47 protein-coding genes, 6 tRNA genes, 1 other RNA gene, 2 pseudogenes and 1 riboswitch (1 of these 57 running past the window's edge) are annotated in these 57,671 nt (G+C 34.7%); of the genes and pseudogenes, 38 read left to right on the forward strand and 18 right to left on the reverse strand.

The genetic code is table 11. The annotated features are described in order from the left end of the window. The first annotated feature begins 609 nt into the window (after positions 1-609). Positions 610-1,299, forward strand: coding sequence for a tRNA (cytosine(32)/uridine(32)-2'-O)-methyltransferase TrmJ (gene trmJ / locus ACGH80_RS01605; protein WP_411591840.1), 690 nt, complete (start codon positions 610-612; stop codon positions 1,297-1,299). A 101-nt stretch (positions 1,300-1,400) separates the two neighbouring features. On the opposite strand, the gene cysS is transcribed toward trmJ, so the two are convergent. The 5 genes from cysS to mog all read right to left on the reverse strand — a co-directional run bounded on the left by cysS (position 1,401) and on the right by mog (position 6,513). Next, complete coding sequence (gene cysS, locus ACGH80_RS01610; protein WP_411630453.1) at positions 1,401-2,798, reverse strand: cysteine--tRNA ligase; 1,398 nt, start codon at positions 2,796-2,798, stop codon at positions 1,401-1,403. Positions 2,799-3,047: 249 nt separating this feature from the next. Beyond that, the gene (locus ACGH80_RS01615; RefSeq protein WP_065560625.1) at positions 3,048-3,293 is read right to left on the reverse strand and encodes a GlsB/YeaQ/YmgE family stress response membrane protein; all 246 of its coding nucleotides are present in this window, start codon (positions 3,291-3,293) and stop codon (positions 3,048-3,050) included. A 305-nt stretch (positions 3,294-3,598) separates the two neighbouring features. Next, positions 3,599-4,963, reverse strand: coding sequence for a lysine-sensitive aspartokinase 3 (lysC, locus tag ACGH80_RS01620; protein WP_085164425.1), 1,365 nt, complete (start codon positions 4,961-4,963; stop codon positions 3,599-3,601). Positions 4,964-5,037: 74 nt separating this feature from the next. After that, positions 5,038-5,211, reverse strand: a riboswitch (Lysine riboswitch). Between the two features lie 108 nt (positions 5,212-5,319). Further along, entirely contained in the window at positions 5,320-5,778 is a 459-nt protein-coding gene (argR, locus tag ACGH80_RS01625) for a transcriptional regulator ArgR (protein WP_034909711.1), read from the reverse strand. A gap of 156 nt (positions 5,779-5,934) precedes the next feature. Beyond that, positions 5,935-6,513 carry a molybdopterin adenylyltransferase gene (gene mog, locus ACGH80_RS01630; protein WP_065589534.1) on the reverse strand — a complete coding sequence of 193 codons (579 nt, stop codon included), beginning with the start codon at positions 6,511-6,513 and terminating at the stop codon, positions 5,935-5,937. Positions 6,514-6,733: 220 nt separating this feature from the next. Between mog and ACGH80_RS01635 the strand changes: the two genes are divergently transcribed. Next, on the forward strand, positions 6,734-7,678 hold the full coding sequence (locus ACGH80_RS01635) for an ABC transporter ATP-binding protein (protein ID WP_065589535.1): 945 nt from the start codon (positions 6,734-6,736) through the stop codon (positions 7,676-7,678). Next, positions 7,671-8,441, forward strand: a complete 771-nt coding sequence (locus ACGH80_RS01640) for an ABC transporter permease (protein ID WP_085164429.1) — start codon at positions 7,671-7,673, stop codon at positions 8,439-8,441. Before ACGH80_RS01635 ends, ACGH80_RS01640 begins: the two co-directional genes overlap by 8 nt. Positions 8,442-8,501: 60 nt before the next feature. On the opposite strand, the gene ACGH80_RS01645 is transcribed toward ACGH80_RS01640, so the two are convergent. From ACGH80_RS01645 to accB, 3 genes are all read right to left on the reverse strand, one after another. After that, positions 8,502-9,140 (reverse strand): bifunctional 4-hydroxy-2-oxoglutarate aldolase/2-dehydro-3-deoxy-phosphogluconate aldolase, encoded by a 639-nt coding sequence (locus ACGH80_RS01645; protein WP_085164431.1) that lies wholly within the window; start codon positions 9,138-9,140, stop codon positions 8,502-8,504. Between the two features lie 65 nt (positions 9,141-9,205). Next, complete coding sequence (gene accC, locus ACGH80_RS01650; protein WP_174799493.1) at positions 9,206-10,552, reverse strand: acetyl-CoA carboxylase biotin carboxylase subunit; 1,347 nt, start codon at positions 10,550-10,552, stop codon at positions 9,206-9,208. A 39-nt stretch (positions 10,553-10,591) separates the two neighbouring features. Next, entirely contained in the window at positions 10,592-11,047 is a 456-nt protein-coding gene (accB, locus tag ACGH80_RS01655) for an acetyl-CoA carboxylase biotin carboxyl carrier protein (RefSeq protein ID WP_034909700.1), read from the reverse strand. A 368-nt stretch (positions 11,048-11,415) separates the two neighbouring features. Here accB and ACGH80_RS01660 point away from each other — a divergent pair, with 368 nt between their 5' ends. The 6 genes from ACGH80_RS01660 (at position 11,416) to ACGH80_RS01685 (ending at position 17,728) form a co-directional block, all read left to right on the forward strand. Next, complete coding sequence (locus tag ACGH80_RS01660; protein ID WP_034909698.1) at positions 11,416-12,462, forward strand: rod shape-determining protein; 1,047 nt, start codon at positions 11,416-11,418, stop codon at positions 12,460-12,462. Positions 12,463-12,605: 143 nt separating this feature from the next. Continuing rightward, positions 12,606-13,448 carry a rod shape-determining protein MreC gene (mreC, locus tag ACGH80_RS01665; RefSeq protein ID WP_411630454.1) on the forward strand — a complete coding sequence of 281 codons (843 nt, stop codon included), beginning with the start codon at positions 12,606-12,608 and terminating at the stop codon, positions 13,446-13,448. After that, positions 13,435-13,920: a rod shape-determining protein MreD gene (gene mreD / locus ACGH80_RS01670; protein ID WP_034909696.1), complete on the forward strand. Its 486-nt coding sequence runs from the start codon at positions 13,435-13,437 to the stop codon at positions 13,918-13,920. Before mreC ends, mreD begins: the two co-directional genes overlap by 14 nt. 10 nt (positions 13,921-13,930) lie before the next feature. Beyond that, complete coding sequence (gene rng, locus ACGH80_RS01675; RefSeq protein ID WP_034909694.1) at positions 13,931-15,406, forward strand: ribonuclease G; 1,476 nt, start codon at positions 13,931-13,933, stop codon at positions 15,404-15,406. Positions 15,407-15,544: 138 nt separating this feature from the next. Then, a complete protein-coding gene (gene tldD, locus ACGH80_RS01680; protein ID WP_296300744.1) occupies positions 15,545-17,002 on the forward strand; it encodes a metalloprotease TldD in 1,458 nt (485 codons plus the stop codon). A 30-nt stretch (positions 17,003-17,032) separates the two neighbouring features. Beyond that, complete coding sequence (locus ACGH80_RS01685) at positions 17,033-17,728, forward strand: DedA family protein (protein ID WP_174799490.1); 696 nt, start codon at positions 17,033-17,035, stop codon at positions 17,726-17,728. A 1-nt stretch (position 17,729) separates the two neighbouring features. Here ACGH80_RS01685 and rnpB read toward each other — a convergent pair. After that, positions 17,730-18,112, reverse strand: an RNA gene (rnpB, locus tag ACGH80_RS01690) — RNase P RNA component class A. Positions 18,113-18,274: 162 nt separating this feature from the next. Beyond that, positions 18,275-18,637: an outer membrane protein assembly factor BamE gene (gene bamE / locus ACGH80_RS01695; RefSeq protein WP_174799489.1), complete on the reverse strand. Its 363-nt coding sequence runs from the start codon at positions 18,635-18,637 to the stop codon at positions 18,275-18,277. Positions 18,638-19,116: 479 nt separating this feature from the next. Here bamE and proQ point away from each other — a divergent pair, with 479 nt between their 5' ends. The 15 genes from proQ to recB all read left to right on the forward strand — a co-directional run bounded on the left by proQ (position 19,117) and on the right by recB (position 36,319). Next, complete coding sequence (gene proQ / locus ACGH80_RS01700; protein ID WP_065589543.1) at positions 19,117-19,665, forward strand: RNA chaperone ProQ; 549 nt, start codon at positions 19,117-19,119, stop codon at positions 19,663-19,665. 9 nt (positions 19,666-19,674) lie between these two features. Then, positions 19,675-21,759, forward strand: coding sequence for a carboxy terminal-processing peptidase (prc, locus tag ACGH80_RS01705; RefSeq protein WP_174799488.1), 2,085 nt, complete (start codon positions 19,675-19,677; stop codon positions 21,757-21,759). 14 nt (positions 21,760-21,773) lie between these two features. After that, on the forward strand, positions 21,774-21,863 hold the full coding sequence (locus ACGH80_RS01710) for a YnhF family membrane protein (RefSeq protein WP_141672672.1): 90 nt from the start codon (positions 21,774-21,776) through the stop codon (positions 21,861-21,863). Between the two features lie 68 nt (positions 21,864-21,931). Beyond that, a tRNA-Ser gene (locus ACGH80_RS01715) sits at positions 21,932-22,019 on the forward strand. Between the two features lie 141 nt (positions 22,020-22,160). Further along, a complete protein-coding gene (gene prmB, locus ACGH80_RS01720; protein WP_411630455.1) occupies positions 22,161-23,054 on the forward strand; it encodes a 50S ribosomal protein L3 N(5)-glutamine methyltransferase in 894 nt (297 codons plus the stop codon). Between the two features lie 30 nt (positions 23,055-23,084). Then, complete coding sequence (aroC, locus tag ACGH80_RS01725) at positions 23,085-24,158, forward strand: chorismate synthase (protein WP_065589546.1); 1,074 nt, start codon at positions 23,085-23,087, stop codon at positions 24,156-24,158. Next, on the forward strand, positions 24,155-24,907 hold the full coding sequence (locus ACGH80_RS01730; RefSeq protein ID WP_065589547.1) for a TSUP family transporter: 753 nt from the start codon (positions 24,155-24,157) through the stop codon (positions 24,905-24,907). Before aroC ends, ACGH80_RS01730 begins: the two co-directional genes overlap by 4 nt. A 243-nt stretch (positions 24,908-25,150) precedes the next feature. Then, entirely contained in the window at positions 25,151-26,074 is a 924-nt protein-coding gene (locus ACGH80_RS01735; protein WP_065589548.1) for a LysR family transcriptional regulator, read from the forward strand. A gap of 149 nt (positions 26,075-26,223) precedes the next feature. Further along, the gene (gene rpsO / locus ACGH80_RS01740) at positions 26,224-26,493 is read left to right on the forward strand and encodes a 30S ribosomal protein S15 (protein WP_085164450.1); all 270 of its coding nucleotides are present in this window, start codon (positions 26,224-26,226) and stop codon (positions 26,491-26,493) included. Positions 26,494-26,800: 307 nt separating this feature from the next. Then, the gene (gene pnp, locus ACGH80_RS01745; protein WP_411630456.1) at positions 26,801-28,915 is read left to right on the forward strand and encodes a polyribonucleotide nucleotidyltransferase; all 2,115 of its coding nucleotides are present in this window, start codon (positions 26,801-26,803) and stop codon (positions 28,913-28,915) included. Between the two features lie 25 nt (positions 28,916-28,940). Beyond that, positions 28,941-29,801 (forward strand): lipoprotein NlpI, encoded by an 861-nt coding sequence (gene nlpI / locus ACGH80_RS01750; protein WP_065589550.1) that lies wholly within the window; start codon positions 28,941-28,943, stop codon positions 29,799-29,801. Between the two features lie 345 nt (positions 29,802-30,146). Next, positions 30,147-31,913 carry a DEAD/DEAH family ATP-dependent RNA helicase gene (locus ACGH80_RS01755; protein ID WP_411630457.1) on the forward strand — a complete coding sequence of 589 codons (1,767 nt, stop codon included), beginning with the start codon at positions 30,147-30,149 and terminating at the stop codon, positions 31,911-31,913. 185 nt (positions 31,914-32,098) lie between these two features. Continuing rightward, positions 32,099-32,395, forward strand: coding sequence for a YfcZ/YiiS family protein (locus tag ACGH80_RS01760; RefSeq protein ID WP_034909671.1), 297 nt, complete (start codon positions 32,099-32,101; stop codon positions 32,393-32,395). Between the two features lie 10 nt (positions 32,396-32,405). Further along, entirely contained in the window at positions 32,406-32,864 is a 459-nt protein-coding gene (sixA, locus tag ACGH80_RS01765) for a phosphohistidine phosphatase SixA (RefSeq protein WP_174799484.1), read from the forward strand. Continuing rightward, positions 32,843-36,319 carry an exodeoxyribonuclease V subunit beta gene (gene recB / locus ACGH80_RS01770; protein WP_411630458.1) on the forward strand — a complete coding sequence of 1,159 codons (3,477 nt, stop codon included), beginning with the start codon at positions 32,843-32,845 and terminating at the stop codon, positions 36,317-36,319. The genes sixA and recB overlap by 22 nt, the downstream gene beginning before the upstream one ends. Before the next feature lie 86 nt (positions 36,320-36,405). Here the strand turns inward: recB and lacZ are convergent. Beyond that, positions 36,406-36,774: pseudogene (gene lacZ / locus ACGH80_RS01775) on the reverse strand (beta-galactosidase); the annotation flags it as partial. Between the two features lie 301 nt (positions 36,775-37,075). Here lacZ and ACGH80_RS01780 point away from each other — a divergent pair. After that, the gene (locus ACGH80_RS01780; RefSeq protein ID WP_411630459.1) at positions 37,076-38,794 is read left to right on the forward strand and encodes a carbohydrate porin; all 1,719 of its coding nucleotides are present in this window, start codon (positions 37,076-37,078) and stop codon (positions 38,792-38,794) included. Between the two features lie 101 nt (positions 38,795-38,895). Here the strand turns inward: ACGH80_RS01780 and ACGH80_RS01785 are convergent, their stop codons facing one another. After that, complete coding sequence (locus tag ACGH80_RS01785) at positions 38,896-39,903, reverse strand: substrate-binding domain-containing protein (protein WP_296302760.1); 1,008 nt, start codon at positions 39,901-39,903, stop codon at positions 38,896-38,898. 335 nt (positions 39,904-40,238) lie between these two features. After that, positions 40,239-42,354: pseudogene (locus ACGH80_RS01790) on the reverse strand (alpha-galactosidase). A gap of 230 nt (positions 42,355-42,584) precedes the next feature. Here ACGH80_RS01790 and ACGH80_RS01795 point away from each other — a divergent pair. The 7 genes from ACGH80_RS01795 (at position 42,585) to ACGH80_RS01825 (ending at position 44,972) form a co-directional block, all read left to right on the forward strand. Continuing rightward, positions 42,585-43,199, forward strand: a complete 615-nt coding sequence (locus ACGH80_RS01795; RefSeq protein ID WP_174799480.1) for a TIGR04211 family SH3 domain-containing protein — start codon at positions 42,585-42,587, stop codon at positions 43,197-43,199. After that, positions 43,200-44,297: a multifunctional CCA addition/repair protein gene (locus ACGH80_RS01800; RefSeq protein WP_174799479.1), complete on the forward strand. Its 1,098-nt coding sequence runs from the start codon at positions 43,200-43,202 to the stop codon at positions 44,295-44,297. It abuts the gene before it with no gap. 116 nt (positions 44,298-44,413) lie between these two features. Further along, positions 44,414-44,490: transfer RNA gene (locus tag ACGH80_RS01805), tRNA-Met, on the forward strand. Positions 44,491-44,527: 37 nt separating this feature from the next. Further along, positions 44,528-44,612, forward strand: a tRNA-Leu gene (locus tag ACGH80_RS01810). A 25-nt stretch (positions 44,613-44,637) separates the two neighbouring features. Next, positions 44,638-44,712, forward strand: a tRNA-Gln gene (locus ACGH80_RS01815). Positions 44,713-44,789: 77 nt separating this feature from the next. Beyond that, positions 44,790-44,871 (forward strand) — tRNA-Leu (locus ACGH80_RS01820). Between the two features lie 26 nt (positions 44,872-44,897). Beyond that, positions 44,898-44,972 (forward strand) — tRNA-Gln (locus ACGH80_RS01825). A 473-nt stretch (positions 44,973-45,445) separates the two neighbouring features. On the opposite strand, the gene cydC is transcribed toward ACGH80_RS01825, so the two are convergent. Genes cydC through trxB form a run of 3 tightly spaced genes read right to left on the reverse strand, consistent with a single transcriptional unit; the run spans position 45,446 to position 49,755 of the window. After that, positions 45,446-47,077, reverse strand: a complete 1,632-nt coding sequence (gene cydC / locus ACGH80_RS01830) for a heme ABC transporter ATP-binding protein/permease CydC (protein ID WP_411578157.1) — start codon at positions 47,075-47,077, stop codon at positions 45,446-45,448. Further along, positions 47,071-48,786 carry a heme ABC transporter permease/ATP-binding protein CydD gene (gene cydD, locus ACGH80_RS01835; protein ID WP_411630460.1) on the reverse strand — a complete coding sequence of 572 codons (1,716 nt, stop codon included), beginning with the start codon at positions 48,784-48,786 and terminating at the stop codon, positions 47,071-47,073. The genes cydC and cydD overlap by 7 nt, the downstream gene beginning before the upstream one ends. Positions 48,787-48,801: 15 nt before the next feature. Beyond that, positions 48,802-49,755 carry a thioredoxin-disulfide reductase gene (gene trxB / locus ACGH80_RS01840; RefSeq protein ID WP_085164663.1) on the reverse strand — a complete coding sequence of 318 codons (954 nt, stop codon included), beginning with the start codon at positions 49,753-49,755 and terminating at the stop codon, positions 48,802-48,804. Between the two features lie 354 nt (positions 49,756-50,109). Between trxB and ACGH80_RS01845 the strand changes: the two genes are divergently transcribed. Further along, positions 50,110-50,295 (forward strand): hypothetical protein, encoded by a 186-nt coding sequence (locus ACGH80_RS01845; protein WP_034909658.1) that lies wholly within the window; start codon positions 50,110-50,112, stop codon positions 50,293-50,295. Between the two features lie 64 nt (positions 50,296-50,359). Here ACGH80_RS01845 and ACGH80_RS01850 read toward each other — a convergent pair whose 3' ends face one another. Together ACGH80_RS01850 and ACGH80_RS01855 are read right to left on the reverse strand one after the other, a co-directional pair. Beyond that, positions 50,360-51,031: an NAD(P)H-dependent oxidoreductase gene (locus ACGH80_RS01850; RefSeq protein ID WP_296300758.1), complete on the reverse strand. Its 672-nt coding sequence runs from the start codon at positions 51,029-51,031 to the stop codon at positions 50,360-50,362. Positions 51,032-51,039: 8 nt separating this feature from the next. Next, the gene (locus tag ACGH80_RS01855) at positions 51,040-52,302 is read right to left on the reverse strand and encodes an AmpG family muropeptide MFS transporter (protein ID WP_296318321.1); all 1,263 of its coding nucleotides are present in this window, start codon (positions 52,300-52,302) and stop codon (positions 51,040-51,042) included. Between the two features lie 282 nt (positions 52,303-52,584). Between ACGH80_RS01855 and ACGH80_RS01860 the strand changes: the two genes are divergently transcribed. The 5 genes from ACGH80_RS01860 to ACGH80_RS01880 all read left to right on the forward strand — a co-directional run. Continuing rightward, positions 52,585-53,574 carry a 2-hydroxyacid dehydrogenase gene (locus ACGH80_RS01860; protein ID WP_065589583.1) on the forward strand — a complete coding sequence of 330 codons (990 nt, stop codon included), beginning with the start codon at positions 52,585-52,587 and terminating at the stop codon, positions 53,572-53,574. A 55-nt stretch (positions 53,575-53,629) separates the two neighbouring features. Continuing rightward, positions 53,630-54,703, forward strand: coding sequence for a lytic murein transglycosylase B (mltB, locus tag ACGH80_RS01865; RefSeq protein ID WP_065589563.1), 1,074 nt, complete (start codon positions 53,630-53,632; stop codon positions 54,701-54,703). A gap of 575 nt (positions 54,704-55,278) precedes the next feature. Continuing rightward, positions 55,279-55,698, forward strand: a complete 420-nt coding sequence (locus ACGH80_RS01870; RefSeq protein WP_065589564.1) for an OsmC family protein — start codon at positions 55,279-55,281, stop codon at positions 55,696-55,698. Between the two features lie 111 nt (positions 55,699-55,809). Next, positions 55,810-57,159, forward strand: coding sequence for an APC family permease (locus ACGH80_RS01875; protein ID WP_238786483.1), 1,350 nt, complete (start codon positions 55,810-55,812; stop codon positions 57,157-57,159). A gap of 83 nt (positions 57,160-57,242) precedes the next feature. Continuing rightward, positions 57,243-57,671, forward strand: the 5' portion of a protein-coding gene (locus ACGH80_RS01880) for a LysE/ArgO family amino acid transporter (RefSeq protein ID WP_174799474.1). Its footprint extends 198 nt past the window's final position; 429 of the gene's 627 nt are visible here — the first part of the coding sequence; the start codon lies at positions 57,243-57,245; its stop codon lies off the right edge, out of view.

Raw genomic sequence — 57,671 nt, forward strand, 5'->3', positions numbered from 1 at the left:
CGATAAGTTAGAAAGGAATTATGCCAGTATGGTATCACTGGCATTTATGTTAATGTGGCTGCCAATGTATTGTTGAGCAATTTATGTACAGCAAAGATCAACAGCCCCTAATTAGTTTATTAATTGTGCTTTCCATTTATTTAGTTTAACGCATTTTTCTTCTAAGTCATGACGCATAACCAGAGTAATATCACTTGTTTATTGGTGATATTCAGATCATAATTAATTTTTTGAAAGGATGGTGAATACTGTTGTTTTATGATTCTTTAGTGTCAAATTATGTTGGGTTAATCAATATAATTTTGTTATTAATCTTATTTTTGTGGTTTCTATCTAAAATTCAGATTTTATATTAATTTACACCATTAATGATATTTGAGTAAATAATTTGTTTTGTTGTTAATTATTTTGTAATAAAAACAAAGTAATTTTATTAATATTTTTTATTGTATCAATAATAATCAATATTATGCGTCTTAATGTTATTTTAGTACATACTGAATTTTTAAGTTTTTTTATTTTTGGTTTAGATAATATTCTAATGAGGACAATGTGAGTTATTTAGATAATGTGAAGATTGTTTTGGTTGAAACATCTCATACAGGCAATATGGGCTCTGCTGCGAGAGCAATGAAAACCATGGGATTAACTAACCTTTGTTTAGTTAATCCGATCATCAAGCCTGATTCTCAATCGATTTCGTTAGCTGCAGGTGCCAGTGATATTATAAAAAATGCACAAATCTTTTCTTCACTTGAACAAGCCATTGCCGATTGTACTTTAGTGATTGGTACTAGTGCGCGTTCTCGTAGTTTACAGTGGCCATATTTAACTCCCAAAAAGTGTGGCGATAAGATTATTCAAGAAGCCTCAAATCTCCATACTCAAGTCGCTTTGGTATTTGGGCGTGAGCGTGTTGGTTTAACTAATGAAGAATTGCAAAAGTGCCATTATCATGTTGGAATTCCAGCTAACCCTAGTTATAGTTCTTTAAATCTTGCTATGTCGGTACAGGTTTTGTGTTATGAAATTCGCATGTCAATGCTCAATCTTGAAGATAAGCAATCAGGGTGGGAAAATGAGAATATGGCTGAAACTGAGTTTCCTATAGATGCTGATATAGAGCGCTTTTACCAGCATTTAGAACAAACTTTATTACAGACAGGCTTTATTAATGCCAATCATCCAGGACAAATTATGGGGCGTTTGCGTCGATTATTTACACGTGCACGTATTGAACAACAGGAACTAAATATTTTGCGTGGCATTTTAACTTCGATTAATAAAATTTTACATTGATGTCAAATAGAAACACCCACAGATTTGTGGGTGCTATTTTAAGGTTGATACTGTTTAATGTAGTATCTTATCTATTAATCAAAATATCAATTCTAAGTATGTTAGCTTTTAGCTTTTTTGCGCCATGTTGTGCCGTTTGCACTATCTTCAAGAACAATATTCATTGCATTTAGTTTGTCACGAGCTTCATCGGCCTGAGACCAATTTTTGCTTGCTCTTGCTTCGTTACGTTGTTTTATTAATGCCTCAACTAATGCCACATCAACATCATCTTGCTTATCACCTTGTAAAAATTTAACAGGATCTTGCTCTAATAATCCAAGTACTGCTGATAAATAACGTAACTCAGCTGCTAATTCATTAGCGAGTTGCATATTATTATCGGCTTTGGCTTTGTTTATTTCACGAGCCAAGTCAAAAAGCGTTGAATAAGCTTCTGGTGTATTAAAGTCATCATCCATAGCGTTACAAAACTGGCAATAATAATTACTATCAGGTGTCGTATGTGGATGATTCGCATCAGTATCTCGCAAGGCTGTATATAGTCGCTCAAGTGCCATTCTTGCTTGTTTTAAATTATCTTCACTATAATTTAACTGACTACGATAATGACCAGATAGTAAAAAATAACGTACTGTTTCAGCATCATAATGCTTTAATACATCGCGAATAGTGAAAAAATTATTGAGTGATTTTGACATTTTTTCTTGGTCGACCATCACCATACCTGAGTGCATCCAATAATTGACATATTGTCCATCATGGGCGCACGTTGATTGGGCAATTTCGTTTTCATGATGCGGAAACATTAAATCTGAACCGCCACCGTGAATATCAAAGTGATTGCCTAATTGATAGCTGTTCATTGCTGAACATTCAATGTGCCAACCAGGGCGACCTTTACCCCATGGTGAATCCCAACTTGGTTCGTTAGGTTTTGACATTTTCCATAATACAAAATCCATTGGGTTTTGTTTAACATCAACAACTTCAACTCGAGCACCAGCTTGTAATTGTTCTAAATTTTGGCGAGATAAAATACCGTAATTCGGATCGCTGTCTACCGAAAACATGACATCACCATTATTGGCAATATATGCATGTTTTTTTTCGAGAAGCTCTTCAACTAATTTGATAATTTGTGGCATATGATGAGTTGCACGAGGCTCTATATCAGGCCGACGAATATTTAGTGCATCAAAATCGGCATACATTTCTTGTAGCATTCTATCTGTAAGTTGATCACAGGTTTCACCATTTTCGAACGCACGTCTAATGATTTTGTCATCAACATCAGTAATATTACGAACATAAGTTAAATCGTAACCTAAAAAACGTAAATAACGTGCGACAACATCGAAAGCAACGAAAGTACGTCCGTGACCAATATGACAAAGATCGTAAATTGTCACTCCACAAACATAGAGTCCAACTTTATTAGGGGTAATTGGTTGAAATATTTCTTTTTCTCGTGTTAATGTATTGAATATTTTTAACATTATAATCTACAGGGTAAAATTGATGGATTTTGTTAGATAATATAACAAAATTCTGGATATGACGAAATTACTTATTAAGAACTTTGTAAGCAAAATTGAGAAAATGCGTATAACAATATAACTGAATTAAATTTGTTGAGTTTGTATAGATGTTTTTAAGGTTGATGATAAGAAATATGATGTACTATAAATACAAACCTTAATCTTATTTAAATTGGCGGTTTACCCGCCAATTTAAATTAAAATAACTTATTGTTTTAAATGGCGATAGATATAAATGAGTATAATCGATCCAAGTACTGAAATTAACAAACTAGGGAAATTAAATCCAGTTACACTACCCCAACCAAAGAAGGTGCTAATATACCCACCCACTAAGGCTCCTGCTATGCCTAATAAAATAGTTTTAAAAACCCCTACACGTCCTAGTGGCATAAAAAACTTTGCAATCCAGCCGGCAATTAATCCTAGAATAACCCAACTTATAATACCCATGATAATTTCCTTCTTTTATTGAAATTAATTTTAGTTTACTCAAATAAATAAAAAAATCTAACAGATGTTGATGCTCAATGTAATAGTTTTAATCAATTGATTAAAAATAATAAATGACGGTAAATTTTTTAATAATCAATGAATAAGGATTTGGTAGGTAAATGCTGTTGGTAATTTGTTATCTTATGATTTTTTTAATTAAAATTAAAGTATTTGACCATGTTTCCAACTCTGGACATATACTTGATGAATATAGGAAGATAACTAAACGTAATTAAAAGGGAGGTTTAATCTCCCTTTATATATTATTGTTCGAAAATTGTTTTATGTAGAATTTTAATAATTGACTCGGCATCATTGCTTTTTGCTAATAAACAAAGATTGTGAGTACTTGCCCCATAACAGCAAAGCCTAATAATAAATTCATCTAATACACCAAACACTTCTTTTGCAATGCCTCTGGTTGAGGTTAGGTTATTACCAATAATAGCAATGAGAGCTAAATCTTCCTCAATATCGACATGACAAACGGTTGATAATTCATCAAATAATTCTTTTGTTAATAAACTGTTTCCGTTGGTATTGGTACCTGTAGTGTCGATGGTTAGTGCAATACTTACTTCTGATGTAGTTACTAAATCAACCGAAATGTTATGCTTAGCTAATATCGTAAACACATTTGCAAGAAAGCCTTGTGCATGTAGCATATTTAAACTGGTTAGTGTTAGTAAGGTTTGTTTACGACGTAACGCCAATGCTCTGAAAACAGGTAATTTAGATGTGATGCTATTAGTGCTATAAACAATAGTTCCTCCATCTTGTGGCGCTTTACTTGAACCAACAAAGACTGGTATATTGCTACGTACAGCTGGGACTAGCGTTGCTGGGTGTAGTACTTTTGCTCCAAACGTTGCCATTTCGGTCGCCTCCGCAAAAGATATTTCATCAATGCGTTTAGCTGCTGGAGTAATGCGAGGGTCGTTAGTATAAATTCCAGCAACATCAGTCCAAATATCAATTTGAGTTGCACCCAATGCTTCACCTAGTAAAGCTGCTGTATAGTCACTTCCACCTCGTCCTAAAGTAGTGGTTTTTCCAGAACTTTCACTGCCAATAAACCCTTGTGTTACAATGACACAACTATTGTCTAGTGACTTTAAATGGGCACAACAAAGCTGTTTAATATCTTCAATTTTAGGTGTTGCTTTACCAAAGTTATTATTGGTGCGCATAACTTTTCGTACGTCAAACCACATGGCTTTTTTCTGTTTTTCTTTTAGTATTTCGACAAACAGTTTTGAAGACATAATTTCACCGTGGCTAACAAGTTCATCGGTTAACGCGGGTGATGTTGCTAAGCTTGCCGCTTCTGACAATGAGGCTATATTGGCAATGATTTGGTCTATTTCAGCACGTAGTTTTGGATTTTCAGGTAATTGTTCTAGAATGTTGTATTGAATCGATTGAATTTTCGCAATATGTTGAGATCTTACTTCAGCGTCACGTCCTTCTGCTAATGCAACTAACAAATTTGTTACACCAGCGGAGGCTGATAATACAACAACCTTTACGTTAGGGTTAGCTATTACAATATTGGCACTATTTACCATTGCTGGATAATCGGCAACACTAGTACCACCAAATTTAGCTATTATAAATGATGTTTCCATGGATTCCTCATATTAAAAATTTTTATTTTTAACAGAGTTAGAGCGGGCATGTTCTATTTACAATTAAAAAGTACAAACCATGAAGCGCTCCACCTGTTAAGGTGACAACCCAAGGGATTCAGCCCTTGCAGTCGATTTAATTACTTCTGGATGGGTAATCAAACCTCGGCATTACGCCCCCTCGATCATTTATTAGTGGTTCCAGTCCCTAAAATGACTTACCTGAGTAATGCGCCTCTTCGTTTTGCAACTTCTGTTACGAAATCAGCACTATATAGGATTAACGATTTTATTAATTGTGTCAATAGGTTAAAAGTTAAAAATTATTTAGTTGTAATATGGCAAAATGGAAAGATCTATAGCTCTCGTTCAAACAATTCAATAATAGTTTGATATAATTTTTTTACTGTACAATCTTTAGTTGGTGTACTAAAGATTGTATCATCACCAGCAATTGAACCTAAAATACCTTCCGATTTACCAATTGAGTCTAGTAATCGAGCAATGAGTTGAGCTGCGCCTGGGCTAGTACGTATCACCACCATTGAGCTATTGAAATCAATATCAATCACTAAGTTTTTTAATGGGCTACTAGTTGTTGGTACGCTTATTTCTGCAGGTAAACAATAGACCATTTCGGATTTTGCATTTCTGGTTCTTACCGCACCAAATTTGGTTAGCATACGTGAAACTTTTGATTGATTAATGTTATCAAATCCTTGTTCTTGTAACGCTTGTACGATTTCTACTTGTGAACTAAACTTCTCTTGACGAAGCATCTCTTTAAATGTTTTTGTGAGATTAGCTTGTTTCATAATGTTCCTTGGCTTCTAATTTGTTACTCTTTACTACTAATAAATGTCGTTATAAGACTCATAATAAAGTCTAATTAAATCAAAATAACTACGACCAATTTTAATGTATCAGTAGCAATTATTATATACATAATTATGCGTTAAATATGCATAAAATTAAAGTGTTGATTTAATAGCATCCTTCGGTCTATAAGATTTCACTATTTGGTCATAGGTTTCAATATAAGGTCCTTCTAGTAGTTGTATACAATAAGGGATACTAGCAAATATGCCACTCACAATAACATTACCTTGATCATCTTTAACACCCTCAAGTGTTTCTTTAATTGATTTTGGTCTACCAGGTAGGTTGATGATTAGACATTTTTTGCGAATAACACCAACTTGCCTAGATAAAATAGCAGTTGGTACAAAATGTAAACTGATCTGACGCATCTGTTCGCCATAACCTGGCATTACACGATCAGCGATTGCTAATGTTGCATCAGGCGTTACGTCTCTAGTCGCAGGGCCTGTGCCACCAGTAGTTAAAATTAAATGGCAATGTTGACTATCAACAAGTTCACATAATGTTTGTTCAATAACAACTTGTTCATCTGGAATAATATGGTTTTCGGTTGTAAATGGTGTTTTCAGTGCTGTTTGCAACCATGATATTAATGATGGTATGCCTTCATCTTGATAAATGCCACTTGATGCTCTATCTGACACTGAAACTAATCCAATCTTAAACATGATACTTATTCCTTAAGCAATAACTTAGACGCAGAATGATAATTAAAGATACGTTATTAGTATTTAATTAATAATATGTGTTTTATTTTAGAAATTATAATTTATTTATATTGATATAAATAAAACTAAAAAGCTCTTTACAATGATTGATTATATTGTCGATTCATTAAACATGATATCATATTATTAAAATAATAATTGATTCACTTAGGATATATTCATGCTATCAATTCCTGCACTTGAGTTAATCTCACTCAAGAAAATCTATAAAAACGGTGTAGAAGCATTAAAAGGTATCGATTTAACTGTACAAGCAGGCGATTTTTATGCTTTGCTGGGACCAAATGGCGCTGGTAAATCAACAACAATAGGTATTATTAGTTCATTAGTGACTAAAACTTGCGGGCAAGTAAAAATCTTTGGTTACGACTTAGATACCGATATTGTAAATGCTAAAAGACAATTAGGGATTGTACCGCAAGAATTCAATTTTAACCAATTTGAAGAAGTGTTACAAATAGTCACTAATCAAGGTGGTTATTATGGATTGCCCCGAAAAATCGCATTAGAGCGAGCCGAAAAATATTTGCGAGTTTTAGATTTGTGGGATAAACGTCATAGTCGAGCTAACATGCTATCAGGTGGAATGAAAAGGCGATTAATGATAGCCAGAGCTCTCGTGCATGAACCTAAATTATTAATTCTTGATGAGCCGACTGCAGGCGTTGATATTGAATTACGCCGTTCTATGTGGGATTTTTTACGTGAAATCAATCGTCAAGGTATCACAATTATTTTAACTACACATTATTTAGAAGAGGCAGAAATGCTCTGTAGAAATATTGGTATTATTCAGAGCGGCAAATTGATAGCAAACTCATCAATGCGTGAGCTATTGGCGAAAAGCCAATCTGAAACAATTGTTATTGATTATGTGGCAACGCCTAAGCCGATTGAGTTAAATGGCTATAATTATTTCGATGTTGAGCCTGGGATGTTGGAAGTGAAAGTAGATAAACAAAATGGATTAAATCAATTATTTGAACAATTAAATAAACAAAATATTAAAGTTATCAGCGTACGAAATAAAGCGAATCGATTAGAAGAGTTATTTGTTGAGCTGTTGCATAGTGATACTAAACAAAAAGGTGGCATTAATGAATAATTTATATTGGATTGCCTTAAAAAGTATTTGGCGTAAAGAAGTGACCCGATTTTTAAGAATTTGGATTCAAACCTTAATTCCACCTGTTATTACCATGTCTCTTTATTTTATTATCTTTGGTAATTTAATTGGCTCTCGTGTTGGCGACATGGGCGGTTTTAGCTATATGGAATTTATTGTTCCAGGCTTAATAATGATGTCAGTAATTACTAATTCCTATACCAATGTTTGTTCATCCTTTTTTAGTGCTAAATTTCAACGTAACATTGAAGAAATATTGGTGGCACCAGTACCAACAAATATTCTTATTCTAGGATATGTCGGTGGTGGTGTGATGCGCGGTATTTTAACGGGTATTTTGGTTACTGTTGTATCGCTATTCTTTGTTCGCTTCGATGTACATTCTTGGTTGTTTGTTATTTTTACATTGCTATTGACCTCAATTTTATTTTCATTAGCTGGTCTACTCAATGCAGTATTTGCCAAGACGTTTGATGATATAAGCATTATTCCAACATTTGTGTTAACACCATTAACTTATCTAGGCGGTGTTTTTTATTCAATTACAATGCTACCAACATTTTGGCAATGGGTATCGAAAATTAATCCCATTGTTTATATGATTAATGGTTTTCGTTATGGATTTTTGGGAGTGTCAGATGTGCCATTATGGATCACATTTTCAATGCTTATTTTATTTGTAACTGTACTTTATGTAATTGCATGGCGACTGATTGATAGTGGACTAGGATTGAGAAGTTAATTAAAGCTAGGAAATAGTAATTATTATTCCGCCGTATTGTATCGGCGGAATAATAATTAGCTACTGTGCACCAGCAACAGCTTCCTTAGCCATCTCAGTGATTTTAGTAAAATCACCTTTTGCTATGGCATCCGTTGGAATAAACCAAGTTCCACCAACACATAGTACATTATTAAGTGCCAAATAATCACGGTAGTTTTTAGGATTCACACCGCCTGTAGGGCAAAACTTCATGTATCCGCAAGGACCAGAAAATGCCTTTAATGCAGCAACTCCGCCATTGATTTCAGCTGGGAAGAATTTTAATGCCGTTAAACCATATTCTTGGGCTTTTAATAATTCAGAAATAGTTGCAATACCAGGAATAACAGGAATAGGGCCTGCAACTGCAGCTTCTAAAATAGCATCGGTAATTCCTGGTGTAATAACAAACTCTACACCAGCTTCAGTAACTTGTTTTAGTTGTTCAACACTAGTTACTGTTCCTGCTCCTACAATTGCTTCAGGAACTTCTTTGCTGATTTTCTTAATTGCTTCAATCGCACAAGCTGTTCTTAACGTTACTTCTAGTACCTTCACTCCACCAGCAATAAGAGCTTTAGCTAGTGGTACAGCATCCTCAATTCGTTCAATAACGATAACCGGAACCACTGGTCCCATAGTTAAAATTTCTTCAGCACTTCGTTTCCATTTTTTCATTTGTTTCTACCCATACCTTATTGATACTATAAAGCAATAATCCCTAATAAATAGGGATTATTTTGTTATTCATAAATACCTAATTTCTTTTCTAAATAATGGATATTTGTGCCACCTTTTTGGAAGCCCTTATCGTTCATAATATCAATATGAAGATCAATATTGGTTTTGATCCCATCAATAACCAGTTCGGCTAACGCATTTTTCATACGTGCTATAGCAACCTCACGTGTTTCACCATAAGCAATTAATTTACCAATCATTGAGTCATAGTAAGGTGGGACACTATAACCAGCATAAATATGTGATTCCCAACGAATGCCAAAGCCACCTGGTGCATGGAAGCGAGTGATTTTCCCTGGTGATGGCATAAACGATTTGGGATCTTCAGCATTAATTCTACATTCAATCGCATGACCTTTAATTTCAATATCACTTTGTTTAATTGAAAGTGGTTTGCCGGCTGCAATTAAAATTTGTTCCCTAATTAGATCAACACCGGTTATCATTTCAGTAACAGGATGTTCTACTTGAATACGGGTATTCATTTCAATGAAATAAAACTCGCCATTTTCAAATAAAAATTCGAATGTGCCAGCTCCTCGGTAGCCAATCTCGATACATGCATTAACGCAACGTTCACCGATGAATTTGCGCATTTTTGGCGTAATACCAATAGCTGGTGCCTCTTCAACAACTTTCTGATGTCGTCTTTGCATTGAGCAGTCTCGTTCACCCAAATACACAGCATTTCCTTGACCATCAGAAAGTACCTGAATTTCAATATGACGTGGATTTTCAAGGAATTTTTCCATGTAAACCATATCATTATTGAAAGCAGTTTTGGCCTCTAACTTGGTCATTTTGATAGATTGTTCAAGATCATTTTCTTCACGAACAATACGCATGCCTCGTCCGCCACCGCCACCAGAAGCTTTAATAATAACAGGATAGCCAATTTGCTTGGCAATTTGTTTATTAATTTCAATATCACTACTTAGAGGGCCATCTGAACCAGGTACACAAGGAACACCTGCTTTTTTCATGGCGTGAATTGCTGATACTTTATCACCCATAAGGCGAATAGTATCCGGTTTAGGACCAACAAAAATAAATCCAGATCGCTCAACTTGTTCAGCAAAATCTGCATTTTCAGATAAGAAACCATAACCTGGATGAATAGCAGCTGCTCCAGTTACTTCCGCAGCTGAAATTAATGCAGGAACGTTAAGGTAACTTTTTACCGAAGCTGCTGAGCCAATACAGACGGTTTCGTCTGCAAGTAATACATGTTTTAAATCTTTATCTGCCGTAGAATGAACGGCGACAGTTTTTATTCCAAGTTCTTTACATGCTCGTAAGATACGTAGAGCTATTTCTCCACGATTCGCAATAAGAATTTTATCAAGCATATTCAATCTCTTAATCGTATTGTCAATAATAAATTCAGATTATTCAATAATGAATAGTGGCTGATCAAATTCAACTGGTTGACCATTTTCAACCAATATGGCTTTTATTGTACCAGCTTTTTCTGACTCAATTTGGTTCATCATTTTCATCGCTTCAACGATGCAAAGCACATCGCCAACATTTACTGTTTGGCCAATTTCAACAAAAGCTTTTGATTCTGGGCTAGGTGTACGATAAAAAGTTCCAACCATTGGGGATTTAATTGTTGTACCATCAGTTACCACATTATCAGTTACAACTTCTGTTTGAACGGTTGGAGCAACTACAACAGGAGCTGGTTGAGGAATTTGAATATTTTGTACTGGCGCAGAATAGTTTGTAGTAGGAGCTGCTCGACTAATTCGAACTGATTCCTCACCTTCAGAAATTTCAAGCTCTGAAATACCTGACTCTTCAACTAATTCAATTAACTTTTTAATTTTGCGTATATCCATGAATTACACCGTGTTTATTTGATATAAGTAACAATTATTTAAATGCATCCTTATTATCGACTAAAGCTGTTTTTTAGTCGGTAATAAAGTTGTAACTCAACATTAACGCTGAAGAATACACTGTAAAACAGATTTTGTCATTATATATCTCCTTTACAATCACTTGTTATACTATTTTCTAGGTATTATTTTATAATTGCGATACAATATCGACCGTTAATTACTATTGAGATTTGCTATGGTTTGAAAGGATTAAATAATACTCCATTTAGCCTTGATAAATTTGAAATATTTATTTTTTGATTCCATGGTGGTTTTTAATACTGAAATATACTTAAACAAGATTAATTCTAGGAAGAGTTTTTATTATGTTCAAAAAAGTTCGTGGCTTGTTTTCAAATGATTTATCAATCGATTTAGGTACAGCGAATACACTTATTTATGTAAAAGGGCAAGGTATAGTATTAAACGAACCTTCTGTTGTAGCGATTCGCCAAGATCACCGCACAGGTACTCCAAAAAGTGTTGCTGCTGTTGGGCATGCTGCGAAACTAATGTTAGGGCGAACACCAGGTAATATAGCAGCCATTAGACCGATGAAAGATGGCGTTATTGCTGATTTTTCTGTTACTGAAAAAATGTTACAGCACTTTATCCGTCAAGTTCATAGCCATAGTTTTTTAAGACCAAGTCCTCGCGTACTTGTTTGTGTTCCTGTAGGTGCTACGCAAGTTGAACGCAGAGCTATCCGAGAGTCAGCCTTAGGCGCAGGGGCTCGTGAAGTGTATTTAATTGAAGAACCAATGGCAGCTGCTATTGGTGCTGATTTACCTGTATCTGCGCCTACTGGTTCAATGGTTGTTGATATTGGTGGTGGAACTACCGAAGTGGCTGTCATTTCGCTAAATGGTGTTGTTTATTCTGCATCTGCTCGTATTGGTGGTGACCGATTTGATGAAGCGATTATTAACTACGTTCGTCGCAATTATGGCGCTTTAATTGGCGAGGCAACTGCCGAAAAAATCAAACATTTTATTGGCAGTGCTTATCCTGGCGATGAAGTTCTTGAAATTGAAGTGCGTGGGCGCAATCTTGCTGAAGGTGTGCCGCGTAGCTTTACTTTAAACTCTAATGAAATTTTAGAAGCATTACAAGAGCCATTAAGCGGTATTGTTAGTGCGGTAAAAGTTGCATTAGAGCAGTGCCCTCCTGAGCTTGCTTCTGATATTTCAGAACATGGTATGGTTTTAACCGGTGGTGGTGCTTTATTACGCAATATTGATAAGTTATTATCAGCTGAAACAGGTATTCATGTAGTAGTAGCTGAAGATCCATTAACGTGCGTTGCCAGAGGTGGCGGCAAGGCGCTAGATATGGTTGATATGCATGGTGGTGATCTATTTAGTGAAGAGTAATTAATAAGTTATTGTTAATTATTTTTATGTTGATAAAACAATAACTAAGCATGAATCTCACATTTTCCCCGCCGACAATCGTGTCGGCGGAGTCATATTTTGAAATAATTAGATCTTGAGCTTTAAACAGGTAAGTGCCGGCAATGAAATTACTTTTTTCTAAACGCTCCCCTCTTAGTGTACAATTATTTACTTCTCTGGCGTTAGCCTTGGTTCTAATTGTATTAGATATCAATTATCGTCCATTTAAAGAAATTCGTTATTATTTAGATACCCTTATTTCTCCTCTATATTATGTTTCAAATGCACCAAAGTCGTCGTTTGATTCTCTCTACGAGATGTCCAAAACACGAGAAACATTAATAAATGAAAATGCAAATTTGCATGCAGATTTATTACAACAAAAAAACGATCTATTGTTACTTGAGCATTTAAAACATGAAAATGATAGACTTCGCGAATTGTTAGGTTCACCTTTAAGGCATGATGAACAAAAGATGGCTGCACAAGTATTGCTTATAGACACTGATCCTTATATCTATCAATTTGTTGTAAATAAAGGTAAACAAGATGGTGTTTATGTTGGGCAACCTGTTGTTGATGAAAAAGGGATTGTAGGGCAAATTTATGAAACAGCCCAATCTACTAGTCGTGCAATTTTATTGTGCGATTATCAACATGCGATACCAGTACAAGTATTAAGAAACGATATTGGTATGGTTGCTGTGGGGAACGGGTGTAGTAATGATTTAACATTAGAATTTATGCCTAATAACGTTGATATAAAAGTCGGTGATATTTTAGTTACTTCAGGGCTTGATGGCCGTTTTCCTGAAGGATATCCGGTAGCCGTAGTTAGTTCAGTAAAACTTGATATTACAGATTCAACCCCAATTATTTCAGCAACACCAACAGCGGATTTGAAGCGTTTACGTTATTTATTGTTATTGTGGGGAAATCAAGGAGTAAAACATGAGGGGTCGTAATCGAATAATAATTATTTGGATAACGCTATTAATAGGCTTATGTTTACAAATCATTCCGTGGTCTCCATCATATAGTATATTTAAACCACATATACTGATCTTAATTTTTGCTTATTGGTTGATAGCGCTTCCTCATCGAGTTGGGATTGGTACTGCATTTGTTTTTGGAACTATAATGGATCTATGTACTGGTTCTATTTTAGGAATCCATGCTTTTATTTATTCATTTATTGCTTATTTATTTGTTTTTAAATTCCAATTGATACGTAATTTAGCGTTATGGCAACAGTCGTTTATCATCTTTGGGATATCTATATGTTATAATTTACTGGTATTTTTATTTCAAGTCTGTATTTATCATACTATAACAATATCGCCATTGATTTTTATATCAAGCTGTATAGATAGTCTATTATGGATTGGTATCTATTTATTTTTACGACTAATAAGACGAAGCTTTGCTATCAATTAAAAGGAAATCTATGTCTGTTGAATTATTAATGAATGTAACGCCATCTGAAACTCGAGTTGCTTATATCGAAGATGGTGTATTGCAAGAAATCCATGTTGATCGTGAGTCTAGACGCGGTATTGTTGGAAATATTTATAAAGGTAAGATCATTCGTATTTTGCCTGGCATGCAAGCCGCTTTTGTAGATATTGGTCTTGATAAAGCTGCCTTTTTGCATGCATCAGATATTATGCCTCATACTGAGTGCGTATCAGATACAGAGCAAGAACAATTTCAAGTAAAAGATATCTCTGAACTTGTTCGCCAAGGACAGGACTTAATGGTACAAGTGGTTAAAGATCCATTGGGAACTAAAGGAGCTAGGCTTACAACCGATATTACTTTGCCATCACGTTATTTGGTATTAATGCCTGGATCAAATTCTGCGCATGTAGCCACATCACAACGCATAGAAAGTGAACAAGAACGTGAAAGGTTAAAAAATATTGTTGAGCAATATGTGACAACAGAAGCTGGCTTTATTGTTAGAACAGCCGCAGAAGGGGCTAGTGCGCATGAGTTAGAACAAGATGCCAATTTTTTAAAACGACTTTGGACTAAAATTCAAGAACGCATGGCTCGCCCAGTAAGTAAGAATCTAGTTTATGGGGAATTGGCATTATCCCAACGAGTATTGCGCGATTTTGTTGGTGATCCAATTGAACGAATTTTAGTAGATTCAAAATTAACTTATGATTTATTGGTTGAATTTACAAAAGAATTTATGCCTGAAGTAACCAATAAACTATCTCTTTATCGTGGTAATATTCCTATTTTCGATCTTTATGATACCGAAAATGAGATTCAAAGAGCATTAGATCGTAAAGTGAAATTAAAGTCTGGTGGGTATTTAATTATTGATCAAACCGAAGCCATGACTACTATTGATATCAATACTGGTGCATTTGTAGGTCATCGAAATTTAGAAGAAACGATTTTTAATACTAATATTGAGGCAACAATAGCAATTGCCCGTCAATTACGTTTGCGTAATTTGGGGGGCATTATTATTATTGATTTTATTGATATGCAAGAAGATTTGCATCGTGAACGGGTGTTACAATCGCTGCATGATTCTTTATCTAAAGATAGAGCTAGAACAACTGTTAATTTATTTTCGAGTTTAGGATTAGTCGAAATGACTCGCAAGCGAACACGTGAAAGTATAGGGCATATTCTGTGTGAAGAATGTCCAGCATGTAAAGGTCGTGGTATGGTCAAATCGGTAGAAACAGTTTGCAACGAAATATTACGTGATATAGTTCGTGTTTATAAAGCGCATCATTCAGAATACTTTTTGGTTTATGCCTCGGCTGCTGTGGCTAATGCTTTAACTAATGATGAGTCCCATGCTTTAGCTGAAGTTGAGGTGTTTGTGGGTAAACGTGTTGAAGTAAAAGTTGAACCACTTTATATTCAAGAACAATATGATGTTGTATTAATGTAGAAGCAATATCTTGTAAAAAAGTTTCAGGTAACTATACGTTTCAGTATAAAAATGATGAAAGTTAAATAATCGTTATGATCAACTAGTTATAATCGATTATCAAAGTACTTCCATTCACAATTAGAATTTAAGGAATTTATGATAGTAACTCAAGTGAGTGAACGACTACTCAACCCAAATAATCTAAACCAACAAGATCTTTCGCATTTGCTTGATATGTTGAGCTCAAGGGAAATTGATTTTGGTGATTTGTATTTTCTATCTGGTTATTATGAAAACTGGTTACTTGAAGATGGTATTATAAAAAATGCCTCATTTCATCGTGACCAAGGAGTTGGTGTTAGAGCCGTTGTTGGCGAAAAAACAGGGTTTGCTTATACTGATCAGCTTTCATTAGCGCGGTTAGAACAAAGTATATTCGCAGCAAATTCAATCACTAAAATACAAACACCTATCAAAGTGACGCCATTTAAATCTGCTCAAACAGTATCTATATACTCGTCAATCAACCCGATCAATTCTTTTTCTAAAGAACAGAAAATTGAATTGTTGCAACAAATTGACCACTTAGCACGCTCAATCGATCCTAGAGTTATTGAAGTTTCAGCCAGTTTGACTGGAAGTTATGAAGATATTTTAATAGCAGCAACTGATGGTACATTAAAAGCTGACATTCGTCCTTTGGTGCGTTTATCCGTTTCAGTTTTGGTTGAAAAAGAGGGTAGACGTGAGCGAGGAAGTAGTGGTGGCGGTGGTCGATTTGGGTATGAATATTTTTTAACAATCAACCCAAAAACATCAGAAAGTTATGCTGACAGCTATGCCCGAGAAGCCGTGCGTCAAGCACTTGTTTCTCTTTCTGCTAAAGCCGCACCAGCAGGAACAATGCCTGTTGTTTTAGGTGCTGGTTGGCCTGGCGTTTTGTTACATGAGGCTGTAGGTCATGGCTTAGAAGGCGATTTTAATCGTAAAAACAGTTCAGTTTTTTCTGGAAAAATTGGTGAACAAGTTACTTCAGAAGTTTGTACTATTGTTGATGATGGCACGATTGAAAATCGCCGTGGCTCACTATCTATTGATGACGAAGGTACTCCAAGTCAAAAAACAGTGCTTATTGAAAATGGTATTTTAAAAGGCTATATGTTTGATAAGATTAACGCAAAATTGATGAATACATGTTCAACTGGTAATGGTCGTCGTGAAGGATATGCATACTTACCTATGCCAAGAATGACCAATACCTATATGTTGGCAGGAAATTCTTCTTTTGACGATATCATTAGTAGCGTCGATTATGGTCTTTATGCACCTAATTTTGCTGGTGGACAAGTAGATATCACCTCTGGTAAGTTTGTGTTTTCAACTTCAGAAGCTTACTTAATTGAAAAGGGAAAAATAACAACTCCAGTTAAAGGTGCCACATTAATCGGTTCAGGTATAGAAACTATGCAGCAAATATCTATGGTAGGTAATGATTTAGCATTAGATTCTGGTGTAGGTGTTTGTGGTAAAGCAGGGCAGAGCGTACCTGTTGGGGTTGGGCAACCCACTTTAAAAGTGGATAATTTAACCGTTGGTGGTACCATTAACCACTAATAATAATACATCAATGGGATTTAAAAATAGATGGAAACAATAATTACACTTTATCATGCGTTTGTTAATTTGGACATTGCAACGCTTTCAAACCCTAATGTGCTATGGACACTATATGGGATGTTGTTTGTCATTATTCTTTTAGAAAATGGCGTTTTACCAGCGGCTTTTTTACCTGGAGACAGTCTATTATTCTTAACTGGTGTGTTAATTAGCCAAAATGTATTCCATTTTGGTTTAATTAATTTTGTTTTAATTGCTGGCGCTGCTTTAGGTACTTGGTTAGGTTATGCTCAAGGACTTTGGCTTGGTAATACTAAGCTTGTCCAAGGTTGGATGGCACATATACCTGAAAAATATCATCATAAATCTGAAGTATTATTCCATAAGTACGGATTACAAGCGCTATTTATTGGGAGATTTATTGCTTTTGTACGTACATTATTACCGATGATGGCTGGATTATCAGGACTACACAGTCGAAAATTCCATATTTATAATATAATCAGTGCTACATTATGGATTTTCTTGATTGTAACATTAGGTTACCTATTTGGATTATCACCAGTTTTCAAAGAGTATGAAAAGCAGATCATGTCTTTATTAATGCTAATACCTGTTTTGTTGTTGGTGTTAGGGTTAATTTTTTCAATTTTTCTCGCTGTTAAGCGCTCTTTAAGCAATAAAAAGCAATCTAAAATTGGATTAAACGATAACAAGAAGTAGAAAGTGAAATTAACCGATAAGCCGGGTTCTGTCGTGGACAATCATTCCTCTAGGCTAATACTCACGCATTAGCTCAAGCAGTCTACCCGGATTCAACGCGGGCCACGCCAATGAATCCCTATTTGACCTTGCTCCGAGTGGAGTTTACCGTGCCACAACTGTTACCAGTTGCGCGGTGTGCTCTTACCACACCCTTTCACCCTTACCTGATCTTATAAAATAAGCCATCGGCGGTTTTCTCTCTGTTGCACTTGTCGTGAATTTTCACTCTCGCAAAAATCCCCCAGGCGTTACCTGGCACTCTGCCCTATGGAGCCCGGACTTTCCTCCCCTTTGTTTATTTCTTTATAAAAACAACAAAGCAGCGATTGTCTGGTTAATTTCGTTAATGAGTATAACCTAAAGCGCAATATTGTCCAGAGATGTCTTTTCTTTAGGAAATAGATGACTGAAATTTAAACATGAGTAAAGTAATGTAATTCCATAGGATTGAAATAACAAATTCTTAGCACATCTTGTTGATGTGCTATAAAACAAGATAATTTATTACCATTTTTTCTGTCGTTGGTTTTCATCATAATTGAACCATGTTACTACCCCTTTAGACATAATAATATCAAGCTTTCCTTCAATAATATTGTATTGCGTTTCGCCAATTAACATATGACTTGTTGAGCTCTTTTTAGTGTATTGATATGTCCACTGTGTTTCGTTGCTATTGATAGCGGTTTTTGTTGTTGGCTCACCAAATAGGGACAAAATCTGAGCTTCAGTTGATGACCCTTCAACAATTTTGCTTACTTTTGCGTTATTAAGCGGTGTGCCTTGCTCAACAAGATTTTTTTGTGTACATGCTGATAAAGCAAGTATAGAACAAAGGATGAGCAGAAATTTTTTAATATTTTTCATGATATAGTTGCCTATTGTGTTAATTTGTAGTTGATATGAAATGTGAATTGATAATAGCATATGTTTTATAACGTTCAAGATAGGGCAACTGAAGGTATAATTAAAAAATTTAATTCGTTAGTGCTGTACTTTTTTAATGTAATCAGATTTTCTTTTCTATACCATTCACTAAATTTTATTTCCATTTTTTAATTTATCTTAGTTTATAACCATAAGTATCTATGTTATTCTTTTCTACCCAATACAAGAGAAAATTTGATAGTTTAATTTGTTTTAGTATTTATTTTAATCGATTTTGAGTGGTAGCATTTAATTAGCTATCAACTAATGAATAAGCTGTTTGGCTTTTATGCCAAATACATACAGATATTAAAGATTTTATAACAATTTATTAATAAACCGAAAAAGATAGTTAGTGTTATTATATAAGCTGCGATATACTTTAACGCTAGTAAAATTTAGTTGCTATGGAATAACCAATGGAAAAACAGTTTCAATTAACAAATAGTAAAGAGATTATTGCTTATTTAGCTCAACAATTCCCAAATTGTTTTACCCTTGAAGGTGAGGCAAAGCCATTAAAGATTGGAATTTTTCAAGATATTATTTCTCGTTTAGATGGTAATGACGAACTTAGTAAAACTAAACTCCGTGCCGCACTGCGCTCATACACAATGAGTTGGCGTTACTTATATAGTATAAAAGAAGGAGCCAATCGTGTTGATTTAGATGGTAATCCTACTGAGGTTATTAGCCAAGAACAGATAGATCATGCGCTACAACAGTTGAAAGAGAGCAAAGAAAAAGCTAAAGAGCGTTTTAAAGAACGTGAAAAAGAAAAACGTAAAGCTACTCGGATGCTTCCTAAAAAAGCTAAAGCTTTAAAAATTGGTGATTTTGTTAAAGTTATAGTAGGTAATAAACCTATAAAAGTACAAGTCATTAATATTGAAAAAGAGCATATTAAGGTAAAGGTTGGTGCAGGTATGGAGTTAACGGTCAAACCTGAACATATTATCAATAAGTAGAGAGTTTGAATGAATAAATTACTCAATGGTATTATTACACTTAGCCTTATTTTGGGTATTTTTAGCCAAAATGTTCAGGCAAAACCGCAAGCTAATGAACAAATACCAGTTCTAAAGCAAGATGATATCCACCAAGTTGTTGCTAAGCGTGTAACGAATTTTTTTACTCAATCACATTATCGTAATTTTTCCTTGGATGGTGCTTTTTCAGCTCAGATTTTTGATCGCTATTTCAAATTATTGGATGGTAGTAAATCCATTTTTATTCAAAGTGATGTTGATGGTTTTCGAAATAGACAAGAGTCTTTAGGTCAAGAATTAATCGATGGTAATTTAAAGACGGCTTATGATATTTACAATCTTTTTTTGAAAAAACGTTATGACCGTTATCAATATGCTCTTGAAGTTTTACAACGGCCTATGGATTTTTCTGCCAATGATGAAATTGATTTTAATCGTGAAGAAATTGCTTGGCCGACTTCAGAAAACGAACTTAATGTTTATTGGGATAAGCGTGTTAAATATGATGAATTGAGTTTATCCTTATCGGGAAAAAATGAAAAAGAGATCCGTAAAGTTTTAAGTAAACGTTACAATCGCGTTTTAAAAACGATAATGCAATCAAATAATGAAGATGCCTTTCAAGTATTTATGAATGCATTTGCCAGAGAAATTGATCCTCACACTAGTTATTTGGCACCACGTAAAAAACGAGATTTTGATTCCGAAATGAGTTTATCATTTGAAGGTATTGGTGCAACATTGAGCCAGCAAGATGACTATACGGTGATTATGTCTTTTGTAACAGGCGGACCTGCTGAAAAGAGTAAGTTACTTACCATCGGGGATAGGATTATTGGAGTAGGTCAAAGTAATTCAGCGATTGAAGATGTTATTGGGTGGCGCTTGGATGATATTGTCGATAAAATTCGTGGACCTAAAGGTACTGTTGTAAGATTGGAAATTTTACCTGCTGGTAATAATAGTAAGGCAAAAGTAATTGAGCTCACTCGTGATAAGATTCATTTTGAAGATAGAGAAGCGAAATTAAATATTATCGATAATCCACGTGGTAAAGTTGGCGTTATTGAAATACCAAGTTTCTATATGGGATTAACGGAAAAAGTTGAAGGACTCTTATCAAAAGCAAATAAAGAAAATTTGCAAGGTTTAGTTATTGATTTACGTGATAATGGCGGTGGTTCGTTAACCGAAGTTATCAATTTAACTGGCTTATTCATTGATACTGGACCAGTTGTTCAAGTACGTGATAATTTACAAAAAGTCATCACTTACAATGATAAGAATAAAGGTATTGAATACACCGGGCCACTTGTTGTTATGATTAATCGTTATAGTGCATCAGCATCAGAAATATTTTCTGCGGCTATGCAAGATTATGGGCGAGCATTAATAGTTGGTGAAACCACTTATGGTAAGGGAACCGTCCAAACTTCTCGTAACATCTCTTATCCAGTTGATGCAAGACTACATCCAAGTTGGCCTGAACTTGGAGGGGCTCAATATACTATTCAGAAGTTTTATCGTATCAATGGCGGTAGCACACAATTAAAAGGCGTTGAGCCAGATATTGAAATGAATAAAGTTAAGTATGTTGATGAAACGGGAGAACGTTTTTTAGATAACGCACTACCGTGGGATAAAATACCATCAGCTGATTATTTGACTCTTGCCAATATTAAGCCATTGTTGCCTGATTTAGAATCACAACATTTAGCCAGAATTTCACATAATCCTGAATTTATGTATATTGATGAAGATATCAAACGATTTAATGATAAAAAAGATCGTCAATATATTGTTTCACTTAATAAGAAAAAACGAGAAGTAGAACAAAAAAATAATGAGGAACGTGATTTAAAAAGAACTAATGCACGTTTAAATAAGGTAGGTTTACCATCAATTACTAAATTAGATGATTTACCAAAAAATTATAAAAAACCTGATCCTTACTTAGATGAATCTATCGAGATACTTCTTGATTTTGCACCTAAGTATCCCAAAATCAAAGGCAATAACTCTATTAAAGAGGTTATTACGTTTGATTTACCAATCGAGAAAGCTAATAAATAATTGGAGATAACATAATGGATTCAAATTTAAAATATGCTTTAATCACAACTATTGCTGTGTTAGCTGTTTTGGCAACATTTGGTTTTATTGTTTGTATGAATTAAAAAGCTTGATTAATTAGTTGGTGATCATTATAGTATGCAACCTGCTTTTGAAAAGCGGGTTCTAATGAGGTGAGGTGTCCGAGTGGTTGAAGGAGCACGCCTGGAAAGTGTGTATACGGCAACGTATCAAGGGTTCGAATCCCTTCCTCACCGCCATATTGAGTCATTAAAAGATGGAACCATTAGTTCATAACGCTATAAAACTAGCTATCTAGATTATTTTAATAGTTCGTAATTTATAGTTGTTATTTAAAATGACAAACAATACCTTCCTCTCCTAAATCATTTGGAGTTATTATGGAAAACTTACGCACAGTTCAAGACTTTATACGTTGGACAGCATCACAACTTAGTCTATCAGATGTCTTTTTAGGTCATGGTACAGATAATCCTATTGACGAGTCTAAACAATTAATTTTAGCAACGTTAGGATTATCGTTGTTTATTCCTGAAGAATTTTATTCCACAAATCTAACTAATGATGAAAAAAGTCAAATTATTGATATTATTCAAAAGCGAATAAAAGATCGTGTACCAACCCCTTATTTAACTAACCAAGCTTGGTTTTGTGGACATGCTTTTTATGTGGATGAGCGTGTATTAATTCCTCGTTCTCCTATTGGTGAACTAATTGATAACCATTTTGAGCAAATAATATTAACTGAACCTAAAAATATTTTAGATCTATGTACTGGTAGTGGCTGTATAGGGATTGCTTGCGCTTATGAGTTTGCTGATGCTCAAGTTGACATAACTGATATTTCATTAGAAGCATTAGATATCGCCCAAACAAATATTGAGATGCACGAAATGGATTTTCAAGTTACTCCTATTTTGTCAGATCTATTTGATGATGTGCCTGAAAAACAATACGATCTGATTGTCACTAATCCGCCTTATGTTGATAGTGAAGATATGAGTGATTTGCCAGATGAGTTTTTATATGAACCTAAATTAGCATTAGAAGCGGGCTTTGATGGTTTAGATCTGGTAAAAAAAATTTTACGAGATGCGATAAATTATTTAACACCAGCAGGTGTATTAGTTTGTGAAGTCGGCAATAGTTGGGTTAGCTTACAACAACAATATCCCGATGTCCCTTTTAATTGGATAGAATTTGAACGTGGTGGGTTGGGTGTATTTTCTATCACACGTGAAGAACTGGTTCAATATCATTACTGTTTTAAATAAACTGTTATTAATCATTGGAATAAATTTATTATGGCTGGAAACTCAATCGGAAAATTATTCAAAGTAACCACATTTGGTGAATCGCACGGTGTAGCATTAGGGTGTGTTGTCGATGGTGTTCCTCCTGGACTTGCGTTAACAGAATCAGACATGCAAAATGATCTTGATCGTCGTAGACCTGGCTCATCTCGTTATACAACTCAACGCCGAGAAGCAGATCAAGTCAAAATTTTGTCAGGCGTATTTGAAGGTGTTACAACTGGAACGAGTATTGGTTTACTTATTGAAAATACCGATCAACGTTCTCAAGATTATAGTAAAATTAAAGATATCTTCAGACCAAGCCATGCAGATTACACTTATCAAAATAAATATGGCATACGAGATTATCGTGGTGGCGGTCGCTCCTCTGCTCGTGAAACGGCTATGAGAGTTGCTGCCGGCGCTATTGCAAAAAAATATCTACAAGAAAAGCTTGGCATTACTATTCGTGGTTATTTGGCTCAGATGGGTGATGTAAAATGTGAATTGAAAGACTGGCAACAAGTTGAACACAATCCATTTTTTTGCGCAGATGAGAGTAAATTAGATGCACTTGAACAGCTGCTTCGGTCATTAAAAAAAGAGGGTGACTCAATAGGTGCGAAAGTTTGCATTGTTGCTGAAAATATTCCAGTAGGACTTGGCGAACCTGTATTTGATAAACTAGATGCTGATCTTGCGCATGCACTAATGAGTATTAATGCCGTGAAAGGTGTAGAAATTGGCGATGGTTTTGCTGTTGTGAATAAACGTGGTAGCGAAAATCGTGATGAAATAACACCTAAAGGCTTTTTATCTAATCATGCTGGTGGGATTTTAGGTGGTATTAGTTCAGGACAAACCATATCAGCCAGCATAGCACTTAAACCCACGCCTAGTATAGAAATTCCAGGTAAATCAGTTAATATTTTGGGTGAAAGCGTTGAAGTATCTACACATGGTCGACATGATCCATGTGTTGGCATTCGAGCTGTACCAATTGCTGAAGCAATGGTTGCTATTGTGCTGATGGATCACTACCTTCGTTATCGGGCTCAATGTGGTGATGTAAATAAATTATGAGTTATGATCTGCTTATTTTACTTTTTCTGATTGCTGCTTTGGCCGGTTTTATTGATTCTATTGCTGGCGGAGGTGGTTTATTAACTGTCCCTGCATTACTTGCTGTTGGACTGCCACCAGCTAGTGCATTGGCAACCAATAAATTGCAAAGTTGCGGTGGTTCGTTTTCTGCTAGCCTATATTTTATCCGGCAGCATATGGTGGATTTGAAACAACAAAAATGGGCAATCGTTTTTGCTTTTGTTGGTTCAGCAATTGGAACATTATCTGTGATGCGTATCCAAGCTGATTTTTTAAAATTATTATTACCAATTTTAACTATTAGCGTTGGGCTCTATTTTTTACTTTCTCCAACTATTGGAGAAAACGACCGTAACAGTCGCCTTTCACTTATTCAATTCGCATTAATTCCTGCCTTTGGTATAGGTTTTTATGATGGATTTTTTGGCCCTGGTGCTGGTTCATTTTATGCGTTAGCTTATATCACGTTAGCTGGTTTTAATTTAACCAAAGCGACTGCACATACCAAAGTACTAAACTTCACCTCAAATTTGGCCGGCTTGCTGTTTTTTATTATAGGGGGAGAAGTAATATGGTCAATTGGATTGGTTATGTTAGTTGGTCAATTTATAGGAGCAAGGCTTGGTGCTAAAATGGTCATTGCCAAAGGTCGTAAATTAATTCGACCAATGTTAATTACAGTTTCGATTCTTATGAGTATAAAATTAATTTACGAAAACTTTTTTTAATTGCTTATAAGTTAAATAATTTATATTTTATTCTATCTAAAATATCTAAAGTAATTTTATTATCAATTCTACTGCTTCTCATTTTTACTTTTCATAATTAATTTATATTAAAATTTTTGTCAAAAACTTTCAGGAAAGTATGTGTTTGAGTATAAAATAGCAACAAGTATTTATTTCACTTAAATATTATTTAGTATATATTTGTGTTATATAAGATAGTTTGTGTTAACATGTCCCAATATTATGAAACTTCAACAATTACGCTATATTTTAGAAATAGCACGTTCTGGTTCAATAAATGAAGCAGCTAAGAATTTATATATTACTCAGCCAAGCTTATCAACAGCGGTGAAAGATCTAGAAGCTGAATTTGGTATTGAGATTTTTGTGCGCAGTTCTAAAGGAGTTTCACTTTCACCTGATGGTGTTGAGTTTTTAGGTTATGCCAAACAAGTTTTAGATCAAGCTGAACTATTGGAACAGCACTACTCAAAAAAAGAACCCTCTAAGCAGTTATGTAGTATATCCACTCAGCATTACGCTTTTGCGGTTAATGCCTTTGTTAACTTAATTAAAAAAAATCAAACAGATGAGTATGAGTTTACGCTTAGGGAAACAAAAACATATGATATTATCACCGATGTAGCTAATTTACGTAGTGAAGTTGGTATTTTGTATTTGAATGATTTTAATCAAAAAGTGATTTTACGGTTACTGAAAGAACATAGATTAACCTTTAATCCACTTTTTGAAGCTAATCCTCATGTATTTATTAGTACTCATCATCCATTATCATCCATGAAGTTATTAACTTTAGATGATTTAGAGGATTACCCTTATCTCTCTTTTGAGCAGGGCGAATATAACTCATTTTATTTTTCCGAAGAAATTTTAAGTACGGTTTATCATAAAAAGAGTATACACGTCAGTGATAGAGCAACCTTATTTAACTTATTGCATGGACTCAATGGTTATACCATTAGCACAGGGGTTTTAAGTGCTGACTTAAACGGATCTGATATTTTATCAATACCGTTAGATGTAGAAGAAAAAATCCTAATTGGCTGGATCACATCACAAAAGGCTCAACTAAGCTTATCAGCTCAAAATTATATTGAGGCGCTAAAAAAACTAATTCAAGAAGAGTATGGTTTCGAGCTTAAGTAAATACTGCTGCTAACTAAATAAATCAAATTGCTATTTTTATAAATTTCAGTATAATTACGTAACTCATATATTCACTATATGGATACCGAGGAATGTCTGAATTAGAGATCGGTCATTCCATTTTTTATGTTTATTTTAAGAGGTTTATTATGTCTCTAACTGTAGAAACTAAAGCGAAAATCGTTGCCGAATATGGTCGTGGCACTAATGACACTGGTTCAACAGAGGTTCAAGTTGCTCTTTTAACTGCACGTATTAATGATTTACAAGGTCATTTTTCTGAGCATAAAAAAGATCACCATAGCCGTCGTGGTCTATTACGTATGGTGTCTAGCCGTCGTAAATTATTAGATTATTTACGTCGTAAAGATATTGAACGTTATAACCAATTGATTAAAAAATTAGGTTTACGTCGCTAATTGACAATCTACTTGAAAAGAGGCTTAGGCCTCTTTTTCGTTGTGAAAAATCGGTGCTCTGATATAATATTGAGCGTTAAAAATTATTATTTTATGTAAGCCAACAAAGTAAAGGTTATATCTCATGTTTCGCGCGACTAATGAGAGCTCTATAATTTATAGATTTGTCATTAGTCGTGACAGTGAAATAATCTTTTTGTTGTATATACCCCCACATTGTTGAAGAGAGTATCAATAAGCGTAGCGTAATGTTGCGTCCTGTCGAAATATCAAACTTCAACATAACAAATAACAAGAGGACACTATTTTGTTTAATCCGACATGTCAAAAATTTCAATATGGTCGTCATACCGTGACTTTAGAAACTGGTATTATGGCTCGTCAAGCAACCGCAGCTGTTATGGTTAATATGGATGATACTGCTGTATTTGTCACGGTTGTTGCAAATAAAAAAGTAAAAGAAGGTCAAGACTTCTTCCCATTAACAGTTAATTACCAAGAACGTACCTATGCTGCAGGGCGTATTCCTGGTGGATTTTTTAAACGTGAAGGTCGTCCAAGTGAAGGTGAAACTCTAATTGCACGTTTAATCGACCGCCCGCTTCGTCCATTATTTCCTGAAGGATTTGTTAATGAAATCCAAATTATTGCAACCGTTGTTTCGGTTAATCCCGAGGTGAGCCCTGACCTAGTTGCAATGATTGGTGCTTCTGCTGCACTTTGCTTATCTGGTGTTCCATTCCACGGCCCTATTGGTGCTGCACGTGTTGGCTTTATTAATGATGAATTTGTATTAAATCCATCAGTAAAAGAGCTTGCAGCCAGTCGTCTAGATTTAGTTGTTGCGGGCACAAAAAGTGCAGTATTAATGGTTGAATCTGAAGCTGACTTACTCACTGAAGATCAAATGTTAGCAGCGGTAGTATTTGGTCATGAACAACAACAAGTTGTTATTGATAATATTAACGAATTTGTAGAAAAAGCCAATTGTGAAAAATGGGATTGGGTAGCACCGGCTAAAAATGAAGAGCTATATAACGCCATTGTTGAACTAGCTAAAGATCGTTTGGGCGAAGCTTATCGTATTACTGAAAAACAAGCACGTTATGCACAAATCGATTTAATTAAAGAAGACGTTTTAGCTGTACTAAAAGAACAAAATGACGAGCTTGATGAAAACGAAGTGATTAATATTATTGTTGAGTTGGAAAGTCAAATTGTTCGTAAGCGTGTTATTGCTGGTGAACCGCGTATTGATGGTCGTGAAAAAGATATGATTCGTGCACTTGATATCCGTACTAATGTCTTACCAAGAACTCATGGTAGTGCACTGTTTACACGTGGTGAAACTCAGGCACTAGTTACTGCAACATTAGGTACAGAGCGTGACGCACAAATCATTGATGAGTTAACTGGTGAATATACCGAACGGTTCTTACTTCATTACAATTTTCCTCCATACTCTGTTGGCGAAACAGGCATGGTTGGCTCACCAAAACGCCGAGAAATTGGTCATGGTCGCCTAGCTAAACGAGGTGTTGCGGCTGTAATGCCAAGCCGTGAAGAATTTCCATATACTGTTCGAGTAGTGTCTGAAATTACTGAGTCAAATGGTTCATCTTCAATGGCTTCTGTTTGTGGTGCTTCACTTGCTCTTATGGATGCAGGGGTACCAATCAAATCATCTGTTGCTGGTATTGCAATGGGATTAGTAAAAGAAGGTGATCAGTTTGTCGTATTATCAGATATTCTTGGTGACGAAGACCACCTTGGTGATATGGACTTTAAAGTAGCAGGTACACGCGAAGGTGTAAGTGCATTGCAAATGGATATCAAAATTGAAGGTATTACCAAAGAAATTATGCAAGTAGCACTTAATCAAGCTAAAGGTGCTCGTTTACACATTTTAGGTGTAATGGAACAAGCAATTAATAAGCCTCGCCAAGAAATTTCAGAGTTTGCACCACGTATTTATACAATGAATGTAAATCCTGACAAAATTCGCGATATTATCGGTAAAGGTGGCGCAACAATTCGGGCTTTAACTGAAGAAACAGGAACAACTATTGAAATCACTGATGATGGTACCGTTAAGATTGCCGCTTCAGATGGTAATAAAGCCAAAGATGCCATGGCACGTATTACTAACTTAGTTGCTGATGTCGAAATTGGTAAAATTTATACAGGTAAAGTAACAAGAATCGTTGATTTTGGTGCTTTTGTATCGGTTATTGGTGGTAAAGAGGGACTTGTTCATGTATCTCAAATTGCCGATCATCGAGTAGAAAAAGTGGCTGATTATCTAAAAGTTGGTCAAGAAGTGAATGTTAAAGTGCTAGAAATTGACCGCCAAGGCAGAATCCGTTTGAGTATGAAAGATGCTGTCGAACCGACAGCAGACGTTGTTTCAACAGCAGAATAAAATTATTATTCATTAGGGGATAAAAATGGGATTATTCAACCTGAGAACTGTATGCTGCATTTTGCTAGCTGTTATTCTTTTGTCAGGTTGTTCTAATTCTCAACCTTTGTTAGCTGTTCCTGAGCAAGTTTCATATGATGATGAGTTAAAAATTGCTCAGCTCAGCCAACAGCTGTCTCAAAAAGGCCTTGATACTGGAACGCGAATGCAACTCATATTTGAGCGAGGTATTGCCTATGATTCATTGGGTTTTAAAGCCTTTGCTCAAAGCGATTTTTCCTATTTGTTGAGCTTAAATCCTGAAGTTCCTGACATTTACAACTTTCTAGGAACCTATGCATTAAGAGATGGCGATTTTGATACAGCTTTAATGTCGTTTAATACTACATTAGAGCTTGATCCCGCTTATACTTATGCGTATTTAAATCGTGCTATTACGTTGTATCGTACAGGCCATTATCAAGCCGCAGAGCGTGATGCATTAAGGTTTTATCAATATGATATGAATGAACCTATTAGGATTCTATGGCTTTATTTGATTGAAAAGGAAAATGATAATAAAGCCGCCAAAATTGAGCTACAAAAACGTTATGATCTGATTAATGATAAAACGAGTTATAGTGGCAATATTATTGCATTTTATTTAGGTAAAATTAGCGAAACTAAATTAATGCAGAACCTTCAACAAGGTGTAGAGAATAATCGACAATTAGCCGAACGCCTTTGTGAAGCCTACTTTTACTTAGGTAAATATTATCAAAGTAAAGGTGACAACGAACGTGCCAAAATGTTATTTAAATATGCTTTAGCCAATAATATTTATAACTATGTTGAACATCAACAGGCACTTTATGAAATGAAGTTACTTGAAGAAAAAGAAGAGTAACAAGGGTCATGCCAGTTTTAAAAGTGAAAATATTGTTATAGCGTAGTTCTGATTTGCCAAATAATATGTTCTTAACATTAGATAATGCGGTTAGCTTTATCTTAGATATATCAATATCAATCAACCTTAGTTTATTTTTTAGATTCGATTTGTTGAGTTAACATAGGCAGTTAGTTATTGGGGTGAGTTGTAAATTTTCAATTTAGTGAGCTGGCATAAATTTATATCTGCTTTCTTTATTTGGTTTAAAAAAATAAGATAAACTTATATGATATTAGTTAATAATTATCAGGATTTTTACTAAATAAGTAAGTTTATATATTCAAAATTTATAAGCGAGTTTACATGACAAAAGAAGTTTCTTTTATTGATCTTGGTTTATCCGAGGATATTCTTAACGCATTAAATGATCTTGGTTTTAGCAAACCATCACCAATCCAATCTGAATGTATTCCTCTATTATTAGAGGGTAATGATGTATTGGGTATGGCACAGACAGGTAGTGGCAAAACCGCTGCATTTTCAATTCCTTTCTTAATGAATATTGACGCAAACTTAAAAGCACCACAACTTTTAGTATTAGCTCCTACACGGGAATTGGCTATACAAGTTGCTGATGCTTGCTCTGAATATTCAAAATATATGAAAGGGGTAAAAGTACTCGCTTTATATGGTGGACAGCGTTATGACGTTCAATTACGAGCCTTAAAACAAGGTCCTCAAATTGTAGTTGGTACACCAGGACGTTTGCTTGATCACTTAAATCGTAAAACCTTAGATCTCTCTAATCTTAAGGGATTAGTACTTGATGAAGCAGATGAAATGTTAAGAATGGGCTTTATTGATGATGTTGAAAGCATTATGACAACGATTCCAGATGATCATCAAACAGCTTTATTTTCGGCAACAATGCCAGCACCAATTCGTCGTATTACTAAACGATTTATGCAAAATCCTAAAGAAGTTCAGATCAAAGGTACCAATCAAACTGCCCCTGATATTGACCAAAGTTATTGGCTTGTTAGAGGTATGCGTAAAAACGAAGCTATCGTTCGCTTTCTAGAAGCAGAAGATTTTGATGCGGCTATTATTTTTGTTCGAACAAAATCAGCTACTTTAGATGTGGCGGAAGTGCTTGAAAAGCACGGTTATAGTTGTGCTGCATTAAATGGTGATATGACACAACAATTGCGTGAACAAACATTAGATCGTTTACGTAATGGTCGTTTAGATATATTAATTGCAACCGATGTTGCTGCTCGTGGTTTAGATGTTGAGCGTATTAGCTTAGTTATCAATTATGATATCACGTTAGATTCTGAATCTTATGTTCACCGTATTGGACGAACAGGTCGCGCTGGTCGTGCTGGCCGTGCTATTTTATTTGTTGATAGCCGTGAACGTCGTTTACTTAAGAATATCGAGCAAACTATCAAAAAACCAATTCCAGAAGTTGGGTTGCCATCAAAAGAGCTACTTGAACAGCGTCGTTTAGCTAAATTTACTGCGCAAGTCCAGAAACAACTTGAGAGTAGTGATTTAGATGAGTACCAAAAGTTATTAGCAAAAATACAAGCGGATAGTGGAGCCGATCTTGAAACGATTGCAACCGCTTTATTAAAATTAGCACAAGGGGAACGCCCTTTAATTTTACCACCAGACCCAGTGTTTAAACCATCGCGTGAAATGCGAGATCGGGATAATCGTGGCGGTGAACGCCGTTTAAGAGGTGATAATCGTGAATCCCCAAAACGTCGAGAACGACGCGATGTTGGTGATATGGATATGTATCGTATTGAAGTAGGTAAAGAGAACGGTATTGAAGTTCGTCATATTGTGGGGGCAATTGCTAATGAAGCTGATATTAGCAGTCGTTACATTGGTAATATCAAGCTTCATGACACTTATTCGACAGTTGAATTACCAAAAGGTATGCCAAAAGACATACTAAAACATTTTGAAAAAGTAAGAGTACTTAATCAACCAATGAAAATGAGCTTAATCAGTGGAGCAACGTCTGATACTAAACGAGCTCGTAAAAACAGTAAATCAGATACATCTGATAAACCGTTTGCAAAAAAGCGTGGTCGCCCAACAGCACCTAAATTCTAATGTATTGACCTCTGCCATTTGGCAGAGGTATCTTTAATTCTTTTTATCTCAACTAACAACATAGTTTAGTAGCCACATAATACTGCATTATATTCAGATAAAAAACAAAACAGAGTTAGCGCTTTGCCCTAAGTTATGATTGAGAGTATACTATTAAAAATATTAACAGTTAATTAGAGGTAAGCATGGCAGATTCTTTAAACAAATGCAAAGCAAACGAAACTCCAGCATGTTGTTGTGTGGATGTTGGTACAATAATTGATAACGAAGACTGTAGCGCTGAATATGAACACATCTTTGCGACAGAATCAGAAGCTCAAGCTAAGTTAGCATCTTTAACCCAAGCTGCAAATGATGTCGCAACAGAGCCGTGTGAAATTAATAGCAATATTGATAAAATAAGCGATGGCTTTAAATTATCAGCAAAATTTACCTTTTGTTGTGGTGCAGAATGCATGATTTTCCAATTAAAATTACGTTAATTGAATATTGATGAAAGTTTGTATTATGAGACATGGTGAAGCAGGGTTTTCTGCTTCATCGGATTCCAGTAGAACATTAACAAATTATGGCATTAATCAGTCAAATCAAGCTGGTAAATGGCTTAAACAGCAAAATTTTCAATTTGAAATTGGTTTGGTTAGCCCTTATTTGCGAGCTCAACAAACACTAACAGAATTATCATCACACGTTAGTGTTGCAAAAGTTGAAACTAATCAATTTTTAGTGCCTGGTGGTAGCCCATCTCATATTGCTGACATATTAGCAATATTGTTAAATGATGGGGTTGAAAATGTGATTATTGTATCTCATTTGCCATTGGTGGGATATTTAGTTAATGAACTATGTCCGCAAGTTGCTCCTCCTATGTTTTCTACTGCCGCAATTGCTTGTATTAGTTTATTACCAAACTCTGCAGGAAATCTTGAATGGTTTCATCAAGCGGAGTAAAAAAACTTAATCTTTTTGATTTACCTCTAACTGGTCGAACTTTAATTGAAGCATCGGCTGGAACTGGTAAAACTTATTCTCTTGCCTTTATTTACTTAAGATTGTTATTGGGCATTGGTCAAAATAGTTACCCAAGGCCTTTAAATGTTAACGAAATTCTGGTTGTGACTTTTACCAAAGCGGCAACTCAAGAACTTCGATCGCGGATAAGGCAAAATATTCAAGAACTGCGAATAGGCCTATTACAAGGACATCATAAAGATCCTATTTATCAACAACTCATTGAATTAATTGATGATAGAAAATTTGCAGTACAGCAACTTACTATTGCTCAACAGTCAATGGATGATGCGGCTATTTATACTATACATAGTTTTTGCCAACGAATACTAACTAGCCATGCATTTGAATCGGGTGTTTTATTTGAGCAAAAGCTAATCTCTGATGAATATGAGTTAAAATTAAGAGTAACTCAAGATTTTTGGCGTCACTATTTTACACCGCTTGATAAACCACTTGCTTATTTAGTGCTTGCTACATGGCAAGATCCAACGGCATTGCTAAAAGACATCACCCCTTATTTAGGGTTAGATTTCAACAATGCTGGCAAGGTAAACCTAGATATAAGTACAACAATAAAGTTGTTTCACCAACAAAGTTATGAAAAAATTGAAAATATTAAAAAATCTTGGTTAGCTTTGTCTGAAAAATTAGTTGAAATCATTATACAATCAGGTGTCAGCAAACAATCATATAGTAGTCGAAATCTACCCAATTGGGTAATTAAAGTATCGGCATGGGCTAACAGCAAAACTCGAACATTTGAATTACCCAACGAACTTGAAAAATTTAAGCAATCAGTTTTAATCGAAAAGACGAAAGAAGGAAAAAGTGTTCCATGTCATTCGTTTTTTGAACAAATTGACGATCTATATAAACAACCTTTTGATCTACGAAACCAAATCTTAATGGATATTGTCAGTGTAATTCAGAAAGGGATCTATAACGAAAAACTCAAAAATGGCGAGATGAGCTTTGACGATCTTATTTGGCAACTAAATCGTGCATTAAAAGCAAAAGCAGGTGATCGATTGGCGCAAAGTATAGCCTCAAAATATTGTGTTGCTTTAATTGATGAGTTCCAGGATACCGATCCTGCTCAGTATCAAATTTTTGATCGTATTTATGACAGGAACAAGTTAGATCGAGGTCTATTATTTATTGGTGATCCAAAACAAGCAATTTACAGCTTTCGAGGTGCAGATATATTCACTTACTTAAAAGCTAAACAATCGACAGGGGAAAATTCTTTTACCATGGATGTAAACTATCGTTCATCTGCTTCGATGGTCAAAGCTGTTAACCAATTATTTTCTAATTGCGATAATCCATTTATATTTAATGATATTCCTTTTTTACCCATGGAAGCGGCAAAACGGAATCAGCAAAAGTCTTTACAAATTAACAACCAAGAAGTATCGGCATTAGCTGCTTACTTACTACCTGATGATATTGCAACAAATTCTGATTATCAAGAACACATGGCTAGTTGTTGTGCTACCCAAATAGTGACTTTACTGTCTAATTCATCAATGTTAATTGATAGCGAAAACGAACAACGTCCTGTGACTACAGCAGATATTGCGATCTTAGTGCGTAATGGACGTGAAGCCGAAGTTATTCAACAAAAATTGACTCATTGCGGTGTTAAGAGTGTCTACTTGTCAAACAATAGTAGTGTGTTTTCTTCAAATGAAGCAAAAGATGTATTGAGCCTATTGCAAGCTGTTTTAATGCCAGAAAACGAAACAATGCTCAAGCTAGCATTAATGACATCGCTATTAGGTCAAACCATGACAGACCTTGAACAAATCACTGACGATCAAGATAAATGGGAAAGTTTGGTCGAAGAATTCAAACAATATCAAGCAATTTGGCAATATTATGGTGTATTGGTTATGTTACGCCGAATGATGAAAAAACGGCATCTAGCTGAAAACATCTTAGCTCGCCAAGGTGGTGAACGAACATTAACTAACTTAATGCATTTAGGCGAATTACTTCAAGAAACATCAAATGAGTTAGATGGTCCACACGCCTTAATTCGGTGGTTGACAAAACAAATTGTTAACCCAGATCCAAATTTAGAAAATCATCAACAACGCCTTGAAAGTGATGAAAACCTTGTCAAGATTATTACTATTCATAAATCAAAGGGATTAGAGTTTCCGATTGTTTGGTTACCATTTATTTCAATATATCGTGCATCCGATAGCCAATTTTATCATGATAAAGATAATGACTATCAGCCAACTTATGCATGGTTACTGTCTGATGAGATTAAAGAGCAGATAGAGAAAGAGCGACTTGCTGAAGATTTGCGGCTATTATATGTTGCAATGACTCGCTCGGTTTATCATTGTAGTATTGGACTTGCTTCATTGAAAAAAAGCCAATCGGCTATTAATCATTTATTAAAAAGTGAATTAAGATCAATTGCCAATATAGCTAATTTAATTGATGTCCAATTACCAATAGAGAGCGAACAGTATATTCCGGCAATTTTGCCAGACCAATCATTATCGGCTAACGTATTTTCGCGTAATATTTCAAACAGTTGGCGGGTTACAAGTTATACTGAATTACAAAGGCATAATCATAATGTATTGGCTTATAAGCCTGATCTTATTAATGACTGGGACGAATCCCCATACGAATCCGATAGAGTACAATCAAACGACACACTATATGATATCCACCATTTTCCTAAAGGAGCATATGTTGGTACATTAATGCACAGCATTATGGAAGATATCACATCAGATAATCTTGTTGAATTATGTAATCAGATGGTAAAAAAGCTCAATTTAGAAACAGAGTGGAATAGCGTAGTAACAAATTGGATGCAACAGATATTGACTACAAAACTGCATGATCCAAATTTAATATTATCGCAAGTGTTAATGGGGCAACATATTAACGAATTGCAATTCTATCTCCCTATACGCAAAACAGTCACTAGTCAGCAATTAGATAGTTTGTGTAAACAATATGATCATTTATCAAGATTATGTCCCGAATTAGATTTTGAGTCGGTACAAGGTATGCTAAGAGGCTTTATCGATTTAGTCTTCAAATTTGAAGGGAAATATTATGTGGTTGATTATAAATCTAATTGGTTAGGTGAATGTGTTGATGCTTATAGCCAAGAAGCACTTGAAAAAGTGATGTGCGATCATCGCTATGACCTACAATATCAACTTTACTGTTTAGCATTGCATCGTTTTTTAAAAGGACGTTTGTCTAATTACCAATACCAAACGCATTTTGGAGGGGTATATTATCTCTTTTTACGAGGAATGCCCGAGCAAGGCATCTTTTATCACCGACCTCAGCAAGAATTTATCGAAGAACTTGATAAGCTGTTTGATGGTGAAATGTTAAATGGAATATAACAATTATTAAGAAATAACCATATCGAAAAATACAATTGAATAAAAATAAGACACCCAAAACGGTGCCTTATTTTTAGATGGCCTATTTAACATTTAAACATAAGCTGATAGCTATGGTGTTTATCTGTCAGTAAAAATTCATGATGTACATTTGGTGTCCAAGAATCATCTCCACCAATTCCCATATGATAAGCATCAATACTTATATAATCGCATGACCTAGGTTCCAATAAATGACGATGAGTTTTTTCTATTAATTGCTCTGTCCCATATTGATTAACGTTAAATTTAAACTGATGTCCAGTTATGATCATCTCATTAAGTTGCAATCTTTTAACCTCGCAACGTAACCCATTTTCACATGGATAAATATAAGGTGTATAAAGTTCTGCAAAAGGTAACGACCAATCACCAAAAATAGCTGATGTTTTTCGGTCAGGATAATTTTCATGAGGTCCTAAGCCAAGTCATTTTACTTTTTTAGGAATCTGTTTCATTTGATAACATAAACCGATTAATACTGTATATAAAATGATAATTTTTAATGTGATATCTATCACAATATTAGTGTTTAGTTTTTGAATAGTCGCTCTTATTGGTTATATTTAAACTACCTAGTAAAAGGTATTGGATTGTTACCGATTTATAGCGGGCAAAACCTAAAGAATAGTTATGACTATTTTTTAGGTTTTTTTTTGTCTCAAATTTAAAAGATTTTTAAATATTTTTTAATAATAAGTTTAGGGGAGGGGAGAAATGAAATTTTCAAAAAAAATAGTATATAAAATCAAACCAAAACGAGTTGTTTTAATGACTATGCTAGGTTTGTGTTATTTACCCAATGCGATGGCAGCAACTCAAGATGAGCTAGAAGCAAGAATTGCGTTATTAGAGCAAAAGTTATTAGTTCTTAGTCAAGAGTCTAATGATTTGAAAAAGCAAGTGATTGATTCTAATAAGCAACTTGCTAAATTAAATAATCATCTTCAAAAACAACAAATTATTATAAATAATCAGAAAAAAGTGCTTAAAAATAATCAAAATGTAGCAATTACAAAGCAACAGGCTCCATTTAATCCTGTACAAGCAAATAATAATCAAATTTTACTAGTTAGTACACCAAAAACCGATACTATGCAAGACGGCAATCATCCAGAAAAGACTTCATTTACTTTAGCTGAATTTAAAGATTATATTAAAGAAGAAATAGGATTTTCTTATAATGGTTACTTCCGTGGTGGTTGGTCAACTTCAAGCAATGGTAAACCTAAAAATTATGCTGAAGGTGCATTAGGTCGATTTGGTAATGAATATGGTGGTTGGTATGATCTTATCTTTAAGCAAAAAGTCTATGATCAAGATGGAAGGCGAGTTGATGCAATTGTTATGATTGATGGAAACGTGGCAACAAATAAAGCTGCGGGTTTATTTAATACGCAAGATGACAATATTATGCAATTTTCAGATATATATTTAGAAACAAAAGGATTTGTGCCACGTTTTCCTGATGCGAAATTATGGGTGGGTAAACATTCTTTGCCTTATAATGAAATACAAATGCTTGATTGGAAAACACAAAAAACGCCAGCAGGTGGAGGTATTGGTATTGAAAATCTTAAAGTCGGTGTTGGTGCTCTTGATTTATCATTAGTTAGAGCAGATGTAAATGTGAAAAATAAAAAAGAAATAATTAGTACTGATGATAGTAAAGTAAATAAAATTGAACAATATAAAAAGGAAGAAGTTGATTTAAACGAACTAGAAATTCGCTATCGTGATATCCCATTATGGCAAAATGCAACGCTTGGTTTGAATGTTCGTTATTCAGCACCAAATAAATCTAAAATTCAAAATAGTATATCTGTTAAAAATGCTTGGCTTGGTAGCCTTGTTTTGCGTCAAAATGAATTTTTTGGCGGATTTAATCAGTTTACATTACAGACAGCAACCAATTCTGTTGCATCACAGTTGGCTAACATTAATACTAATAACCCAGAGTTTGCCAGTAATTCGGATAATGACTATATAGGTACACATACTGGTGGTAAAGCTTATCGTTTTGTATCGGAAGGTGAAGCTTATTTAAGCGATAATATCATTGTTGCTCATGCTTTGGCTTTAACTTCAGGAAATGATGTTTATTCTTATGATCTTAATCTTCCACATACCGATTTTACAAGTTTTAAATCAGCAATAAGACCAGCTTATATCTGGGATACTTATAATCAAAGCGGTGTTGAACTAGGTTACTTTCGTCAGAAAGACAAAGTTAAAAGTAAAACTTATGTCGAAGAAGGATATAAAACAACACTTTACCATTCATTTAAAGTCGGAAAAAGTATTTTATCTTCACGACCTGATATTCGTTTTTATGTTTCTTATATAGAAGCACTACAAAATGATATTAGTAAATTTGATTTTAATGGTAAAGATCATCAAATTAGTTTTGGTGTACAAACAGAAGTTTGGTTCTAAGTGATATAAAATAAGACTTATCATCTGAACTATATTATAGATGTAAAATATATGGTTCAGATGAAAAATGTAAACTTTGTTGATGTATAGCTACTTTATTTTTAACTATTGATAAAAGCTACTGAATAACGTTTAGTTAAGGTTGGTATATAGACGTTAATCAAATTTGTTGGAATACTTTCTCCTTTTGCAAGTTTTAGTGCTAATTCAGCAGCTTGTTCAGCCATTGTCTGTAAAGGATAACGAATGGTAGTTAATTTTGGATGTAAATAACGTGATAAAATAAGATCATCAAAACCAATGATCGAAATATCGTTTGGAATTTTAATATCATTATCGTAAAGCACAGACATTGCACCGGCGGCCATTGAATCGTTATAACAAGCAATTGCAGAGATATGACAGTTACGTTCAAGTAATGACATCATTGCTTGTTCGCCACCTATTTCATTTGGTAAACCAATTGCAATCAGATTCTCATTAACATCAATACCATGTTCTAACAATGCGTCTTTATAGCCTTGTAAACGATCAGATGAGTCAGAAATATTATGATTTGAACATAAATAACCAATTCTAGTATGCCCATGTTGAATTAAATGTTTGACTGCAAGATAAGAGCCGTAACGGTCATCAAGAGCAATACAGCGTTTTTCAAATCCTTTTACGATACGATTAATTAGAACCATACCGGGTACTTGTTGCATCAATTTTTCTAGATCGCTATCAGAGAGCATTTTGGCATGTACAACTAACGACGAACAGCGATGTTCAATTAATTGAGTAATTGCATTATATTCTTGTTGCTCATTATGATAGCCATTACCGATCAACAAAAAATGACCTGTTCGTGAGGCAACTTTTTCAACGGTACTAACCATGGCACCAAAAAATGGATCCGATACATCAGCTACAACAATACCAATAGTATTCGAATTTTGTTGTGACAAAGCGCGTGCATTAGCATCAGGATAGTAGTTTAATTTTTGCATAGCTTCTTTTACTGTATCTCTTGTATTATCTCGAACGTTATTTGCGTTATTAATTACGCGAGATACAGTTGCAACTGAAACTTTAGCTAAACGCGCAACATCTTTTATTGTCGCCATAAAAAACCTTTTAATTACTATCCATAAAATATCGATAATTATAATATTTAATGCTTATCAATATAGAGTTCTGTAGATTAACAATAATATAAGACAAAAAGTACTGAAAGTGAAAGGGTTATCTTTTTTACTGTCTTGAAGTTAATTTATTTGCAATACTCTTGATATATGACTGAATTAATTGATCATAATAAGGTAAAATAAAAACTTTGCCAATGATATTATTGGCGAATTAAAAACTAGAATTGTTTCATTAAAGACTAAATATTAAGGGGACAGCAATTAGCAAATCCCCTGATAGTCGCTAAATAATTAATTTAAAAGTATTAATAACATTATTTAGCAGTTACTTTTATTAATATAGCCGTTGCTGGACCAAGTACTGGTAAAGGTAAACCGACATTTATTAACCAATCACCAGATAACGTTGTTTTGTCCTTCATCCATTAAGGTAATGCTTTCATAACATGACCATTTATTTTAGGATCAATGTTATCAGGCATATCTAGCACTTCAATTTGGTATTGTTTATCGGCCAACAAGCCAGTTAATCGCAAATTACCGCTTAACGCGTAGGTTGGTAATGTTAGTTGAGCGATAATAAACACAGCTTCTTTTTGGTCTTGGCTAACAACACCATAACTTTGCATAGCAGGGTTATCATCAACATCCAATCTTACAGAATTACCGCTATGTAACATAGGACGCAGCTGTTTATGTAAATTAATGTAATAAGCAAAACCTTTTTGTTCTTGCTCAGATACTTTTACTGGATCGAGTTCAACTCCCATATGACCAAATAAAGCAGTTAGACCGCGTAAATTCATATGTAGCTCACGGAATGTAGTATGACATAATGCGCCACCAATATGAGCACCCATCACTTCAGGAGGGAAGAAATAACTCATTCCGCGTTGAATTATTTGTCTATCTAATGCATCGTTAGAATCTGAAGTCCAAAAACGTTGTGTACGCTTTAAAATCTCATAATCAATTCGACCTCCACCTGATGAACAAGATTCTATTTCAACGGTAGGGAATTTTTCTTGCAAAATATCAAGCAATCGGTAAAGCGCTTTAGTTTGACCAACAATAGCAGGATTACCTTCATGACCAGGTTGAACAATTTCACGATTCATATCCCATTTTATATAATCAACGTCATAACTACTGAGTAACCAAGTTAGTCTTTCAAGTAGATATTCAAAAACAGCTGGATTTTGTAAATCAAGTAAATACTGATGACGACCTTCTGGTTGTTGATAACCTGGTAGTTCAAGTAACCAATCTGGATGGGCACGATAAAGATCTGAGTTTTTATTAATCATTTCTGGTTCAACCCAAATACCAAACTCCATACCAAGATCTTTAACATGTTTAATAACTGGTTCTAAACCATTGGGATATTTTCGCTCATCTAAATACCAATCACCTAATCCTTGGTTCATCATCACGTTTACCAAACCAACCGTCATCAATGATAAAGCGTTCAACACCAATTTGAGCTGCCTTAGTCGCCATTTTCATAATGTAATCAGGGTTATGGTCAAAAAAGATACCTTCCCATGTATTAAGATGAACAGGACGAGCTTTATTTTTGGCGAATTTAATAATATTACTGCGTAGAAACTGGTGGAAATGTTGACTCATTTTATTTAAGCCTTCATCGCTATAGGTAGCATATAACCAAGGCGTACTTAAAGATTCACCTTTAGCTAGTGATATTTCTCCTGCATAATACAGAGCTTCAGCTTGAATAAAACGTTTACCGTTACTTTTAACTGCAACTTGAATGCGATGATTACCACTCCATCCCAAGTGGATCCCCCAAACTTCGCCAGTTTGTTCTTTAAAACCTTCGGTACCAACCATCATCCCAGGGAAATATTCGTGTGATGTTCGTCCTCGTCGATTTTCTTGTAAATAACCACAATGTGATATTTTAGTTCGATGAGGGAAAAATTCTTTAATCCAACGACCACTAAAAGCCATTAATTCTTGTGCCCGTTCAGGGATAGGTAACGTAATAGAAAAACGATTAACTTGATATGGTTCATCACCTAAATTGGTTAAAGTATTTTGACACTGCAATACACTACTTTTATCTAAAATAAAAAAACTGGTTAAACGAAGTTTAGCAATGTTATCTTCACTAATAATGGTAATGCTATTGTCAGTTTTATTAACTTCTTTAGTTGTAAAAACGGGAGACCAATCTTTACTATTTCGGTGTCCTTCAAGTCCAGGTGTGCTAAAATTACCTAAACCTTCTTCTGGGCATAGAGTAAATGGAACGTTGACATCTATACGAGAATTAGGTACAGCAGGGTAAAGCATGTCAATCATTTCAGGTTGAAAGTTTTGTAATCGTTTACCAAAATAACACAATTCGGCATACGGTTCAGTGCGAAAAAGGATATCTATATTATTATTGCTAAGACGATAATTCATAATGGCTCCAAGTTTGTAATATGTCACTTATATAAAATAATAGCTATTTATATAAAATAATATTTTTAATTTCATATTTTGTGATTAAGATTTCACAAAAATGTAAACGATTTCATTATTGAAGGTTATATTTATTTTAGTTTTTAAAACTATTTATTATAAAATGAATATGCGACTTGCTATTATTTTATGTTATCATGAAACTATTTATAGATGCTTATTGGAAATATATGAAAAAACAGAATATTATTGCACTACTTTCGTTTTTTGCGATTTCTTTTAATGGTTACGCTATAGACAAATATGTGACTGATAATGTCGATATTTATTTGCGTAGAGGTCCTGGTTCGCAATATGCGTATTCTAATGCAGTTAAAGCTGGAGAAAAAGTTGTTGAGCTTGAAAAAAGTGCAGATGGCAAATTTACTCGCATTCAACTTAATAATGGTAGCACCGCTTGGATTGAAACAAGCAAACTAAATGAACAACCTAGTTATAAAGAACGCTTTCCAGTGCTAGAAGCAAAACTAGCAGAATATCAAGATAAAGTTGATAATGCTGAGGCAAATCAACAAAAATTGTTAAGTGACTATATCCAAAAGTTGCAGACGGCTGAAAAATCTATAGAAACACTTCAAAATAAAAATGAAGCACTAGAACAACAAGTTAAGGAGCAAAATTCACGAATTGAATCAATGCTAAATCAAGTTGATGATAAACGCCGTGACCTTATTGTAACTTGGTTTACCTATGGTGGTCTTGTTGCTGGAGGCGGTCTTATTTTAGGGCTTATATTACCAAGAATTATACCAAACCGACGCAAAAAAGATCGTTGGATGAGATAGATGAGTAAAATCTATCTTGTAGGAGGGAGTGTGCGCGATAAATTGTTGCACCAACCTGTTGCTGATCATGACTGGGTTGTTGTTGGCGCTACGCCAGACGAGCTTTTAGCATTAGGTTATCAACAAGTCGGTAAAGACTTTCCAGTTTTTTTACACCCTCATACGAAAGAAGAATATGCGTTGGCTCGCACTGAGCGTAAATCCGGTAGAGGTTATACTGGATTTATCTGTGATTTTGGTAAAGAGATTACATTAGAACAAGATCTGATTCGCCGTGATTTAACCATTAACGCCATTGCAATGGACGAAGATGGCAATATAATTGATCCATATCATGGCGTTGATGACATCAAACATAAAATCTTACGCCATGTATCGCCAGCCTTCCGAGAAGATCCTCTACGTATTTTGCGCGTAGCTCGTTTTGCAGCTCGTTTTCATCAATTCGGTTTTACTGTAGCTCCTCAAACTCTAGATCTAATGAAACAAATGGTATTAGCCGGTGAGGTTAGTTACTTAACACCAGAACGTGTGTGGAAAGAAACTGAAAAAGCATTGTTGACATCAAATCCACAGATCTATTTTCAAGTACTAGAACAATGTGGAGCGCTTCCATTATTATTTTCATCATTAGACTTAACAGACACTATTAGTGATGCACTAAAAAAATCTGCTATATTAACTAATGATTTAACAATCCGTTTTGCTGTACTGTGTGCACAGTTATCTAATAAATTAGCGGTCGAAGCATTATGTGCAAAAATTAAAGTACCTAACAACTATACTAAAGTTGCCGTCATGGTTCAGCAGAATCGAAATAATCTTGAACAAGTGCAAACCCTGACAGCTGAACAAATTATTTCTTTGCTAAATAGCATTGATGTATGGCGCAACCCTTCGCACCTTGAACAATTAATTATTGCAAGCCAAGCTTTTACTAAAACAACATCGTTTGCACAAGCAAATTATATAAAAGAAGCTTATAAAATCGCCAATGGCATCAATGTGCAGCAAATTATTTCTGATGGTTATACAGGAAAACAAATTCATTTTGAGTTACAAAAAAGGCGAATCGAAGCGTTATTAAACTGGATTTGATTGCATCTTAATCAATCGTCATTTTTTTTCAAAATATCTTAAAAAAATAGTTGACGATTTGGCGTAACCCTAGCATAATGCGCCTCGCAGTGTTGGTTACGACGTTGCGAATGAATGGCTACGTAGCTCAGCTGGTTAGAGCACATCACTCATAATGATGGGGTCACAGGTTCGAATCCCGTCGTAGCCACCATTAGGATTAGGTAGTACTTTTACCGAAAGTGTTCAGTGCGGGTGTGGCGAAATTGGTAGACGCACCAGATTTAGGTTCTGGCGCCACAAGGCGTGTGAGTTCAAGTCTCTCCACCCGCACCATTTTATCTTAATATCTATCCTTTATTGGGGTATAGCCAAGCGGTAAGGCAGCGGGTTTTGATCCCGCCACGCCCAGGTTCGAATCCTGGTACCCCAGCCATTCCAATATGCATAATTTTGGTATTTCATTCTTGATTTATATCAATGTTTGATGTGTTAATTATTCACTATTTTCATGTGAGCATAATGGAATTGGTAGATGTGCTAGATTCAAGGTCTAGCTTGGAAATATGTGCGAGTTCAAATCTCACTGCTCGTATCAAAAGTGATTTTCACTTTCTATAGTGGGGTATAGCCAAGCGGTAAGGCAGCGGGTTTTGATCCCGCCACGCCCAGGTTCGAATCCTGGTACCCCAGCCAATAAAATAAAACAATTAATTATGATTTAAAACTATTTGAAGATATCCCTTGTTATTAGCTTGATGGCGGTAGAATAGTAGTTCATCTTATAAATAGTTCAGCTCTGTGTTTTCCTACATGTAATGAGTACTAAAGTAGATTTAAACAAGAAAAATTGAGCTATTTACTATATTGAAATACTATTTTTTAAGTCAATTTAAATAGCTAGATTTAAAAAGGAAAAATTTTGATTGTCTTTTTAATAGATTACTCGAATTTTGGGAAGGTTTCGTGTAACTACTTTAAATATCATAACTTAACCCCAAAAAGAGACCACATTCAAACTACTTTCTTATAACTATCTAATTTAAAATCAAATAAAATCAATAGTCTATCTGAACGTTTTTATAAGCAAAACTTTCGAATTTTTACAATTACGGAAAGCTAATATTGCCCTTTATCAGCAATGAATGACATATAAATTAAACCATTAATCAAAGTGAAATAATTCGATCAAACAGCGGATTATCAGTCAAACGATGCGTAACCATGATTAGTGTTTTGCCTTTACATGTCTGCTTTATCAATTGGATAATTTGTTGTTCTGTTCGTTGATCAAGGCTTTCTGTTGGTTCGTCCATTAAAATTAAAGGGGAATTATGCAGTAATGCTCTTGCAATGCCTATACGACGAATTTCACCGCCAGATAAAGTACGCCCACCTTGTCCAATTAGCATATTTAAACCTTGTTCTGTAGTTAGTAATTTGTCCAATTCAACTTGATGTAGAACCTCAATAAGCTGTTGATCAGTTGCATTAGGGTTACCAATGAGTAAATTTTGCCGTAAAGTCTCACTAAAAATGGTAATAACTTGCGGAACCATTGCAATGGCTTGTCGCAAAGTTTTTTCATCCAGTTGATTTATTGGAGTATCATTAAAATAAATATTGCCGGAGCTTGCCTCCCAAGTCCGATTTACTAGGCTTAATAAAGTTGATTTACCACAACCTGTTTTACCAATTATTCCAATATGTTCACCTTGTTCAACCGTTAAGGAAAAATCAGTTAATATCGCAAAAGGTTGATTTGGGTAGCTGAAATTAATTTGTTCAAATTTTAATTTTGCTGTAGTTAAATCTATCGCTTTACCTTTAGAAACAAATTGAATGTCGGGCGTTTGATTAAAAATAGCCGTTGTGCGTGTGGCAGAAGTAAGTACTTGCCCTAAAAAGATAAATGCGCCAGGAATTGGCATGAGTATTTCAGCACTTGCAAGACTAACAAATACAAATAGTGCCACTAAAGGGGATAGGGTGTATTGGGTAATTAGCCACAGAACAAGCAACGTTAAAAAACCAGCAATCAGCACAATCAATGCGCTTGATAGTGCCATTAATGTTGATTGACGTTGCTGGTTATAAAGCCAGTTTGATTCAAGCTCATCAAGTTTAGCACGATAGCGTGGTTGTGCATTAAATAGGATAAGTTCAGCTTGTCCTTGTAGATAATTAATTAATAATAAACGATATTCACTTTGTTGTTTAGCTAGTGTTTTGCCGAGTTGTTTTCCTGCTTGATAAAAAATGACCGGAACCACAAGTAAGGTGGTTGTAAGGATAATAGTAATAATTAACGCAATAGGTAAGTTTATATTTGCTAACCCAACAAACAAAACAACAATGGTAACAAGTGCGGTTACAATAGGTGAAAAAAGTTTTAGGTATAAGTGATCAAGTGCGTCAATATCGACAATAAAGCGATTAAGCAAGTCAGCCCGTTGATAGTGGGCTAATTGATTGGCACTTAAGGGCAAAATCTTACGAAAAGCTAACGTTCTTAAATAAGCTAAGATTTTAAATGTAGTATTATGATCAACTAAACGCTCCATATAGCGAGCGGCGGTTCGAATAATTGCCGCAGCACGAACACCAGCAGCAGGCAACATATAATTGAAAGTATACAAACCTGCAACGCCAACAAAAGCGGTAGAAGCCAAAAACCACCCTGATAATGACAGCAAAAATACGCTGGCAAATAGGGTAAGAATTGACAAAAATAATCCCAATAAAATTTGCCTAAAATAGTGTTTATATAGTGCGATATAAGGGCGTAATATAGCTAGCATAAATACCCCTTGATATCACAGTGTAGCTTACCATTAGCCAATTGCCAGATTTGTTTAAAATCTTCCATGTCATCTGTTTGATGAGTAATTGTAATGCTATTCGGGGCAATGTGCTGCTGATCCAAATTTTGGATGGTTTGTTTATCTAAACTAGCAGTTGGTTCATCAAGAATCAATAATTGACAGGGTTTTAGCATTGCTCTGGCTAAGGCGATCCGCTGTGCTTGTCCAACTGATAAACGTACCGCATCTTCGCCAACTTGGGTTTTAATGCCTTGTGGTAATTTAGCAATAACTTCGGTCAATTGGGTTTTGGCTATCACGTTATCCAGTTCATGGTTGGTTGCATTTTGTTTACCCAATAAAATATTTTCACGGATAGTACCATTAATCAAGTAAGGATTTTGACCAATCCAGCTTACTTGCAGTTGCCAATCATTAATATCTAATTGATTAAATTCAATACCATTAATCTTTAGTGAGCCTTGATAAGGTAAAAAACCGAGTAGTACTTGCATTAACGAAGTTTTTCCCTCGCCGCTAGTTCCTATTAGAGCTAATTTAAATGGTGCTTGCAAACTAAACGATAATGGACCAACGATAGGTTGTTGTTCGTTAGATAATACAATTAAATTATCTGCTTCAATTGTTTTTAATGGTTCAGTCAATTTTATGTTTGTTATATTATCATTGGCTTGTTTTGGTGCGATTTTTTTACTTAAAAAACTTTCGATATTATCTGCTGCTGCGATTGCTTCAGCTTTGGCATGATAGTAAGTGCCCAAATCACGTAAAGGTTGAAAGTATTCAGGGGCTAACATTAGCGCAAAAAAACCAGCAAATAAAGTAACAGTTCCATTATATGCACCAAAATCGAATTCGCCTAAATACGAAAATCCAAAATAAACCGCCACAATGGCGATTGAAATAGAAGTAAAAAACTCCAATACGGCTGAAGATAAAAAGGCTATTTTGAGCACTTGCATAGTTTTAATACGAAAATCTTCAGAGGCAATGGCTATTTCGTTAGTTTGTTTTTCGCCTTGGTTGAATAATCGAATGGTATTGAGTCCTTTTAAGCGATCTAAAAAATGACCGCTTAAATATGCGAGCGCTTTAAAATGACGACGATTAATATCAGCGGCTCCCATTCCCACTAAAATCATAAAAATAGGAATCAGGGGGGCGGTGCAAAGCAAAATTGTAGCAGCAGCCCAGTTAAATGGGAAGATAGCAATACAGATTAAAATCGGTGCCATGCCTGCCAATCGCATTTGAGGAAGATAACGGGCAAAAAAGTCATGCAATTTATCAACTTGTTCAATAAGCAACGTACTCCATGCGCCGATCGTGCTTTGATTTAAATAAGCAGGCCCATGCAACTCAAGTTGATCAATTAATTGCTGTCGAATTTGCTGACGAACTTTTTTGCCTATGGCAAAGTTGATCTTTTCGCGTAGATAAATTAAGCCTGCTCGACCAAGTAACACTGCAATTAGTGCGCCAAAAAAAGGTAGAATATCCACAAAATAGTGTTGTTCAATAATAATTTTTTGCAAAATTACAGCGAGTAATGCAGATTGAATAATAACTAATATAGTTAAAACCAAGCCGGTTAAAATTGAAGCACGCAAATTAGTTTTATGCATTTTTGCTTGCTGTTTTAACCAGCCAAGTAGATAGGTCTGGCGTTTTTTATCTAATGACATAAAGATCTTTACTGCTTATTTTAAATTATCCAAATAATGTTCTGCATCTAAAGCAGCCATACAGCCTGTACCTGCTGAAGTGATTGCTTGACGATAGACATGATCCATTACATCACCAGCAGCAAAAATCCCTTCGACACTGGTTTGAGTAGCGTTTCCTTGCGTGCCTGATTGTACTTTGATATAACCGCCATTTAGTTCAAGTTGACCTTCAAATATAGCGGTGTTTGGTTTGTGGCCAATAGCGATAAACACCCCTAAAACCGATAATTCTTCGGTAATATTAGGATCTTGTGAGCTACGGATTCTAACTCCAGTTACTCCCATGTTATCCCCTAAAATTTCATCAACTACACGATGAGTATGTAAGATAACTTTGCCTTCTTTAATTTTTTGATCTAAACGATCCATTAAGATTTTTTCTGCTCTAAAGGTATCTCGGCGGTGAATTAAATGCACTTCACTCGCGATATTGGCTAAATAAAGCGTTTCTTCAACTGCGGTATTGCCACCACCCACTACGGCAACTTTTTGGTTGCGATAGAAAAATCCATCACAGGTAGCACAAGCCGACACACCTTTACTTTTGAATGCTTCTTCTGACGGTAAACCAAGGTATTGCGCTGATGCGCCAGTTGCAATAATAAGCGCATCACAACTGTATTGCGTTTCGCTACCATAAAGCTTAAATGGCTTTGTGCTAAAATCAACGCGATCAATTTGATCTAAAATAATTTCAGTATTAAATCTTTCTGCATGTTCTTTCATCTTAAGCATTAATTCTGGTCCTGTTAAATCAGGAGCACCGGCTGGCCAGTTTTCAAGATCGGTTGTGGTAGTTAGTTGCCCACCTTCTTGCATTCCTGTAATTAACACGGGGGAAAGGTTAGCTCGTGCGGCATAAACAGCAGCAGTGTAACCGGCAGGACCAGAGCCAAGTATTAATAAACGAGCATGTTTGGTTTTCATTTTAAATCCTTACTTATTTTAAAATTTTGGGCAAAATTAACGCAATTTATTGCTAATAAGTCTAACATTATCAATCGTTATAATGTAAAAGAATTGTTTATTATAGCAATAGGTAATCATAATAGGCTTTTTTGTATTGCGCCAATTTTTATTAAACTAAAAGTTTATCTTTTTATTTTCAATTATTTTAAATACATTTATTCTTTATTTAAACTACATTAATTTTTGTTTTTGTTTTTACTGTTTAGAATATGCGATTTTCTTATTCTTATATCCGTTATCTCAAATTTTTTATTATTTAATAAGATATTTTTGATTATTGGTTTAGTTAACATCCTAACAGTAGGAGAGAAGATGAGTAATCCTTCAAAAGAAAGTGTCGAAGCTGTACTTACAAAAATTAATTGGGCTCAAGAGATTTTAAATTCAGTACAACAAAATATTACCGATCCTCAGATTGGTAATATTTTATCTGGAATTGCCTTTATTATGGATTCAGCTTCATCTGAAGCCGAAGCGCTTTATCAATCAATTGAATAATAATAAGTTATCTATTTTTATCAACACCTTCAATTACCATTTTGTGATTGAAGGTGATTATTGTTTAATTCGTTTCGCTGTTATCAGTTAGATATGTAGTTAAGTCTGAAAGTGGCCAACGAATATGCGCTGTTGGTTCATTAATTCGATAACCAAAAGCTAAGCAAAGTCCTATCCCGAATGAGTCGCCACCAAATTGTGGAATATATTTTTCTAGAATCTTGATGACTTTATCATGATCGAATCCACCAATAGCACATGAATCAATACCACGAAATGCCGCTGCAGTCATCATATTGGCACTAGCGATATAGTCTTGCATTTCTGACCAGTGGTTGATGGTTAAACCGTCGGCTAAGCCTTGTTCGCAAAAATTGATAAATCCTTGACAGGCAATATCAATATCGGTTTGGTTATTGGGATCAGGTAAGGTGCGTGCAATTGTTTGTCGTAAATAATCGCTCTGTAACGTAAAATTATTGGCTTTGCGGTAAAGTACAATGACAAAATGTGAACAGCTGGTAACTTGTTCTTGGTTATAGCAAACATTACGTAATTCAACTTTTATCTTGTGACTATCTACAACCACAAAATGCCATGGCTCCATGCCAAATGATGAAGGAGATTGACGACCCGCTTCTAAAATGTATTTAATATCATCATCACTGATTTTTTTGGTATTATCAAATTTTTTACATGCATGTCTAAAGTCGAATGCTTGGGTTAGTTTGTCCATATTTTCTCCTAAGATTGGCTATTCCACGGGGCAACTTTTAACAATAATAACATACCGGGAAAGGCAAGAATAAAACATAACCAAAAAAAGTTTGTCCATCCTAAGTGTTCAACCATAAAACCGGTAGATGCATTAATTAGAGTTCTTGGCACTGAAGCAATGCTGGTAAATAAAGCAAATTGTGTAGCGGTATAAAGTGGATTAGTTGTTTTAGCAATAAACGCTACAAAAGCAGCCGAACCAAGACCGACACCAAGTGATTCAATCCCTATCACTATGGCTAATAACGTTTTTTGAAATATTCCTATTGTAGTAAAAGGTCCTTCTATCGAAAGCCAAATAAATCCTAAAATTGATATAACTTGGACAACACCAAAAGACCATAATGCTCGGTTTATGCCTATTTTGATCATCAAAATGCCACCCATTAATGCTCCAAACACACTTGGCCATAAAGAAGCATTTTTGGCAATCCAACCAATGTCGGGGCGACTATAGCCTATTTGTAAGTAGAAAGGCGTGGCTAAGGATGTAGCCATGCTATCGCCTAATTTATATAAAAAGATAAATGTTAAAATCCATATGGCTGTTTTAAGTCCATTTCGATTAATAAATTCACTAAATGGCTTAATGATGATATCTTCAAAAGTATGATTTTTGGGCGATTGGTTAATTGGTTCTTTTACTAGTAACGTCATAATGATAGCAGGCAGCATAAATAATGCAGTGATGATAAAAACACTATTCCAAGGCAAGGTATTTGATAATATTAGTGATAATGAACCTGGCACTAGACCTGCAATGCGATAAGCATTGGTATGAATACTATTACCAAGTCCTAATTCTTTATCAAGCAATAACTCTCGTCTAAAGGCATCAAGAGCAATATCTTGTGTAGCTGAAAATAGTGCAATAATAAAGCAAATGGTTGCTATTAACCAAATATTCAATGAAGGTGAAAAAAATCCTAATATTGCGATAGAAAATATAAGTATTATTTGGGATCCAAGCATCCAACCACGTCGTCTCCCTAAATTAAAGAGCGAAATGTTATCCATCAATGGTGACCAGATAAATTTAAAAATATAGGGAATTTGCGTTAATGAAAAGGCTCCAATTGTTTTGATATTAATACCATCACTTTCTAACCATGCAGGTAACAGTTGTAATAATAAATAAAAAGGAAGACCAGAAGCAAAACCTGTAAAAATGCAGATTAGCATCTTGGTCGTAAAAATGGTTTTTAAAAGTGAATTCTGCGAGCTATTCATTATTTAACTTTATTGTTAGTTTTTGGCAAAGTGTTATCATAGCACACAACATATAAAAAATAATTCAGCAAGCCAAGATTGACCGTTTTATCCAAAGTCATGTTTTCAATATAAGAAAGTTATGCGCAATGACTTTTTGAAAGTTAGAGATTCATTATTTTAGCTATTTTTTGTTAAAAAGTTTCAGGTAACTATGTGTTTCAGTATAAAATTAATGTCAATAATTAATTAAGAGATTAACAAACTACCATTTAAAAGGGGTGTAGTAATATGAAAAGTTCAATTAAAGTGGCTGTTTTTAGTAGTAAACATTATGATAAAGAACATTTAGAAATCGCTAATAAAAAATATGGCTTTGATATCGAATATTATGAACATAAACTTAGCTGTAAAACAGTGGTTACCGCCCAAGGTTATGACGCAGTTTGTGCATTTGTTAATGACGAAGTAGATAGAAAAGTACTAAAAAAATTAGCAAGTTATGGCATTAAGATTTTAGCGCTTCGTTGCGCTGGGTTTGATAATGTTGATTTAACTGAAGCTGAAAAGTTAGGTATCACGGTGGTTCGTGTGCCAGCTTATTCACCAGAAGCAGTTGCAGAACATGCAGTGGCTTTAATGATGACGTTAAATAGAAGAACGCATAAAGCCTATCAGCGTACTCGTGATGCTAACTTTTCGTTAGATGGATTAACTGGATTTAATATGCACAATCGTACTGCTGGTGTTATTGGTACGGGCAAAATTGGTCAAGCGATTATCCGCATTTTGAAAGGTTTTGGTATGCATATTCTTGCCTATGATCCTTATCCTAATGATGTTGCAGTTGAATTAGGAGCGCAATATGTTGAGTTAGATGAGTTATATGCAAAATCTGATGTGATTACGTTACATTGCCCTATGACCCCTGAAAATTATCATTTATTGAATAAAGATTCTTTCCAAAAAATGAAAGACGGCGTGATGATTATCAATACAAGTCGTGGCGCATTACTTGATGCAACCGCAGCTATTGATGCATTAAAGAAAACAAAAATTGGTGCTTTAGGCATGGATGTTTATGAAAACGAACGTGATCTCTTTTTTGAAGACAAATCTAATGATGTTATTTTAGATGATGTGTTCCGTCGTTTATCTTCCTGCCATAATGTTATTTTTACGGGGCACCAAGCATTTTTAACACAAGAAGCATTGTTAAATATTTCTGATACGACGTTAAACAATATTAAACAAGTTTCGGCAGGAGAATCATGCCCAAATATTGTTAAATAACAATAAATATTTTATGATGTTGTCGATTTTTAATTACTTAAAATATGGATTTTTTATGCAGCGTATTGCCATTTTTATTAGTACAATTTTATTGCTTGTAGCTTGTAGTAGTAATAAATCTTCAACATCTCCCATGAAAGAACACCGTGGACATGCAAATGTTAAAGGCGGTGTCTATCTCGAAAAAGAGCACAATCAATCTAAAACCGCTAGTGCGTCACTAGACATAGATAAAGAAAAATTTATTGATAGAATGGTTAGTAAGCATGGTTTTAATCGTCAACAACTCCGTAATGTGCTTGCTCAAGCTAATAAGCTCGATTGGGTAATTAATTTAATGGATAAACAAGCACCAAAAGCAACCTCGCCAACGGCACCAAATGGTGCTTGGATTCGATATAAAAATAAATTTATTACACCAAGTAACCTTCCTCGTGGTGTTGAATTTTGGAATCAATACCAAAAAGAATTACAGCGTGCTTATAATGAATATGGTGTGCCACCCGAAATTATTGTTGGCATTATTGGCGTCGAAACAGGTTGGGGTAGAGTGATGGGAAAAACTAAAATCATTGATGCCTTGTCAACTCTTGCCTTTTACTATCCAAGACGTGCGAAATATTTTTCTGACGAATTAGAAGATTTTTTAGTTATGTGCCGAGATGAGGGGGTTGATCCCTTTGATTTGAGTGGATCATTTGCTGGTGCTATGGGATATGGTCAATTTATGCCATCAGCATTTAGACGTCACGCTGTTGATTTTAATCATGATGGGCATATTGATTTATGGGATCCTGTTGATGCTATTGGTAGTGTGGCAAGCTATTTTAAATCATACGGTTGGCAACGTGGTAAAAAAGTGGCTGTAATGGCTGATGGCCAAGCACTATCACTTGATACTGGTTTTAGTACTAAATACTCCATTGAAACATTAGCAAAAGCAGGGTTAAAACCACAAAGCTCATTAGAAGGACATACGCAGGTAAGTTTATTGCGTCTTGATATGGGCGATCGTTACCAATACTGGTATGGATTACCAAACTTTTATACTATCACCCGTTATAACCACAGCACTCATTATGCAATGGCCGTTTGGCAATTAGGACTTGCAGTTAAAGAAGCAAGATAGTCATTTAATGGTATTGCATCAAAACTGATAAGGTCGCTTTTGCGGCCTTTTTATTTATTAATGATGTTTAAAAAATGATTAATTTCGTTGCAAGCAATAATAAAATATACCAAAGAATTTAATTAATTTTTTAATCGATAATTTTTGTGCAAGTTGTGCACCTACTTTAGCCATCGAGATGCTTGCTAGCATAATAACTAATACGTCACCACCAAAATACTAGCTAATAATCTAGCCAAGGATCTTATCAAAAGGAAGATAATAAACTTAAAAATCATATTCAATCCTTAGAGTAGGGTAACCCAATCTATATAATTATTTGTTAAGCAAAAATTAAAATGAAAACATTGATTTTAATTACATATTGCTAATATTTTATTGCAAATAATACAGTGATTTTACCTGAATAATTTAAAAGATCTTAATGATTCTCTTAGTAAAAAGTTCACTAACATTGTCATATTTGATCAATAAAGTAATAATCAAAATGATGACAGCGTGGTTAAAAACGATTATGTTATTTAATAAATTTGTAACTAATAAGAAGGTTAAAGATAAATTTAAAGGAGATAATTATGAAAGATCGTTTAAAGTGGATTGATGAATTTGGTTTTTTAGGTGAAACTGCAAGTGGGCATTCGCTAGTGATGGATGGCGGTATTGAACATGGCGGGCGTAATCGTGGAGCTCGTCCTATGGAGCTTTTGTTGCATGGTGCAGCTGGTTGTATGGCTTATGATATTATTGCAATTTTAAAAAATAAAAAAAAAGATGTTCGTGATCTTTGGATAGATATTGATAAAACTCAAGCAGAATCCTCCCCTAAAGTGTATACGTCAATTAATTTTCATATTGTCATTACGGGTATTAATATTGATAACGAAGCAGTCGAAACGGCAGTAAAACTTGCATCAGAAAAATATTGCAGTGCCTCTATCATGCTTGGTAAAACAGCGAAAATGTCTTATACCTATGAGGTTAAAGAATATCACTAAAGTATGTTCTTATAACAAATAATTATAACCTAATAACAAGCTGATCTTAGCACGTTGCGGATTAATCATTTAATATTTCATCATTACTGATAATTGCGCTAGAGAATGATTATGCAACAGTTAAATAAAAATATGCGATTCCGGGATTTGGTTATTCTGGGATTGCTTTTTATTGGTCCAGCAGCACCTGTAGGATTATTTGGTGTTTTAGATGCGATAAGTGATGGTGCAGTTGCTTTGGTTTATATCATAGCAACTTTTGTAATGGCATTTACCGCGCTTTCTTATGCCAGAATGGCAAACGCTTTACCGCATGCGGGAGCTGTTTATGCTTATTGTTCTATTGGTATTCATCCTAGTGCTGGGTTTTTAGTAGGCTGGTTGCTGTTACTTGATTATATGTTTATCCCTGCGGTTGCGTACTTATTTAGCGGTATATCGTTCAATGCATTGATTCCCGAAGTACCAATATGGGTATGGACATGTTTAGCTGTTATGTTAACTACTACGCTGAATTTAGTTGGTGTTAGAAAATCGACTAAAATTACGTTAATCATCTTGATATTTGAAATTATTATATTACTTGCTGTGTTATCTGTTGGTATTTGGATAATAGCCACTAATGGTAGTAACAGAGATTGGTTACAACCTTTTATTGGTGGTGATTTATTCAGTTGGAGTAATCTATTTAATGCAGTGTCTATTGCTGTACTATCTTATTTGGGATTTGACGCTATTGCTACTTTTTCAGAAGAAAATGGCGGACCTCATAATTTAGTTAGTAAAGCGATTATATGTTGTTTAATTTTAGCTGGGTGTTTATTTGTGCTACAAATTTATGTCGGTAGCTTACTTAACCCTTATACCCCTGAATATTTGCGTAGTCATCCAGAACTACAAGGTAAAGTTTACTATCATATTGTTAATCAAGAAATTAATCTGTGGTTAGGGTGGGCACTAGGTTTAATGAAAGCTATTGGTGCATCATTTGCAGCAATGGTTGGACAAGCCGCAGCAAGTCGTCTTTTATTCAGTATGGGGCGTGACAAACGTTTACCTTCATTTTTTGCAAAAGTAGGAAAAAAAAGTGGTGTACCGACAATGGCTATTATATTTGCAGCGCTATTTAATTTATGTTTAGTTGTTATTGCTGCTAATAATGCTAAAGGGTTGCCAACTTTAGTTTCATTTGTTGATATTGGAGCATTAACTGCATTTATCATGTTACATTTATCTGTAATTGGCTATTTTAAGTTTAAAAAAGGCTCAAAAGGATGGTTTTCGTGGTTTCTAGACGTCTTTATGCCTATTATAGGTATTGTAGTGCTATTACCTGTATTATTACATATTGATAACGATGCAAAAATGGTCGGTATTATTTGGTTAGCTATTGGAATGATCATTCTCTATTTAAACAAAAATAAAACCAAACTATTGTGGTTAGAGAAAAATAACAAATAACAAATTCAATACGTTTGTTATAAACTTATAGCATTTAGATTATATAATAAATTTTCTTATCTTTATTCTGGTGTTATAACTAAATGCTATTGGAAATATTACGTGGTGCTTTCATTTCGGCTAGTTTAATTATTGCTATTGGTGCTCAAAATTTATTTGTACTCAAGCAAGGATTATTAAAAAATCATATCTTTTATGTGTCGGCAATTTGTTTTATTTGTGATTTTGCTTTAATGTCAATAGGGATTTTTGGGCTAGGTACTTTTATTCGTAGCAATTCTTTAATTACTAATATTTTAGCAATCTCTGGGGCGATTTTTTTAATTTGGTATGGTTTTTGTGCGTTTAAAAGTGCAATTAAAGGCACAAGTAGCATACAAATAGAATCTCAATCTCTTAACAATAACAACTCATTAAAAGTTGTATTGGCAACTTTGGCTGTTACTTTACTTAATCCTCATGTCTATTTGGATACTGTTGTTATTGTGGGTGGAATTGCTGGCACGTTAACT

This window comes from Gilliamella sp. BG1, assembly GCF_046635625.1.
Classification (GTDB): Bacteria; Pseudomonadota; Gammaproteobacteria; order Enterobacterales; family Orbaceae; genus Gilliamella; species Gilliamella bombi.

What these genes read in the sequence shown, in the direction of transcription:
- trmJ (WP_411591840.1), top strand. Translation starts at nt 610, where the DNA reads ATGGGCTCTGCTGCGAGAGCAATGAAAACCATGGGATTAACTAACCTT.
- cysS (WP_411630453.1), bottom strand. Translation starts at nt 2,798, where the DNA reads ATGTTAAAAATATTCAATACATTAACACGAGAAAAAGAAATATTTCAA.
- ACGH80_RS01615 (WP_065560625.1), bottom strand. Translation starts at nt 3,293, where the DNA reads ATGGGTATTATAAGTTGGGTTATTCTAGGATTAATTGCCGGCTGGATT.
- lysC (WP_085164425.1), bottom strand. Translation starts at nt 4,963, where the DNA reads ATGGAAACATCATTTATAATAGCTAAATTTGGTGGTACTAGTGTTGCC.
- argR (WP_034909711.1), bottom strand. Translation starts at nt 5,778, where the DNA reads ATGAAACAAGCTAATCTCACAAAAACATTTAAAGAGATGCTTCGTCAA.
- mog (WP_065589534.1), bottom strand. Translation starts at nt 6,513, where the DNA reads ATGTTTAAGATTGGATTAGTTTCAGTGTCAGATAGAGCATCAAGTGGC.
- ACGH80_RS01635 (WP_065589535.1), top strand. Translation starts at nt 6,734, where the DNA reads ATGCTATCAATTCCTGCACTTGAGTTAATCTCACTCAAGAAAATCTAT.
- ACGH80_RS01640 (WP_085164429.1), top strand. Translation starts at nt 7,671, where the DNA reads ATGAATAATTTATATTGGATTGCCTTAAAAAGTATTTGGCGTAAAGAA.
- ACGH80_RS01645 (WP_085164431.1), bottom strand. Translation starts at nt 9,140, where the DNA reads ATGAAAAAATGGAAACGAAGTGCTGAAGAAATTTTAACTATGGGACCA.
- accC (WP_174799493.1), bottom strand. Translation starts at nt 10,552, where the DNA reads ATGCTTGATAAAATTCTTATTGCGAATCGTGGAGAAATAGCTCTACGT.
- accB (WP_034909700.1), bottom strand. Translation starts at nt 11,047, where the DNA reads ATGGATATACGCAAAATTAAAAAGTTAATTGAATTAGTTGAAGAGTCA.
- ACGH80_RS01660 (WP_034909698.1), top strand. Translation starts at nt 11,416, where the DNA reads ATGTTCAAAAAAGTTCGTGGCTTGTTTTCAAATGATTTATCAATCGAT.
- mreC (WP_411630454.1), top strand. Translation starts at nt 12,606, where the DNA reads ATGAAATTACTTTTTTCTAAACGCTCCCCTCTTAGTGTACAATTATTT.
- mreD (WP_034909696.1), top strand. Translation starts at nt 13,435, where the DNA reads ATGAGGGGTCGTAATCGAATAATAATTATTTGGATAACGCTATTAATA.
- rng (WP_034909694.1), top strand. Translation starts at nt 13,931, where the DNA reads ATGTCTGTTGAATTATTAATGAATGTAACGCCATCTGAAACTCGAGTT.
- tldD (WP_296300744.1), top strand. Translation starts at nt 15,545, where the DNA reads ATGATAGTAACTCAAGTGAGTGAACGACTACTCAACCCAAATAATCTA.
- ACGH80_RS01685 (WP_174799490.1), top strand. Translation starts at nt 17,033, where the DNA reads ATGGAAACAATAATTACACTTTATCATGCGTTTGTTAATTTGGACATT.
- bamE (WP_174799489.1), bottom strand. Translation starts at nt 18,637, where the DNA reads ATGAAAAATATTAAAAAATTTCTGCTCATCCTTTGTTCTATACTTGCT.
- proQ (WP_065589543.1), top strand. Translation starts at nt 19,117, where the DNA reads ATGGAAAAACAGTTTCAATTAACAAATAGTAAAGAGATTATTGCTTAT.
- prc (WP_174799488.1), top strand. Translation starts at nt 19,675, where the DNA reads ATGAATAAATTACTCAATGGTATTATTACACTTAGCCTTATTTTGGGT.
- ACGH80_RS01710 (WP_141672672.1), top strand. Translation starts at nt 21,774, where the DNA reads ATGGATTCAAATTTAAAATATGCTTTAATCACAACTATTGCTGTGTTA.
- prmB (WP_411630455.1), top strand. Translation starts at nt 22,161, where the DNA reads ATGGAAAACTTACGCACAGTTCAAGACTTTATACGTTGGACAGCATCA.
- aroC (WP_065589546.1), top strand. Translation starts at nt 23,085, where the DNA reads ATGGCTGGAAACTCAATCGGAAAATTATTCAAAGTAACCACATTTGGT.
- ACGH80_RS01730 (WP_065589547.1), top strand. Translation starts at nt 24,155, where the DNA reads ATGAGTTATGATCTGCTTATTTTACTTTTTCTGATTGCTGCTTTGGCC.
- ACGH80_RS01735 (WP_065589548.1), top strand. Translation starts at nt 25,151, where the DNA reads ATGAAACTTCAACAATTACGCTATATTTTAGAAATAGCACGTTCTGGT.
- rpsO (WP_085164450.1), top strand. Translation starts at nt 26,224, where the DNA reads ATGTCTCTAACTGTAGAAACTAAAGCGAAAATCGTTGCCGAATATGGT.
- nlpI (WP_065589550.1), top strand. Translation starts at nt 28,941, where the DNA reads ATGGGATTATTCAACCTGAGAACTGTATGCTGCATTTTGCTAGCTGTT.
- ACGH80_RS01755 (WP_411630457.1), top strand. Translation starts at nt 30,147, where the DNA reads ATGACAAAAGAAGTTTCTTTTATTGATCTTGGTTTATCCGAGGATATT.
- ACGH80_RS01760 (WP_034909671.1), top strand. Translation starts at nt 32,099, where the DNA reads ATGGCAGATTCTTTAAACAAATGCAAAGCAAACGAAACTCCAGCATGT.
- sixA (WP_174799484.1), top strand. Translation starts at nt 32,406, where the DNA reads ATGAAAGTTTGTATTATGAGACATGGTGAAGCAGGGTTTTCTGCTTCA.
- recB (WP_411630458.1), top strand. Translation starts at nt 32,843, where the DNA reads ATGGTTTCATCAAGCGGAGTAAAAAAACTTAATCTTTTTGATTTACCT.
- ACGH80_RS01780 (WP_411630459.1), top strand. Translation starts at nt 37,076, where the DNA reads ATGAAATTTTCAAAAAAAATAGTATATAAAATCAAACCAAAACGAGTT.
- ACGH80_RS01785 (WP_296302760.1), bottom strand. Translation starts at nt 39,903, where the DNA reads ATGGCGACAATAAAAGATGTTGCGCGTTTAGCTAAAGTTTCAGTTGCA.
- ACGH80_RS01795 (WP_174799480.1), top strand. Translation starts at nt 42,585, where the DNA reads ATGAAAAAACAGAATATTATTGCACTACTTTCGTTTTTTGCGATTTCT.
- ACGH80_RS01800 (WP_174799479.1), top strand. Translation starts at nt 43,200, where the DNA reads ATGAGTAAAATCTATCTTGTAGGAGGGAGTGTGCGCGATAAATTGTTG.
- cydC (WP_411578157.1), bottom strand. Translation starts at nt 47,077, where the DNA reads ATGCTAGCTATATTACGCCCTTATATCGCACTATATAAACACTATTTT.
- cydD (WP_411630460.1), bottom strand. Translation starts at nt 48,786, where the DNA reads ATGTCATTAGATAAAAAACGCCAGACCTATCTACTTGGCTGGTTAAAA.
- trxB (WP_085164663.1), bottom strand. Translation starts at nt 49,755, where the DNA reads ATGAAAACCAAACATGCTCGTTTATTAATACTTGGCTCTGGTCCTGCC.
- ACGH80_RS01845 (WP_034909658.1), top strand. Translation starts at nt 50,110, where the DNA reads ATGAGTAATCCTTCAAAAGAAAGTGTCGAAGCTGTACTTACAAAAATT.
- ACGH80_RS01850 (WP_296300758.1), bottom strand. Translation starts at nt 51,031, where the DNA reads ATGGACAAACTAACCCAAGCATTCGACTTTAGACATGCATGTAAAAAA.
- ACGH80_RS01855 (WP_296318321.1), bottom strand. Translation starts at nt 52,302, where the DNA reads ATGAATAGCTCGCAGAATTCACTTTTAAAAACCATTTTTACGACCAAG.
- mltB (WP_065589563.1), top strand. Translation starts at nt 53,630, where the DNA reads ATGCAGCGTATTGCCATTTTTATTAGTACAATTTTATTGCTTGTAGCT.
- ACGH80_RS01870 (WP_065589564.1), top strand. Translation starts at nt 55,279, where the DNA reads ATGAAAGATCGTTTAAAGTGGATTGATGAATTTGGTTTTTTAGGTGAA.
- ACGH80_RS01875 (WP_238786483.1), top strand. Translation starts at nt 55,810, where the DNA reads ATGCAACAGTTAAATAAAAATATGCGATTCCGGGATTTGGTTATTCTG.